Source organism: Bradyrhizobium sp. AUGA SZCCT0182 (genome assembly GCF_018130185.1).
Lineage (GTDB): Bacteria > Pseudomonadota > Alphaproteobacteria > Rhizobiales > Xanthobacteraceae > Bradyrhizobium.
Genome location: NZ_JAFCLY010000036.1, coordinates 1 through 57,671 on the forward strand (window position 1 = coordinate 1; position 57,671 = coordinate 57,671).

The 57,671-nt window shown below is 59.8% G+C and carries 46 protein-coding genes and 1 pseudogene; 23 read left to right on the forward strand and 24 right to left on the reverse strand.

What is annotated here, in order from left to right; genetic code table 11:
• Positions 1–628, forward strand: a pseudogene (locus JQ611_RS30040) (hypothetical protein); the annotation flags it as partial.
• Positions 629–739: 111 nt separating this feature from the next.
• Here the strand turns inward: JQ611_RS30040 and JQ611_RS30045 are convergent.
• From JQ611_RS30045 to galE, 3 genes are all read right to left on the reverse strand, one after another.
• Complete coding sequence (locus tag JQ611_RS30045) at positions 740–1,441, reverse strand: fumarylacetoacetate hydrolase family protein (protein WP_212268928.1); 702 nt, start codon at positions 1,439–1,441, stop codon at positions 740–742.
• Between the two features lie 47 nt (positions 1,442–1,488).
• Positions 1,489–3,303 (reverse strand): ABC transporter ATP-binding protein, encoded by a 1,815-nt coding sequence (locus JQ611_RS30050; RefSeq protein WP_212268929.1) that lies wholly within the window; start codon positions 3,301–3,303, stop codon positions 1,489–1,491.
• Positions 3,304–3,411: 108 nt separating this feature from the next.
• Positions 3,412–4,425, reverse strand: a complete 1,014-nt coding sequence (gene galE / locus JQ611_RS30055; protein WP_212268930.1) for a UDP-glucose 4-epimerase GalE — start codon at positions 4,423–4,425, stop codon at positions 3,412–3,414.
• 130 nt (positions 4,426–4,555) lie between these two features.
• Here galE and JQ611_RS30060 point away from each other — a divergent pair, with 130 nt between their 5' ends.
• On the forward strand, positions 4,556–5,620 hold the full coding sequence (locus JQ611_RS30060) for a glycosyltransferase family 4 protein (RefSeq protein ID WP_212467473.1): 1,065 nt from the start codon (positions 4,556–4,558) through the stop codon (positions 5,618–5,620).
• Here the strand turns inward: JQ611_RS30060 and JQ611_RS30065 are convergent.
• The 5 genes from JQ611_RS30065 to waaF form a co-directional block, all read right to left on the reverse strand.
• Positions 5,598–6,050, reverse strand: coding sequence for a hypothetical protein (locus tag JQ611_RS30065; protein ID WP_212268932.1), 453 nt, complete (start codon positions 6,048–6,050; stop codon positions 5,598–5,600). The genes JQ611_RS30060 and JQ611_RS30065 overlap by 23 nt on opposite strands.
• A 152-nt stretch (positions 6,051–6,202) precedes the next feature.
• Complete coding sequence (locus JQ611_RS30070; RefSeq protein ID WP_212268933.1) at positions 6,203–6,751, reverse strand: NUDIX hydrolase; 549 nt, start codon at positions 6,749–6,751, stop codon at positions 6,203–6,205.
• A 132-nt stretch (positions 6,752–6,883) separates the two neighbouring features.
• Complete coding sequence (locus JQ611_RS30075) at positions 6,884–7,426, reverse strand: HAD family hydrolase (protein ID WP_212268934.1); 543 nt, start codon at positions 7,424–7,426, stop codon at positions 6,884–6,886.
• Positions 7,423–8,025, reverse strand: coding sequence for a D-sedoheptulose 7-phosphate isomerase (locus tag JQ611_RS30080; RefSeq protein WP_212467474.1), 603 nt, complete (start codon positions 8,023–8,025; stop codon positions 7,423–7,425). Before JQ611_RS30080 ends, JQ611_RS30075 begins: the two co-directional genes overlap by 4 nt.
• Positions 8,026–8,101: 76 nt before the next feature.
• Positions 8,102–9,181: a lipopolysaccharide heptosyltransferase II gene (waaF, locus tag JQ611_RS30085; protein ID WP_212268936.1), complete on the reverse strand. Its 1,080-nt coding sequence runs from the start codon at positions 9,179–9,181 to the stop codon at positions 8,102–8,104.
• A 164-nt stretch (positions 9,182–9,345) separates the two neighbouring features.
• On the opposite strand from waaF, the gene rfaD reads away from it, so the two are divergent.
• The 4 genes from rfaD (at position 9,346) to JQ611_RS30105 (ending at position 15,160) form a co-directional block, all read left to right on the forward strand.
• Positions 9,346–10,326 (forward strand): ADP-glyceromanno-heptose 6-epimerase, encoded by a 981-nt coding sequence (rfaD, locus tag JQ611_RS30090; protein ID WP_212467475.1) that lies wholly within the window; start codon positions 9,346–9,348, stop codon positions 10,324–10,326.
• A gap of 20 nt (positions 10,327–10,346) precedes the next feature.
• Complete coding sequence (gene rfaE1, locus JQ611_RS30095) at positions 10,347–11,819, forward strand: D-glycero-beta-D-manno-heptose-7-phosphate kinase (protein WP_212467476.1); 1,473 nt, start codon at positions 10,347–10,349, stop codon at positions 11,817–11,819.
• Positions 11,816–13,072, forward strand: coding sequence for an O-antigen ligase (locus JQ611_RS30100; RefSeq protein ID WP_212467477.1), 1,257 nt, complete (start codon positions 11,816–11,818; stop codon positions 13,070–13,072). Before rfaE1 ends, JQ611_RS30100 begins: the two co-directional genes overlap by 4 nt.
• A 153-nt stretch (positions 13,073–13,225) precedes the next feature.
• Positions 13,226–15,160: an SDR family NAD(P)-dependent oxidoreductase gene (locus tag JQ611_RS30105; protein ID WP_212268940.1), complete on the forward strand. Its 1,935-nt coding sequence runs from the start codon at positions 13,226–13,228 to the stop codon at positions 15,158–15,160.
• Positions 15,161–15,163: 3 nt separating this feature from the next.
• Here JQ611_RS30105 and JQ611_RS30110 read toward each other — a convergent pair whose 3' ends face one another.
• From JQ611_RS30110 to JQ611_RS30170, 13 genes are all read right to left on the reverse strand, one after another.
• The gene (locus tag JQ611_RS30110) at positions 15,164–16,195 is read right to left on the reverse strand and encodes a glycosyltransferase family 4 protein (RefSeq protein ID WP_212268941.1); all 1,032 of its coding nucleotides are present in this window, start codon (positions 16,193–16,195) and stop codon (positions 15,164–15,166) included.
• 171 nt (positions 16,196–16,366) lie between these two features.
• Positions 16,367–17,689, reverse strand: a complete 1,323-nt coding sequence (locus JQ611_RS30115) for an O-antigen ligase (RefSeq protein ID WP_212467478.1) — start codon at positions 17,687–17,689, stop codon at positions 16,367–16,369.
• Between the two features lie 148 nt (positions 17,690–17,837).
• The gene (gene wecB / locus JQ611_RS30120; protein ID WP_212467479.1) at positions 17,838–18,935 is read right to left on the reverse strand and encodes a non-hydrolyzing UDP-N-acetylglucosamine 2-epimerase; all 1,098 of its coding nucleotides are present in this window, start codon (positions 18,933–18,935) and stop codon (positions 17,838–17,840) included.
• Positions 18,932–20,191, reverse strand: a complete 1,260-nt coding sequence (locus JQ611_RS30125) for a glycosyltransferase (RefSeq protein ID WP_212467480.1) — start codon at positions 20,189–20,191, stop codon at positions 18,932–18,934. Before JQ611_RS30125 ends, wecB begins: the two co-directional genes overlap by 4 nt.
• Positions 20,188–22,056 (reverse strand): asparagine synthase (glutamine-hydrolyzing), encoded by a 1,869-nt coding sequence (asnB, locus tag JQ611_RS30130; protein WP_212467481.1) that lies wholly within the window; start codon positions 22,054–22,056, stop codon positions 20,188–20,190. Before asnB (JQ611_RS30130) ends, JQ611_RS30125 begins: the two co-directional genes overlap by 4 nt.
• A gap of 27 nt (positions 22,057–22,083) precedes the next feature.
• A complete protein-coding gene (locus JQ611_RS30135) occupies positions 22,084–23,058 on the reverse strand; it encodes a polysaccharide deacetylase family protein (protein ID WP_212467482.1) in 975 nt (324 codons plus the stop codon).
• Entirely contained in the window at positions 23,055–23,942 is an 888-nt protein-coding gene (locus JQ611_RS30140; protein ID WP_212268947.1) for a class I SAM-dependent methyltransferase, read from the reverse strand. The genes JQ611_RS30135 and JQ611_RS30140 overlap by 4 nt, the downstream gene beginning before the upstream one ends.
• 80 nt (positions 23,943–24,022) lie before the next feature.
• On the reverse strand, positions 24,023–24,691 hold the full coding sequence (locus JQ611_RS30145) for a hypothetical protein (RefSeq protein ID WP_212467483.1): 669 nt from the start codon (positions 24,689–24,691) through the stop codon (positions 24,023–24,025).
• Between the two features lie 61 nt (positions 24,692–24,752).
• Positions 24,753–25,652, reverse strand: a complete 900-nt coding sequence (locus JQ611_RS30150; protein ID WP_212467484.1) for a bifunctional 2-polyprenyl-6-hydroxyphenol methylase/3-demethylubiquinol 3-O-methyltransferase UbiG — start codon at positions 25,650–25,652, stop codon at positions 24,753–24,755.
• Complete coding sequence (locus tag JQ611_RS42790; protein ID WP_212467485.1) at positions 25,649–26,818, reverse strand: glycosyltransferase; 1,170 nt, start codon at positions 26,816–26,818, stop codon at positions 25,649–25,651. The genes JQ611_RS30150 and JQ611_RS42790 overlap by 4 nt, the downstream gene beginning before the upstream one ends.
• A 21-nt stretch (positions 26,819–26,839) precedes the next feature.
• Positions 26,840–27,559, reverse strand: coding sequence for a bifunctional 2-polyprenyl-6-hydroxyphenol methylase/3-demethylubiquinol 3-O-methyltransferase UbiG (locus JQ611_RS30160; protein WP_212467486.1), 720 nt, complete (start codon positions 27,557–27,559; stop codon positions 26,840–26,842).
• Positions 27,560–27,586: 27 nt separating this feature from the next.
• Entirely contained in the window at positions 27,587–28,369 is a 783-nt protein-coding gene (locus JQ611_RS30165; protein ID WP_212467487.1) for a class I SAM-dependent methyltransferase, read from the reverse strand.
• Positions 28,366–29,454, reverse strand: coding sequence for a GNAT family N-acetyltransferase (locus tag JQ611_RS30170; protein WP_212467488.1), 1,089 nt, complete (start codon positions 29,452–29,454; stop codon positions 28,366–28,368). The genes JQ611_RS30165 and JQ611_RS30170 overlap by 4 nt, the downstream gene beginning before the upstream one ends.
• A 307-nt stretch (positions 29,455–29,761) precedes the next feature.
• On the opposite strand from JQ611_RS30170, the gene JQ611_RS30175 reads away from it, so the two are divergent.
• The 12 genes from JQ611_RS30175 (at position 29,762) to JQ611_RS30230 (ending at position 47,355) form a co-directional block, all read left to right on the forward strand.
• Positions 29,762–30,832 (forward strand): class I SAM-dependent methyltransferase, encoded by a 1,071-nt coding sequence (locus JQ611_RS30175; protein ID WP_212467489.1) that lies wholly within the window; start codon positions 29,762–29,764, stop codon positions 30,830–30,832.
• Between the two features lie 286 nt (positions 30,833–31,118).
• Entirely contained in the window at positions 31,119–31,958 is an 840-nt protein-coding gene (locus JQ611_RS30180) for an ABC transporter permease (protein ID WP_212467490.1), read from the forward strand.
• A complete protein-coding gene (locus JQ611_RS30185) occupies positions 31,948–33,300 on the forward strand; it encodes an ABC transporter ATP-binding protein (RefSeq protein ID WP_212467491.1) in 1,353 nt (450 codons plus the stop codon). Before JQ611_RS30180 ends, JQ611_RS30185 begins: the two co-directional genes overlap by 11 nt.
• A gap of 10 nt (positions 33,301–33,310) precedes the next feature.
• On the forward strand, positions 33,311–34,195 hold the full coding sequence (locus JQ611_RS42795; RefSeq protein WP_212467492.1) for a sulfotransferase domain-containing protein: 885 nt from the start codon (positions 33,311–33,313) through the stop codon (positions 34,193–34,195).
• Positions 34,195–36,072: an asparagine synthase (glutamine-hydrolyzing) gene (gene asnB / locus JQ611_RS30195; protein ID WP_212467493.1), complete on the forward strand. Its 1,878-nt coding sequence runs from the start codon at positions 34,195–34,197 to the stop codon at positions 36,070–36,072. The genes JQ611_RS42795 and asnB (JQ611_RS30195) overlap by 1 nt, the downstream gene beginning before the upstream one ends.
• A 25-nt stretch (positions 36,073–36,097) precedes the next feature.
• Positions 36,098–37,006 carry a sulfate adenylyltransferase subunit CysD gene (gene cysD, locus JQ611_RS30200; RefSeq protein ID WP_212467494.1) on the forward strand — a complete coding sequence of 303 codons (909 nt, stop codon included), beginning with the start codon at positions 36,098–36,100 and terminating at the stop codon, positions 37,004–37,006.
• Between the two features lie 37 nt (positions 37,007–37,043).
• Entirely contained in the window at positions 37,044–38,891 is a 1,848-nt protein-coding gene (cysC, locus tag JQ611_RS30205) for an adenylyl-sulfate kinase (protein WP_212467495.1), read from the forward strand.
• 43 nt (positions 38,892–38,934) lie between these two features.
• Positions 38,935–40,848 (forward strand): asparagine synthase (glutamine-hydrolyzing), encoded by a 1,914-nt coding sequence (gene asnB / locus JQ611_RS30210; RefSeq protein WP_212467496.1) that lies wholly within the window; start codon positions 38,935–38,937, stop codon positions 40,846–40,848.
• A 307-nt stretch (positions 40,849–41,155) separates the two neighbouring features.
• The gene (locus tag JQ611_RS30215) at positions 41,156–41,968 is read left to right on the forward strand and encodes a bifunctional 2-polyprenyl-6-hydroxyphenol methylase/3-demethylubiquinol 3-O-methyltransferase UbiG (RefSeq protein ID WP_212467497.1); all 813 of its coding nucleotides are present in this window, start codon (positions 41,156–41,158) and stop codon (positions 41,966–41,968) included.
• Positions 41,969–42,146: 178 nt separating this feature from the next.
• Positions 42,147–43,982 (forward strand): glycosyltransferase, encoded by a 1,836-nt coding sequence (locus JQ611_RS30220; RefSeq protein WP_212467498.1) that lies wholly within the window; start codon positions 42,147–42,149, stop codon positions 43,980–43,982.
• A 102-nt stretch (positions 43,983–44,084) separates the two neighbouring features.
• On the forward strand, positions 44,085–46,079 hold the full coding sequence (locus JQ611_RS30225) for a hypothetical protein (RefSeq protein ID WP_212467499.1): 1,995 nt from the start codon (positions 44,085–44,087) through the stop codon (positions 46,077–46,079).
• Positions 46,080–46,125: 46 nt separating this feature from the next.
• Positions 46,126–47,355, forward strand: a complete 1,230-nt coding sequence (locus JQ611_RS30230; protein ID WP_212467500.1) for a glycosyltransferase — start codon at positions 46,126–46,128, stop codon at positions 47,353–47,355.
• On the opposite strand, the gene asnB (JQ611_RS30235) is transcribed toward JQ611_RS30230, so the two are convergent.
• A complete protein-coding gene (gene asnB, locus JQ611_RS30235) occupies positions 47,352–49,283 on the reverse strand; it encodes an asparagine synthase (glutamine-hydrolyzing) (protein WP_212467501.1) in 1,932 nt (643 codons plus the stop codon). The genes JQ611_RS30230 and asnB (JQ611_RS30235) overlap by 4 nt on opposite strands.
• Positions 49,284–49,498: 215 nt before the next feature.
• On the opposite strand from asnB (JQ611_RS30235), the gene JQ611_RS30240 reads away from it, so the two are divergent.
• Both JQ611_RS30240 and JQ611_RS30245 read left to right on the forward strand, forming a co-directional pair.
• Positions 49,499–50,938 (forward strand): glycosyltransferase, encoded by a 1,440-nt coding sequence (locus tag JQ611_RS30240; RefSeq protein WP_212467502.1) that lies wholly within the window; start codon positions 49,499–49,501, stop codon positions 50,936–50,938.
• Positions 50,939–51,032: 94 nt separating this feature from the next.
• Entirely contained in the window at positions 51,033–51,704 is a 672-nt protein-coding gene (locus JQ611_RS30245; RefSeq protein WP_212268963.1) for a methyltransferase domain-containing protein, read from the forward strand.
• A gap of 31 nt (positions 51,705–51,735) precedes the next feature.
• Here the strand turns inward: JQ611_RS30245 and JQ611_RS30250 are convergent, their stop codons facing one another.
• A complete protein-coding gene (locus JQ611_RS30250) occupies positions 51,736–52,707 on the reverse strand; it encodes a lysylphosphatidylglycerol synthase transmembrane domain-containing protein (RefSeq protein WP_212268964.1) in 972 nt (323 codons plus the stop codon).
• Between the two features lie 193 nt (positions 52,708–52,900).
• Here JQ611_RS30250 and JQ611_RS30255 point away from each other — a divergent pair, with 193 nt between their 5' ends.
• The 3 genes from JQ611_RS30255 to JQ611_RS30265 are packed head-to-tail and all read left to right on the forward strand — an operon-like array spanning position 52,901 to position 56,646.
• Complete coding sequence (locus JQ611_RS30255; RefSeq protein WP_212467503.1) at positions 52,901–54,187, forward strand: nucleotide sugar dehydrogenase; 1,287 nt, start codon at positions 52,901–52,903, stop codon at positions 54,185–54,187.
• 19 nt (positions 54,188–54,206) lie between these two features.
• Positions 54,207–55,220, forward strand: coding sequence for an NAD-dependent epimerase (locus JQ611_RS30260; protein ID WP_212413326.1), 1,014 nt, complete (start codon positions 54,207–54,209; stop codon positions 55,218–55,220).
• A 13-nt stretch (positions 55,221–55,233) separates the two neighbouring features.
• A complete protein-coding gene (locus JQ611_RS30265; RefSeq protein WP_212268967.1) occupies positions 55,234–56,646 on the forward strand; it encodes a mannose-1-phosphate guanylyltransferase/mannose-6-phosphate isomerase in 1,413 nt (470 codons plus the stop codon).
• Between the two features lie 84 nt (positions 56,647–56,730).
• Here the strand turns inward: JQ611_RS30265 and JQ611_RS30270 are convergent, their stop codons facing one another.
• Entirely contained in the window at positions 56,731–57,522 is a 792-nt protein-coding gene (locus tag JQ611_RS30270; RefSeq protein WP_249133567.1) for a formylglycine-generating enzyme family protein, read from the reverse strand.
• Positions 57,523–57,671: the final 149 nt, after the last annotated feature.

Sequence of the window (57,671 nt, forward strand, 5' to 3'; positions counted from 1 at the left end):
GAACGCGAATACGTGGGCGCAGGTATCAAGCTGGGTCAATTATTCCGATGCCGATGGCAATGCCGCAACCCAGTATCAGTTCTGGGATGGCGGCAGCGGTGCCAACAGTGCCTATATCTGGACGCCCAACAATTCTCATAACGCGGCAGAAACCGAAATTACCGTCGCTGCCTCCGACCTTGCAAATGTCTGGATAAGGGGCGGGACGGCCGGTGGCTCGGAAACCATGTTCGTCCGGGCCTTCGATGGCACCGGTTGGAGCGCCTGGGACAGCTTCGTATTCACCACAACCCCGAACACGGCGCCGGTGGCGACGATCAACGATCACAGTGTGAACGCGAATACGTGGGCGCAGGTATCGAGCTGGGTCAATTATTCCGATGCCGATGGCAATGCCGCAACCCAGTATCAGTTCTGGGATGGCGGCAGCGGTGCCAACAGTGCCTATATCTGGACGCCCAACAATTCTCATAACGCGGCAGGAACCGAAATTACCGTCGCTGCCTCCGACCTTGCAAATGTCTGGATAAGGGGCGGGACGGCCGGTGGCTCGGAAACCATGTACGTCCGGGCCTTCGATGGCACCGGTTGGAGCGCCTGGGATATGTTCGGCCTCACGACGGTCTAGTCGCGAGAGTGCTTCCGTATCCGACGCTTCGCGGCTTCATAAGACATCCCCGGAAAAAGCCCCGGATCAGATCCGGGGCTCTGCTTTTTGCAGTATGCGTTTCGCGACTGTCTATTCCGGATTGCCGATCGCAACCTTCAGCGTGCCGACGCCGTCGACGCCGCATTCGATCTTGTCGCCCGGCTTGAGCTGGGAGACGCCGGCCGGCGTACCCGTCATGATGATGTCGCCGGCGGCGAGCGCGACCTGCTGCGAAAGCTGCCAGATGATTTCAGGCACGTTCCAGATCAGCTCGGTGAGGTCGCCCTTCTGGGTTTCGGCGCCGTTGACGGTAAGCCAGATCTTGCCCTTGGCGGGATGGCCGATCTTCGAGGCCGGCTGCAGCGCCGAGCAGGGCGCGGAATAGTCGAACGACTTGCCGACTTCCCACGGGCGCTCCTTTTTGCGCGAGGCGATCTGCAGGTCGCGGCGGGTCAGGTCGATGCCGACGGCATAGCCGTAGACATGGTCGAGCGCCTTCTCGGCGGGAATATTGAGGCCGCCGCCCTTCATCGCGACGACCAGTTCGACCTCGTGATGCAGGTCCTTGGTCAGCGGCGGGTAGGGGATGGTGGCGCCATCGGCCACCAGCATGTCGGCGTGCTTGGCGAAGAAGAACGGCGGCGCGCGCTCGTCATTGCCCATCTCGCGGATGTGCTCGAGATAGTTGCGCCCGACGCACCAGATGCGGCGCACGGGATAGGATTTCGATTCACCGACGACGGGAAGCGAAGGCTGCGGGGGAGCGGGAATGACGTAGGATGCGGCGTTCATGAAATGGGTCTCTGGACGGGTTTTGGGGTGGAACGGCGGCGATAGCTTTACGCGGTTGCGCTGATCGGCGCCAGACTGGGATGGCTGCGCTGTTGCAGGCGGAAGAACGAGGCGTAGCGCCCGCCGCGCCGCAACAGGTCGTCATGCTGGCCGCGCTCGACGATCTCGCCGCCTTCGACCACCAGAATGGCGTCGGCGTGCATGATGGTGTGCAGGCGGTGGGCGATCACGATCGTGGTCCGGTTCCGGCACAGATGCTCGATGGCTTCCTGTACGGCTTTTTCGGATTCCGAATCCAGCGCGGCGGTGGCCTCGTCCAGCAGGATGATCGGCGCGTTCTTGATCAGCGCGCGGGCCACCGCGATGCGCTGGCGCTGGCCGCCGGAGAGTTGCGTACCGTGCTCGCCGACCGGGGTGTCGTAGCCGAGCGGAAAACCCATGATGAAGTCGTGGGCACAGGCGGCCTTGGCGGCGGCCTCGATTTCGTCCCTGGTGGCGCCGACCTTGCCGAAGGCGATGTTGGCGCCGATGGTGTCGCGGAACAAATAGACGTCCTGGCCGACATAGCCGGTTTGCTGGCGCAGCGAATGGCGCGACACGCCCGAGATCGCCTGCCCATCGATCAGGATGGCGCCGTCGCCCACCTCGTAGAGCCGCAGCAGCAGCGCCAGCACGGTGGATTTGCCGCCGCCGGACGGGCCGACCAAAGCGGTGGTCTTGCCGGGTTCGGCGATGAAGCTCATGCGGCGCAGCACCGGCTCGTTCGGCCGGTAACCGAAGGTCACGTCGCGAAACTCGACCCGCGCGTCCGAGAGCTTCAGGGCAGGCTTGTCGTCGTCGGCGGGCTCGGTCGGCGGGCTGTCGACGATTTCCAGCAGCTTGCGCGCGCCGATCAGATTGCTGTTCAACTCGATATTGAGCCGCGCCAGCCGCTTGGCCGGCTCATAGGCCAGGAGGAACGCGGTCAGGAACGAAAAGAACTGGCCGGGCGAGGCGCCCATCGCGACCACGCGATAGCCGCCATACATCAGCCCCGCGGCGATCGCGAAACCGCCCAGCGTTTCCATCAGCGGGCTCGATCGGCTGGAGACCCGCGCCATCTTGTTGGCATTACGTTCGACGGCGGTGATGCTGGCGTCGATGCGCTCGCGCATCGCCTGCTCGAGCGTGAACGCTTTCACGGTGCGGATGCCCTGCAGCGATTCCTGCATGGTTTCCATGATGTCGGCGGTGCCGGAGAACTGGTTATGCGCAAGGCCCTTGATGCGCTTGACGAGCTTGCGCAGCACCAGCATCGCCGGGGGGGCCACGCCGAAACCCAGCAGCGCCATGTACGGGTCCGTCATCAGCATGACCACGACGAGCGCGATCAGCGACAGCAGATCGCGTCCGATGGCGTTGATCAGGAGATTGAGGACCTGCGTCACCGACGTGGCGCCGGCGGTCAGCCGTGCCAGAAATTCCGAGGAATGCCGTTCGGAAAAGAAGGCGATGTTTTCGCTCATCAGCTTGGCGAACAGCTGGCGCTGGTTGTTGGCGAGGATCGCGTTGCCGATCTGCGACAGGATCACGGTGTGGCCGTAGGTCGCCGCACCCTTGAGCGTGAAGATGACGATGGTGACCAGCGACAGGATCGCAATCCCGCGCACGTCCTTGTCGACATAGGCCTTGTTGATGACTTCGCCGAGCAGATAGGCGGAACCGGCCGTCGTCGCCGCTGCAACCCCCATCAGCGCGAACGCCAGCAGATAGCGCCGCCAGTAGGCGAGGCCCTGTTCGGCCACCAGGCGGCGAATCAGGATCGCCGCGCCATAGGGGTCGTCGGTGATTTTTCTCGGAATTTCTCTTGGAAGCTCGGTCATCCGCGTTCCATTGACGGCGCTGGGCATGAATTACCCGCGTGTCAGGGCTGCTACGGTGACTGCTTGCCCGCTAAATGACGGTTTTTCAAGCCAAATAACAGCTTGATTTTACGCCGATTCCGCTTGCCGGCCGAGGCCGCCGCGCTCGTGGAACAGCCGCTCTTCCCAGGCCAGCGCGTGGGTGGCGATGGTCTCGAGATCATCATATTGCGGCGTCCAGTCCAGCGTGGCGCGGATGCGGCTGGTGTCGGCGACCATGGTCATGATGTCGCCGGGCCGGCGCGGCGCGTACTGGACCGCGAAATTGCGCATCGCGACGCGGCGCACCGCCTCGATGGTCTCCAGCACCGAATAGCCGCGGCCATAGCCGCAGTTCAGCGTGACCGAACTGCCGCCGCTGCGCAGATACGACAGCGCGGCGAGGTGCGCCTGCGCGAGGTCGCTGACATGGATGAAATCGCGGATGCAGCTGCCGTCCGGCGTCGGATAATCGGTCCCGAACACGTCGATCTTGGCGCGCTGTCCGGTGGCGGCTTCGACGGCGATCTTCAGAAGATGCGTTGCACCGACGGTGGCAAGGCCGACGCGTCCCTTCGGATCGGCGCCGGCGACATTGAAGTAACGCAGCGCGACATATTTCAGATCGTGCGCCGCGGCGACGTCGTGCAGCATCAGTTCGGTCATCAGCTTGGAAGAGCCGTAGGGCGACAGCGGCCGGGTCGGCGCATGCTCGGGCACCGGCACAGCATCCGGATTGCCATAGACGGCGGCGGTCGACGAAAAGATGAAGCGGTTGACGCCGCCCTTGACGGCCGCGTTCAGCAGGCTGCGCGTCGTCATGGTGTTGTTGCGGTAATAAGCCAGGGGATCGCGCATCGAATCCGGCACCACCACCGAGCCGGCGAAATGGATGATGCTCTCGACGCCGTGCTGGGACAGCACGCCCTCGACGAGGTTTTCGTCGCCGGCGTCGCCGATGAACAGCGGCACGCCCTCGGGCAGGAAGGCGGAGAATCCGGTGGAGAGATTGTCGATCACGACGACGCTTTCGCCGGCGTCCGCCAGCGCGTGAACCATATGACTTCCGATATAGCCGGCGCCACCGGTGACAAGCACGGTCATGGGCTTACCCTCTCTCCCAGTTGTTGCCGCCGATGCTAGCCGGGGCGCGGTGAAGAGTGGGTTTCGTCATGAGCGAACTGGCCACTATGCTTAATGTTGCGTATAGGAACCCTCGTAAACGGAGCCGGACGTGCCGATCGAGAACAATTCAGCCGATGATCTGCAGCTGATCGTGCCGAATCTGCACAGGCGCTATTCCGGCGTCACCGCAACCAACCGGATGGTGGCGCCGAAACTCGCCCAAATGTTTCGCGCGGCATGGCTCGGTTCCCACGCCCCTGACGGCATTGCGCGGATGGGTTTCGGCGATTTGCCAAAACTCTGGCGCCGCCGCACACCGCTGATCTGGCACGCGCGGCGCAACGACGAAATGATTGCCGGCGTGTTGTTGCGCGCGCTCGGCTGGCCGCTGAAGCTCGTGTTCACGTCGGCGGCGCAGCGGCATCATAAATCGCTGACGCGCTGGCTGATCCGGCGCATGGACGCGATCATCGCCACCAGCGCGCTCTCGGCCTCTTTCCTTAAACGTGAAGCAACGGTCGTGATGCATGGCGTCGATACTATCAGCTATGCGCCGCCGGCCGATCGCGCGGCGGCGTTTGCGCAAAGCGGATTGCCGGGCCGTTATGCGATCGGCTGCTTCGGCCGTGTCCGCGCGCAAAAGGGCAGCGACGTCTTCGTGGAGGCGATGTGCCGGCTGCTGCCGCGCTATCGGGACTTCACGGCTGTCATCGTCGGCGCTGTTGTGCCCGAGCAGCAGGGCTTTGCGAATGGCCTGAAAAAGCAGATCGAGGCTGCCGGTTTGCAGTCACGAATTATCATTACCGGCGAGATCGAGATCGAGGAAGTGCAGCGCTGGTATCAGCGGCTGACGATCTACGCCTTCACCTCGCGCAACGAAGGCTTTGGATTGACGCTGATCGAGGCGATGTCGTCCGGCGCGGCGCTGGTGGCGTCGCGGGCGGGCGCGGCCGAATTCGTGGTCGAGGACGGCGTCACCGGCGTGTTGATGCCGCCCGGCGACGCTGATGCCTTGGTGGCGGCGCTGGAACCGCTGATGCGCGATCCTGCCTCGGCGGCAGCGATGGGGATGCGGGCGCGAGCGCGCGTGCTGGAGAAGTTTAGTCTCGAAGCTGAAGCCAATGCGATCGCCGAGGTTTATCGCGGTCTTTCTATTTCGTCTCCAAACGCGTGATGTCCGATTCATCCAGATGAGCTGTTTTCTCATCAAGAAGAGGACTTGAGTGCCAGTCGGCGCTATCGCCGGCCTCGCCGTGCTTGACGGTGTGAATGACCGAATGGCGATACATGTAAACGTTGTGCGAAACGTTCGGCTCGGTGGTGCATATCTCGTTCGGTCCGAATATGCGGATCGTCAAAGCGCCTTCGACCAGTTCGGCGAGAGCCATTCTGCCCCGCTGGACGATATAGGTTTCGCGAACGTTGCGGTGATAATGGCTCTTTTGCCAGCCGCCGCTGTCGGTCGCCTCGGTCCGGATATAGGCCGTTCCATCGTCGTGCTTCAGGCGAAATCGAAATTCGCCGTTTGGCATTTCGTTATGTTCGATCGAGATGCCTTTCGTCCGCGCTTCTTCCGGCCCAACGCCGCGTGGTTGATCGGCCATGTTCGATTCCTCTTCGGCTAGGCCGTGTAGCTGTAAATCCGTTGCGCGTGACGCGAGGCTAGTCCGCTTCGCCCCGTTAGCGACCAAGCTCGTGCGGAATATGCCGCGAAGGGCCATTCAGCGACAAGCGGCCGATACTTGCCTTCGTGATTTTACGCTCCGATTGCGCGGAGCGCCTTATAGCCCGCGGCAACTGAAGACATGGATTTTATTTCTCCGTCTTCGAGCGCCTTGATCACTTCCTGCAGCGACATTAATACAACTTCGACTCCTGACGCCGCTTCCAACTCGTCAAGGCGTTGCTTTCCTGTCAGCTCACATCCGCTCGCAAGGAAAATATGCACTAGATTCGAATTCTTGCTTGAATCGTCAAAGCAGGTTCCCAAGTCCATCATGCTGCTCGGCGAATAGCCGGTCTCTTCTTCGAGCTCCCGCGCTGCTGCCGTCACAGGTGATTCCGACCGAAAGGTGCCGGCCGGGAATTCCAGCGTGATTGCCTGCACGGCATGCTTATACTGCCGAACAAGGATAAGCTTGTTTTCTGTTGTGATCGGGACCGCAATAGCCACACTGGGCCGCTGCGAGACAAAGTAATCGTCAACAACGCGCCCGTCAGGCAATTTAACGGTGTCTCGCCGGAGCTTATACCAACGGTGGTCGAAGACCATTTCGCTCGACAGTAGTGTCCAAGGCAGAATCAAGAAACCCTCCTCACTTGGTGAGATGGTCGTTTGGGTTGACTGGCCAGTCGCCCGGAAGCGTTTGGACCCTATACCACTTGGTACTACCGTAGAAACGATCCGATGCTGAGGGGAGCCTCGGAAGGTAGCAAGTCACGCAGCGCACACCTGCCTTAGAATATCTGCGACATACGCATCGAGGTCGCCGCCTGCAAAAAGAAAACCCGGCAGGCCGACGGCTGCCCCAGCCTCGATATCGGTCGGGCGGTCGCCAATGACAAAGCTGCCCGCCTGACGCACCGGCCAGTGCGCCATCAGATCATGGATCATGCCGGGGCTTGGCTTGCGCCAATGATGATTTTCGAGATAGCCGGCGACGGTGCCTTCCGGGTGGTGCGGGCAGTACCTGATATCGTCGATGACGGCGCCTTGCGCCGCGAGCTCGGCGCGCATCCAGTCATGCAGCGTGTTGAGTTCGGCTTCGGTGAAATAACCGCGCGCGATACCGGCCTGGTTGGTGAAGAAGAACACGAAATAGCCGGCATCGTTCAGCCGCCGGATCGCCTTTGCCACATTCGGCATCCAGCGAATCCGTTCCCGCGTTCCAACATAGCCGTCGTCATGGTTGACGACCCCGTCGCGGTCGAGGAAGGCGGCGGGCTTCTGGATGGCGCGGGCGAGGTCGGCGCCGCTCATTTCGGAGAGGCCTCGCGCATCATGGCCTGCTCGATCTCGTCGCAGATGCCGTGACCCATCGCGAGATGGATCTGCTGCACCACCGGTGTGTCGTCGGTCGGCGCCACCAGCAGATGATCGCAATCCGCGCCCATGGCCGCGCCCTTGCCCCCGGTGAAGCCGACCGTGACAAGACCGCGCTCGCGCGCCTTGCGCAATGCCGTCAGGATGTTCGGCGAGCGGCCCGACGTGGTGAGCGCGAGCAGCACGTCGCCGCGCACGCCGAGGCCTTCAACCTGGCGGGCGAAAATCTGTTCATAGCCGTAATCATTGCCGATTGCCGTCAGCGCCGACGTGTCTGTCGTGAGCGCAATCGCCGCGTAGCCGGGCCGGTCCTGCTTGTAGCGGCCGACGATTTCGGCGGCGATGTGCTGGGCGTCGCCGGCGCTGCCGCCATTGCCGATGATCAGAAGCTTGTTGCCGGCGCGCAGCGCCGCAATGATCGCGGCTGCAATGGCGTGCGCGACGGCGAGCAGTGCCGCGTCGCTGTTGGCGCGTTCGAGCGCGACGAGCGACTCTTTCAGGTGGGCGGCGATCAGGTCTTTCGAATTCTGGCTCAAAATGCACCGTCAGGGTTGCAACGCGCAAGTTCTACCTTGGAAGTCTTGGTACTGATCGTGCGGTCCATGCGCAAGGTCACGGGGGGAGCTGCGCACGCGCGCGGGCTTCGCCGAGCACGCGCTGCACGATCTCGACCACGTCGGATGCCGGGATGTCGCGCATGCAGCGATGCTCGTTCATGGTGCAGACCGTGCGCTGGCAGGGCTGGCAGGCAAGCTGCGATCTGGTTTGCAGGACCGTCGCAGCCAGGCCGTTCAGCGGTGCCCAGAGATAGGGGCTGGTCGGCCCGAAAATGCCCATGGTCGGCGTGCCGATCGCGGCCGCAATGTGCATCAGGCCGGAATCATTTGAGATGGCGACGCTGGCTGCCGCCATCGCCAGGATTCCGTTGCGCAGGTCTGACCCGGTGAGGTCGCGGATTCGAGGTCCCCCGACGGCCACGATCTCCTGCGCCAGCGCCTTTTCGCCGGGACCGCCGACCACCCAGACCTCAAAGCCGCGTTCTGCCAGCAGCCGGGCCGCTTCCGGGAAATAGGTCCAGCGCTTGGACGCACCGACAGAGCCCGGCCCCAGCGCCACCGCAGGCCCCGTACCCAGCCCATTGGCCTGCCGCCAATGGCTGGAATCCTCCGGCGGCACGGCCAATTGCGGCACCGGCCATTCCGGCGGCAACGGCGCGCCATCGGGCAGCGCCAGCGCGGCATTCTTGTCGATAAAGCGGGGCAGGGCCTTCTCGCCCCAGCGCATCCGGTTGATCAGCCCGAACCGGGCTTCGCCGAAGAAGCCTACCCGTTCCGGGATACCGGCCAGCGCCGGCGCGATCGCCGCCTTCCAGGTCCGGGGCAGGACCAGGGCGGTCGCATAGCCCCGCGACCGCAATTCCCTGGCCAGACCCTGCTGCCTGGCCACCGCCAGCCTGCTGCGCGGCAGGTCCCAGACAATCCCGGCGCGGACCCCCGGCATGTAATCGACCAGGGGGGCGCAAAGGGAGGTCACCAGCAAATCGACCGGCCGGTTCGGCCAGCGCTGCTTGAGGACGCGCACCACCGTATGGCCTCGGACGAAGTCGCCGATCCACATATACGGGATGATCAGGATCGGCCTGGTGTCGGCCGAATCCTCGATCGCGATCCCATCTGATGAATCTGTATTCATGTCTTATGCGTCTGGCGCCCGGCCTTTTCCGGCTCCGGAGGTAACCGCTCCTAACCGGCAGGTAAAGCCGCACCCGGCGGTCTTCACCAAGGCCCACAACCAAAGTTGCCTGCCGGGCGCGTCTGAGGCAAAGCTGGCGCCGCACAATCACGGCAGGGGACGGCATGTTGCTGGTGACCGGTGGCGCCGGTTTTATCGGATCGAACGTCGTGGCCGCGTTGAACGACGCGGGCCGCACCGACGTGGCCGTGTGCGACATCCTCGGCCATGACGGCAAATGGCACAATCTCGCCAAGCGCCAGCTCGCCGACTTCGTTCCGCCGGCGGAACTGATGGACTGGCTGAAGGGCCGGCGGCTCGACGCCGTGATCCATCTCGGGGCCATTTCCGAGACGACCGCGACCGACGGCGATCTCGTCATCGAAACCAATTTCCGGCTGTCGATGCGGCTGCTCGACTGGTGCACCTCGAACGCGACGCCGCTGATCTATGCGTCCTCTGCGGCCACCTATGGCGATGGTGAGCGAGGCTTTCGCGATGACCAGTCCGTGGAAAACCTGAAAAAGCTGCGGCCGATGAATCTGTACGGCTGGAGCAAGCATCTGTTCGACATGGCGGTGGCCGAACGCGCCGCGCGCGGCGAGCGGTTGCCGCCGCAATGGGCCGGGCTAAAATTCTTCAACGTGTTCGGGCCCAATGAATATCATAAAGGCACGATGATGAGCGTGCTGGCGCGGCGCTTCGACGACGTCAAGGCCGGTCGCCCCGTGCAATTGTTCAAGTCGCACCGCGAAGGCATTGCGGACGGCGATCAGCGCCGCGATTTCATCTATGTCGACGACGTCGTTCGCGTGATGATTTGGCTGCTGGCGACGCCCGGTGTCAGCGGTCTGTTCAACGTTGGCACCGGCACCGCCCGCAGCTTTCGCGACCTGATGCTCGCGGCCTACGCCGCGCTCGGCGCCAAGCCGAACATTGAGTATATCGACATGCCCGAACAGATTCGCGGCAGCTATCAATATTTCACCCAGAGCGAAGTCGATCGGCTGCAGCACGCCGGATATAACGGTGGCTTCACGGCGCTGGAAGACGCGGTCGACGCCTACGTGAAGGGGTTCCTCGACCGCGCCGATCGCTTCCGCTGACGGGCCACAGGTAAGACCATATGTTTGATTTTGATGCCCTGTCGCATGCCATTGCCAGCCGTACCGTGCTGTGCGTCGGCGATCTCATGCTGGACGAGTTCATCTATGGCGAGGTCTCACGGATTTCGCCAGAGGCGCCAGCGCCTGTCATTGCGGTCCAGCGCAGCGAGACCAATGTCGGCGGCGCCGGCAATGTCGCGCGCAATATCGCCTCGCTCGGCGCGCGCTGCATCTTTGCAGGATTGATCGGCGAAGACGAAGCAGCCGCGAAACTGCGGGCAGAGCTTTCGCGTGAAACCCGGATCGAGGCCGTGCTGGTGTCCGATCCCAACCGGCCGACAACGCGAAAAGTGCGTTTCGTCTCCGAGCATTTTTCCACCCATATGCTGCGCGCAGACTGGGAACTGGCGCAGCCGGCAGCGCCCGACATCGAGCAAAAGCTGATCGACGCCATCCTGCCGCAACTCGCCCGCGCCGACATCGTACTGCTGTCCGATTACGCCAAGGGCGTGCTGACGGCGCGGGTAATCCGCAACGTCATCGACGCCGCCAAGAAGCTCGGCAAGCGCGTGATCGTCGATCCCAAGAGCGCCAATCTGGCGATCTATCGCGGTGCGACACTGCTGACGCCCAACCGCAAGGAGTTCGCCGAAGCGACCCGCAGCCGCGCCGACAGCGAACAGGGCATCGCCGATGCGGCCCAGGATGCGATGTACCTGGCCGATTGCGAAGCCATGCTGGTGACGCAAAGCGAACACGGCATGACGCTGGTCGTTCGCGGCGGAGACGCGATCCATGTACCGGCGCTTCCGGTGAAGGTGCGCGACGTCTCCGGCGCCGGTGACACGGTCGCGGCCGTATTGGCGCTGACGCTCGCCGCCAACGCCGATTGGGAAACCGCGCTGCGGATGGCGAATGCCGCGGCCGCCGTTGCTGTCGGCAAGAAGGGCACCGCCACCGTCACGCCGGCCGAACTGCGGCGAAAAATCCTGCCGCATGCGTCGCTGGCGGCCGAAGAAAAAATCGTGGCGGCCGGCGGCGACCTCGATGTTCATCTGGCGGAATGGCGCAAACAGGGCCTGCGCGTCGGTTTCACCAATGGCTGTTTCGACATTCTGCATCCCGGCCACGTGAAAGTGCTGACCGCGGCGCGCGGCGCCTGCGACCGCCTGATCGTCGGACTGAACAGCGATGCCTCGGTCAAGCGGCTGAAGGGCGAGGGGCGCCCGGTGCAGGACGAGCGCGCCCGCGCCGAAGTGCTGGCGGCGCTGGAGGCGGTCGACCTCGTCGCGATCTTCGAGGAGGACACGCCGATCGACCTGATCACGCGCGTGAAACCGAGCGTGCTGGTCAAGGGCGGCGACTATACCCGCGAGCAGGTCGTCGGCTATGAGGCCGTCGAGGCCTGCGGCGGCGAGGTGCTGCTGATCGATATCCTGCCCGGACACTCTACGACCTCGCTGGTCGACCGCGCCCGCGGGGGCGCAGCGTGAACGCCAGGACGGCCACTTCGCCGGCAGACCAGGCGCTGCCGGTCTGGCGCGATCCCGCCCGGTGGACGAAAGCTGCCGATATTTTCGCGGTGTTGATCGCGTTCTCGCTGCCCTGGTCAACCTCGCTGGTCGGCATCTTTGCCGTGATCTGGCTGCTGGCGCTCGCGCCGACGCTCGATTTGAGGCTTTTTCTGCAATCGCTGAAGCGGCCGATCTGCGCGTTACCGATCGCGCTGTTTCTGCTGGCGCTGGTCGGGACGCTTTGGTCCGACGCGCCGTGGGACGTGCGCAGGTACGCCCTCAGTCCCGCAACGAAGCTCCTTGTACTGCCGCTGCTGTTCTATCATTTCGAACGCTCGGCGCGCGGCATGTGGGTGTTGGTCGCCTTTCTGGTCTCCTGCGCGCTGCTGATGGTGATGTCCTGGCTGGTCCTGATATATCCCGGCCTGTCGCTCAAACCGGAGGGGGCCGACCGTGGTATTTTCGTCAAGAACTACATCGACCAGAGCCAGGAATTTGCACTGTGCGCGGTCGTACTCGCTTATCCCGTCATCACACTGTTGCGGGACAAGAAGTTCTGGCAGGCATTGCTGCTGATCTTGATTGCGGCAAGCCTGCTCGCCAACATGGCGTTCGTCATCGTGTCGCGCACAGCGCTCGTCACCATGCCGGTCATGCTCGCGGTATTCGCGCTGATGCACCTGAAATGGCGGACCAACGTCATCCTGTTCCTGACCGCGATCGTGCTGGGCGGGCTGGCGTGGATCGCGTCGCCCCAGTTGCAGGCGACGACGGACAGGTTCGCGCGAGATTACCGGTTGTACAAGGAACTCAACCAGCCGACGTCGCTCGGCTTGCGGCTGGTATTCTGGGAGAAGTCGCTGCGGTTTTTTGCCGAGGCGCCGATCATCGGACACGGGACCGGATCGACGCGGAGGCTGTTCGAGGCCGCCGCCACCGGTCCCGCGGGACTTGCCCAGGGCGAGGTAATCGGAAATCCGCATAACCAGACGCTTAACGTCGCGGTCCAATGGGGTTCCGTCGGGGTCGTCCTCTTGTATGCGATGTGGCTGGTGCACCTGCTGTTGTTTCGTGGCGAAGGCCTGGTGGCCTGGATCGGCCTCATGGTCGTCCTGCAGAACTTCTTCAGCTCATTGTTCAACTCGCATCTGTTCGATTTCCACGAGGGCTGGATGTACGTGCTGGGTGTCGGAGTGGCCGGCGGCATGATACTGAGGGCCAAGGATACTTAGGCCAAGGATACCAGGGGCGGAAGCGCGATGCCGGCGTCCACAGGCTGAGCGAATCCCGGATCAGCAACACCGGCCGTAAACGCTGGTTTGGGTGATCGAGATGAGCTATCAGCGAGGTTTGACGTTGCGGGACAGGTTTAGTTGATCAAGAGCATGATGCGTCTTTCCCAATTAACGCTGCGGAACCTGCTGATCGCAACGCATGATGCGCTTGCGACCGGCGCAGCGTTGTTTGCCAGCTTCTATCTCCGGTTCGAAGGCGACATGTTCTACGATCGCCTGCCGTTGCTGCTGCGCATACTGCCTTTTTTCGTCGTATTCAGCGTTGTCGTTTGCTACTTCTCCCATCTCACCACGACGAAATGGCGGTTCATTTCGCTGCCGGATGCGTTGAACATCCTGCGCGCGGCGACGATCCTGACGCTCGCGCTCGTGGTGCTCGACTACGTGTTCGTTGCGCCGAACGTCCTTGGCATGCCGGTCGCGCCGAACGTGCCGGGTGCGTTCTTTATCGGCAAGATCACCATCATCCTCTACTGGTTTCTCGAGGTGTTCTTCCTGAGCGGATTGCGGTTCGCCTATCGGTATTTTCGTTACACGCGCGCGCGACTTCATGCGAAGGCCGAGAACGCTTCGCCGGCACTTCTGGTCGGCCGCGCTGCGGACGCCGAGATTCTGCTGCGCGCTATCGAGAGTGGCGCCGTCAAACGCATCTGGCCGGTCGGCGTGTTGTCGCCGTCGCCGGCTGATCGCGGGCAGTTGATCCGCAACATTCCCGTGCTCGGCGGCATCGACGACATCGAGGATGTGATTCGCGATTTCGAGGCGCGCGGCAAGCCGATCGCGCGCCTCGTGATGGCGCCATCGGCGTTCGAGCCGGAAGCGAGGCCCGAGGCGGTACTGATGCGCGCCCGCCGGCTCGGCATGATCGTCAGCCGGCTGCCGTCGCTGGAAAGCGGAGAAACGCCGCGGCTGACCACGGTTGCCGTCGAGGACCTGCTGCTGCGTCCGAGCGAGACCATCGACTACGCGCGTCTCGAAACCCTGGTGAAGGGCAAATCCGTCATCGTGACCGGTGGCGGCGGGTCGATCGGTTCGGAAATTTGCGAACGCGTGACGACGTTCGGCGCCGCGCGGCTGCTGGTGATCGAGCATTCGGAACCGGCGCTCTATGCGATCACCGAATCGCTGGTCGAGAGCGGGACCGCTGCGCAGATCGACGGCCGGATCGCCGATATCCGGGATCGCGAGCGGATCATGCGCCTGATGAGCGAGTTCAAGCCGGATATCGTGTTCCACGCCGCCGCGCTCAAGCATGTGCCGATCCTCGAACGCGACTGGAGCGAGGGGGTCAAGACCAACATCTTCGGCTCGGTCAATGTTGCCGACGCAGCGCTGGCCGCCGGCGCCAAGGCGATGGTGATGATTTCGACCGACAAGGCGATCGAGCCGGTCTCGATGCTGGGCCTGACCAAGCGCTTTGCCGAAATGTACTGCCAGGCGCTGGACCATGACCTGGCGACGCAGTTGGACGGCAAGCCGCGGATGCGGCTGATTTCCGTGCGGTTCGGCAACGTGCTGGCGTCGAACGGATCTGTCGTGCCGAAGTTCAAGGCGCAGATCGAGGCGGGCGGTCCGGTCACGGTCACCCATCCCGACATGGTCAGGTACTTCATGACCATCCGCGAGGCCTGCGATCTGGTACTCACGGCCGCGACGCATGCGATGACGCCGGCACGTCCCGATGTTTCGGTCTATGTGCTCAACATGGGACAACCGGTGAAGATCGTCGATCTCGCCGAGCGCATGATAAGGCTGTCCGGCCTGCAGCCCGGTTACGACATCGAAATCGTCTTTAGCGGAATGCGGCCGGGAGAACGGCTGAACGAAATCCTGTTCGCCAGCGAGGAGCCGACCATCGAGATCGGTGTGGCCGGCATCATGGCCGCCAAGCCCAACGAGCCGCCGATGCAGGTGCTTCGCAAGTGGCTCGCGATACTGGAGGAGGCGATTGCAAGAGACGATCGTGCCACCATCAGGGCGGTGCTCAAGGACGCGGTGCCCGAATTCGGATCGACCGCGGCTTGACCGCTAGCGCTGGTCTGTCTGCGCAACACGCGCCTGCGAAAACTGAAACAAGACGGCCGCAACACCGAAAGCTCCAAGCGCCAGCATCGTCAGATCGATGCTTCTTGAGGAAGCGGCGATCGTCGTCATCGCCAGGCCAGCCAAGGCGAGGTTGAGCAGGAACACGCGGGCGACGACTTGCGTGACGCTGAACCCGTTATCCGTCGCGCGCTGATAGAAGTGCGATCGATGAGCGTCCCAGAACCGTTCGCCTTTGGCCAGCCGCCAAAATAAGGTGATGGTCGCATCGGACAGATAATACAGTGGGAGCAAAATGGCTGCGGCGAGGTGTTGACGGGATGCCAGTTCAAGCAGGCACCAGCCGGTGAGCAGGCCGATCGGCAGGCTGCCAACGTCGCCGAGGAACAGTTTGGCCACGGGCCGGTTGAACGGCGCGAATCCCAACAGGGCGCCGGCAAGCCCCAGCGCGATCGGCAGGATGTCCGCAGGAGCCTCACCCAGCAGCGCGATCACACCGAGCGCGACAGTCAACGGAACCATCTCGGCAACCGTCATCCAGTCAAGACCGTCCATGAAATTGACGAGATTGATGAACCAGAGCATCCCCAGCACGATGAATGCCCGCTCGATCGCAACGGGGATGATCTCGAAGATTCGGATTTGTGGCGGAAGGGCCGTGAACAGCACCACGACCACGGCCAGTTGAAGCGTCAGGCGGGGAATCACCGGGATCGGGCGAAGATCGTCGACCATGCCTACGGCAGCGAGGCAGAAAGCTGCAGCAAGCACGATCAGAATGGCCGTTCCTGAAGCGGTCGAGCCGGACAAAACTGTCAATGCCGCGCCGATGGCGGTCGCGGCAATGACGGCCAATCCCCCGCCCTGGGGCGTCGGCGTCACATGCGACGATCGTGCATTCGGCCTTGCGAGCGCATAGCGCTGCAGCAGGGGACGCAGCGCCACAATCAGCATCGCACATATCACCGCGGCCGTGGCCGCGATTGCCAGCGATGTGGTTAGTGCAAGGACGGTCATAGGAGCATAACTGGCGATTGTCCGATTTTCGGTATCGATGACCTAGCAGGTGAGCCGAGCCAGGAGAATATGAATTTCAAGGGGGTATCGGATAGAAGGCGACGCGACAAATTCAGGCGATTTTCGATGACGCAAGCGTCGCTGGTCGAACCACCGAGACCACGCATGCGTTCAGAGTGCCGAGATATGGGCCTGCTGCCGGGGAGGCGGCCGATCTGAAACCGAGGCCATATCCATGCGTTTCAGGGCGATAATTCCCACCACCAGTGCGAAGAAAAACTGGAAAGCGTAGGAGAACGCGAAGGCGCCGGAAAGTTCGGAGCTTACCAGGCTGAATACGTACAACAACACAGCGCACTTTTCCGGAACCGACAACGTGCGCCAGAAATTCAGGGAAATGCCGATTGGCAACAGGGTGAGAATGGTGATGAGCAGCAGGCCGGCAATCCCCGTTTCATAGAGCATTTCGAGGTACACATTGTGGGGGTAATGCTTGGATCCTTCAGCCTTGCGCAGCAGCCAATCGGGTGCGCCCATTCCTTCATTCACCGGGAACATGCCGATTCCGCGACCGAACAGCAGCCGATCAGGCTCCGCAATTATGCTGTTCGCCGTCCGCGCCCAGATCTGCGTGCGGAAGCCCGGATTCGGATCCTGAATTTCCCGAATGGTGCGAGAAATCGCGTCGCCGGCCTTGGGGTCGACGGTCTGGCCCTGAAATGCCCGCTGATAGAACCAACCCGATGCCGCCGCAACGGTGATCACCGCCAGCGTCAAGCCGACCAGAGCCTGCTTTCTTGAACGAACCCACAACTCCGCGGCGGCGAAAAAAGCGAGACTGCAAATCAGCGCAACGAGCGCGCCTCTGGCGGCGATGTGAAACAGGAAAGCCAAGGCAAACGGCAACGCCACCACGGCGGCAATTCGCATCGTTCGATGACGGCTCAGTCCGAGCGCGGCAATCGCGGCCGCCCCGAGTACTTGCCCAATGTTCTGGTGCAGGGCGAGATAAATATCCGCGCTGCCGACACCAAATACGTCATGAATGACGCCGCCCTGCATGAGGTCGCCGGATCGGACGGCGTATTGGGCGATCACCATCAAATATATGGCCGCGGCGCCAAGCAGCACCAAAAGAACTGTGTTCAGGGCGCGCGCGGCTGCGAAGCCAAAAATCAGGAATAGTCCATGGAAACTCAGGATCCCGATCAGGTGCGTTATCGGAACGGCCGACCGGGATTGAACCAGGAAATTGATGCTCACCAGACCATAGAAGGTTATCAGAATCAGAAGAAGGTCACGGACCGAGCCTGCCATGTCGCCCAGTGCGCGCCAGTGGACGGCGACGAGCGCAGCACCGATCGCGCATGTTGCGGCAAAAATGGGTGTCGAGCCGACCAGATAAAACGGAATGAACGTTTTTGCGAATGCCGCCGTCGTAACAATTGCCGCCGTCACTTCCGTAAACCGGCGTGTATTGTAGTTAACCAACATGGGGAGCGGTCTCAGTAATTATTTGAGATACGAAAACTCAAATGTTGTTCGGCCCTTCTTGCGCTTTCGGCAAGTTCGATGATGACGTCATGTCCTGGCGCCAACGAGATCATCCTGGCGGTCGCATCCGGGATGCGCCGTTCCCCGGCTACGGTTTTACCCCGCAATGCCGGGCAAGGCTGGCAACCACGCGCGACGCGGTATGGCCATCCCAAAGCGGGATATTGGAGGGACGCCGTGGCCCCGCGCCCATCGCAGCTGTTGCTGCGCCCAGCAGGGTCTCGGGAGTCACAAGCTGATTGGTGCCGTGGGTGATCGTGACAGGGCGTTCGGTGTTGCTCCTCAGCGTCAGGCAGGGAATACCGATGAATGACGTCTCTTCCTGGATACCGCCGGAATCCGTGATCACCAGTGCCGAACTGAAGACGAGACTCATAAAGTCGACATAACCCATGGGTTCGATCAGGCGGATGTTGGGGTGTTGCAGTCGCCCGATCAGATCTGCCGCTTCCAGTTTTGCGCGGGTACGCGGATGCACCGGAAACACAATATTGGTCGAGGCCGCGAGTTGTTGAAGCGCATCAGCTATCCGCGTCAGCATAACGGTATCATCGACGTTGGCGGGACGATGCAGCGTGACGACCACGTATTTCTCTTCGGTAACGCCGATACGCCGGGCGGTAGACGCCCGCGATATCGTGTCTTTCAGCATGAGATAGCTGTCGATCATGATATTGCCGACGAGGTCGATCTTGGAGGGGTCGATGCCCTCCCGCTTGAGATTGTCGCTGGCATCCTCGGACGGGGCCCACAACAGGTCGCTGATGCTGTCGGTGACGATACGGTTGATCTCTTCCGGAAGCGTGCGGTCGAAATTGCGCAGCCCGGCTTCCAGATGCGCGACCGGAAGATTCAGCTTCTTTGCAGCAAGCGCGGCTGCCAGGGTCGAATTGACGTCGCCCACGACGATCACCCAGTCCGGTTTGCCGGCGAGGAGCAGGTCTTCATAGGCAACCATGATCGCGGCAGTAGACCGCGCATGGGTTTCGCCGCGTGCACCGAGATTGAAGGCGGGCGGCGGCAGGCCAAGGTCGGAAAAAAAGGCGTCCGACATGTTCTCGGAGTAGTGTTGACCGGTGTGGATGAGCGCCGGCTTGATCCAGTTCTCGTGCGACATCGCGCGAAAAAGCGGCGCGACTTTCATGAAGTTGGGCCTCGCCCCGACGACGATATGGGCATTTATCATCGTTGTTTGCTCACAGCCATTGCGTCGCGAAGGGCTTTGTCAAACAGCCGTGTCGTCTGTTTGATATCGAAAGCATCGACGTCGTCCTTGAGTGTTGCCAACGGCTGGCCCTGCCCATGTCTGGCAATGATACCTGTCAGCGTGTCAATCATTGCAGATTTGTCGGTCGGTGCAACGACAAAGTGTCCAAGCGGCGAAAGCACATCTCTTGACGCGCCCTCGGACGGCGTGAGCGCGAGAATGGGCTTTTTCAGCATGAGATAGTCGACGATCTTGCTGGGCAGAAAGACGCTCAAATCGGATGGTGCGTCGATCAACAGCAGGAGGTCAGCTTCGGCGGCGTAGCGCAAACTGTCTAGATATCCAACCGTTCCGTGAAAAGTGACGATGGATCCGATACCCAATTCCGTCACCTTGGCGGCGACCTCAGGCGGACAGTGTCCGTAGAAATCCAGACGCAGGCGCCCGGCCAGCGGTGACCTGGCGTTCATTTCCGCCACGGCCTCGAACAGGTAGACCGGGTGGCGCGTACCCGCATAGATATTGCCGGTGTACATGACGCGCAGTTCGGCCAAGCTGTTGACAACAGCAGGAGACGTCAACGTGTCGCGGTCGAATCCATGCGGAACGACGCGTACCTTGCGGCTCAGGAGCGGTGGATATTTCCGCATCACAAGATCAGCAGTTTGCTGCGTGACGAACACCACGATGTCAGCCGTCTCGATGATCTTGCGTTCCTGTTCTCTCCATACCTCCAGTTTGCTGGCAATTTCGGCCACGCTGGAATCGTAGTACAGGCTGTCGACCCAGGGGTCGCTGAAATGCGCGAGCCAGGGCACATGGCGTCGCCGCCGCACCTCCAGCCCGATCGAGTGATCGATCCAGGGCTGGGCGAAGGTGACGAGGATATCGCATTTGCGCTGCTTGCATTGCTGGATGATGTATCTCGTCGATCGCTCGATCCAGTTCGCTTCGTCCAAATTGGCGGGTGGACGATAGCGCCTTTGGAGCCGGCGCCAGGCTGAACTGGCGGCCACACTCTCGCGGTGCTCGATATAATGTTGGCGATAGGCGCCGAGGTAGAGTTTGGCAAATTCCTCGTCGATGTTCGCGCCGACGTTGGAGGCCACGGTCGTGCTGATCACTTCCGATTGCCAGCCGAGAGGGCCAAGCGCCTTTAGCGTGCGCGCGATCTGTATGGATCGGGGCAGCACGATCGGTGGCATCGTCCAGGAGACTGCAAGGAGCGAGTTCATGCCTTCCACCGCCTGAACCATAGCTCGAGAATCATGGCGTTCCACAATCTGTGACGATCATCGTTTGCCGCATCGATGGCGGTGCCACGCGCTACCAGCCCGGCAAGGGCATCGGCCTTGAACCATGTGCGTAACTTCGCGCTCTCCGAGCAGAGGCAGTCATGCGCGAGAGGCTTGAGCTCGTTACTCAGCCAATCGTAGACCGGGACTGGAAAGCCCATCTTGGGACGGGTGATGATCTCGGAAGGCACAAGTTTCGCCGCCGCGTGCCGCAAGATGCGCTTGGTCGAATAGCGTCCGTCGGATTCGCGACCGACGCGCCAATGGTCGGGCAGGCGGGAGGCCATTTCCACCACGCGATAATCCAGGAAGGGCGTCCGCAATTCGAGCGAATTCGCCATCGACATCTTGTCGGCCTTCATCAGGAGGTCTTCCACGAGCCAGTCCTGGCAATAGGTGAACAAGGCCTGCGAAAGCGGCGAGGCCTGGCCGAAATCGCGAAGCATCGCCCGCGTTCCGTCCAGGCTATCCTGCATGTCGCCTTGATCAAGCAAAAGCTGACGCTTTGCTTCGCTGGTCATGTATGACGTCATGGTCAATGGCTGCAGTGCTTGTCGCAGATCGAGCAGGCCCTGATCGAACCCGGGACTGGACCGGGCGCCGACGGCTCTCAGTGCGCGCTGATAAAGATTGTTGGCGCTGGCGGCTTCGTCCCAACGCTGCGCCCAGACATCGAAGCTGTAGCCACCCAGAACCTCGTCACTTCCTTCACCCGACAGCACGACCTTGACGTTTCCGCGCGCCAGCTTGCAAACGTAATACAGCGGTATCGAAGCGAGATCGGCGAGAGGCTCGTCGGTGTAATACACGAAGTCGGGCAGGAAGTCGGTGAACTCCTTTTTGCCGATGACGATATCCTGATGGTCGGTTTGAAGCTGGGTGGCGACGAGATGGGCCCACTTGCGTTCGTCGATGTGGTCTGCGCCTTCAAAGGCGACGGAGAACGTCGACAGCTTTGGATGCGACGGCGCAGCCATTGCGGCGATGACGCTTGAATCGAGGCCGCCGCTCAGGAGAATGCCGACCGGCACATCGGCTCGCATGCGGATATCCACGGCATTCTGCAGCAGCGAGGCGAAACGTTCCACGGTCGTTGCGTCGTCCGCCGCGGACCTGGCCGGACGCGGCACCGACCACCACCGTTCGATCGATGGTCGCGGCGCGCCCCGGCTTATCTTCAGGCGGTGGGCCGGCAGCAATTTGCTGATGCCGCTCCAGATGGTGTGCGGCGCCGGCACATAGCGGAAGGTGAGGTAGTCCCAGACTGCCTGAGGGTTGACGGCCGGCGGCTTTTCAAGCGCGGCGATGATCGCCTTGATTTCGGAAGCAAAGATCAATTGCCGTCCGTCCCAGGAATAGTACAGCGGCTTGACGCCGAGGCGATCCCGCACGAGCAGCAGCGAATGGTCGCGCGCGTCGAAAATGGCCACGGCGAACATTCCGTTGAGCTCGTCGAAGGCTTTCATTCCGCGCTCTTCATAGAGCCTGAGAATGACCTCGGTATCGCTGCTGGTGTGGAATCGAACGCCGCGCGCCTGCAGGGAAAGGCGAAGCTGCGTGTGGTTGAAAATCTCGCCGTTGAAGACGAGCTGAATCGCACCATCGGCGCTCGTCATCGGCTGGTGTCCGCCCTGCAGATCGACGATCGAGAGCCGCCGCATACCGAGCGCGATGTGGTCCTCGACGAAATAGCCGTCGTCATCGGGTCCGCGATGCGCGATGGCGTCGCACATCGCCTTCAGACGTGTCTGACTTTCAGGCTCGGGCAATGCAGTGGTGCTGAACCAGCCGGCGATTCCACACATCAGCGGGTCATTCTCGTTTGCTGGTCATCAGCCGACGCGGCCGAGTGCAGCTGCCTCGCTGCCAGAAAGACTTCGAATGCCATGCGAGGCGAGGTGCTTCATCGCCCGTTCGAACGGCTCCTGTCCGGCTACGTGCGCCGGATCCGCATACCAGGTCAGCAACGCAGGCATTTTTTCGGCGAGTAATTTGTCGACCGTTTCAACCATGAACTCGGCGTAGGTTGGCGCCAGAGCATAATCCTTGCGGTCGGAAAGATGCGTCCATGAGTCCAGGATGGAGGTCGGCGCCCTGACGGATCCGAATGCCGGCAGCTCGACGACCTGATCGACGAGCGGTGCGGGGCCGTGGATCAACGCATATTCGGGCAGTGTCGTCGAGCAATAGCGATACTCCAGCTCATGCGCCAGCCGATGAACCAGCGCAAGTTGATCTGGTTGCTTGAAATGACCGAAATGCGGAGCCCTGAATCCTTGCGGCGGCCGACCGGTCAGGCGCGTCACTGTTTCGTGGCCCTTGCGAATGTCGGCTTCGACCGCGCTGATCGGCATGTTCTCGTAGAACGTGATGCCGACATAGCGGTCATCCCGCCACTCCGCGTGCGGAAGGTGTCCGTGGTTCATGAATTCGCAACCGCGTTGCGCGACATCGCGATAGATGTCGATGCCACGTTCGAGCTGCACGCCGGGAACCGCGAACGTTGCCTTGATCCCAAGGCTGTCCAGAAGTTTCATGACCTCGATGGTTGCCGGAGGATCGAGATCGGTGTCGCAATCGAAGGACAGAAACAGCAGCGGCCTGGTTAATCCGAGGGACGCGGCATGGCTCGCATATCGTTCAAAGACCGCAAGGTCATTTGGCGTTGAGGCGAGATCATTTGGCGTTGAAGTACGACCGTTGCCAACGATCTGTTTCAATCGCGCGACCGCGGATGAAGGCTGCGCGGCCGCGAGCCGCACCCGCCGCATGAGACGGCCGATCGCAGATGCGCCTGTGCTGCTCACGACGGTTTGTCCCCCGTGATCCAAAGGCTCCATCCCTTGCGCGAAGCAAGCGCGTCCAGCTTCTCTTGATCCATCCGCGAGGCGAAGTTCGGCCGCCACGTGTTCAAGATCGGAGGAACGTCGGCGCCGAGAACGGCTATGTTGACGTTCTGGTACGGCGCGAACAGGTCGCCTCGGACCTCAGCTTCGGTGACGGGCCATGTATGTGGATTGCCTTCCTCGCGGCCGCCGTCGCCATACCGGCTCGCGAGCTCCGTCTCGTCGAGAAACTCGTTCTCCATGTTGATGTAGCCTTCGACCCAGCGCACCGTGTAGTCGAACAGGATCGAATTGCGGTGGTACAGCATGACGCCGGCCTGTCCGCCGGGCTTCAGAACGCGATGCAGTTCGGCAATCGATTTCCTGGTGTTGGGCGAGTGATGCAACACACCCCATGAGTAAACGTAGTCGAATGTCGCGTCTTCAAATGGAAGCAGTTCTCCATCGGCCTCGTTGATGGCTCCCTTGAGGCCAAAAAGCTCGAACCGCTGCCGCGTCTGCTGGATTGCCACCGGATTGAGGTCGACGGCGGTCATGTCCGCGCCGTTCCTGGCCCAGTTCATTGCCATGCACCCCATGCCGCATCCAACTTCCAGCACGCGTTTGCCGCGATAGCGGTCGTAGGGAAACATCCGGCCAAAGGGCTGATCCGGCAAATGAAGCTGCGTATTCCAGGAGTAGAAGCGCTCATCGGCCACTTCGTAAAATCGCCGGCTGCCGAGTGCGACTTTTTCCTTGGTGCCGTCCGGCCGGGTGTACTCAACGTCGCCATGCCGCTCGGCATAGGTCATCGGCGCGTTTGCCCACCAGTCGCGAATTCTGCCCTTGATGCCGGTTTGTTCCATGATACCGCGGATATGGATGGGTTCTAGGTCACTGGGTTTCTGCGCGAGATTGGGCTCTCGCGCAATGGCGGTGACCGTCCCTACGACTTTCGTGGCTGATTGCTCCATTTCAAAAAAAATGTCAATAAATCAATGTGATAGCTCATCAGAAGTTCGGCTAAACGAGTCTGCGCCAGGAAGCGGCGGAGCTTATGGGCCTGCTGTGCCGGCTGGTCGAGCCGATAGACCCGTCGTCGCCCGTTGATGACGAACACGTCCTTGAATTGGGCCAGCAGCGCCCTTTCGAGTGGGTAGAGTCCAAGTCCCAGCGCATCATGATGGGCGAGGATCGCGGCATCGAACGTCACCCCGGTTCCAAGTGATTTGACCACGTCGCTGTAATCCGATCGTGCGGCGGGGAGGGGGAGCCGCCGGGCTGCCCAGGACGAGGGGCAGTCGTCTTGCGCAGGGCAAGCCAGAACCACCTGCGCGTCCGGCAGCCCCTTGCCGATCAGTTCACCGATGGCCCCGGCCATATAGGCGCTTGAGCGCGGGTTCGCATAGTAATCGCGGTACTGCTGTACGAACGACTTGTAATTCCCAGTGGTCAAGACGCGCCAGAGCCATCCGACTGCCGAGAGCAACGCGCTTCCCTCGCCAATGCGGCTGGTCCCTGCGGCATAACCGGGAATGATCACCAGGACGTTCTTGACCGGTTGATCGAGGCCGAGATTAGCCGGCGTTTCTTGCGCATTCTTGTAGGCTTGCACGTGTATGGTCCCGGCGTTTCGAAATAGATTGAACTCTAGCTAGCCGCGCCCTTTGGCGCAATCACGCGACTGACGCAGGGCGGGCTGCGACGTAGAGTGACGATGCCTGCCTTGGCAGCAGCGCGCGCCCAAACCATTCGAAAGCGTCGTCGACGATCTTGTATTTGCGAATCCGCCCGTCGAGCCGCCAATCCGGCGGACCCCATCCCATGTGGTGGACTTCTTCGATCACAAGTCCGGTCGCGCGCATCCGCTCCGTCAACGTCTCTGCCGTGTAAAAGTGTACGTGATCGGTCGTTTCCATCGATTGGGGATCCCGCCTGTAGGCGAGTTGCCACCACCACGCGCCTTCGTTTGGTGTTCCGAGAACGAGGAGGCCGCCGGGCGCAAGCAGCCGCTTCACCGTTTGCAAGGCCCGTATGTCGTCTCTGATGTGCTCGATGACATGGTTGAAGAAGATGATATCGAACGAGCCGTCGAACGCGGGGAAGTCCAGAATATCGGCAAGAAAGATCGTTGCCTGCGGATTTTGCGCGCGGGCGCGGGCAAGCCGCACCATATTGTAGTCACAGCCGTAGCTGGCTTCGGCGTAGGGCGAAAGCCATTTGAGATGATTGCCGTCGCCACAACCCAGATCGAGCAGGGCGGGTACTTTGTCCGTCCCGCGCCGCTTCAGCTCGTTGCTGAGCAGTTTCTGGACGTAGAGCCGACGCTTCTTCAAATGGTGACGCCACGGGCTGGTGGCTTCGGGCAGCTGCTCTTCGACATACCAGAGCGGGTTTATGGTTCGCGCGCGCTCGAGTTCGGCCGCGTGTGTGCCGAAATCGGCAACCAGCGCGGCAATACCGTTCTCGAGGGCGGAAATTTTCGTGCACGCGACGCACCGCAGCGCGCCCTCGGTGGGAACGAGCTTGCCTTCGCGGCAGTGAGGACAGCGCAAACGCTGGAGCGGATCATTCATGTGCGTTCAAGGATCGATTTGTAGATGCCAACGACTTTCCGCTCGGTTACCGCGGGCGCGTATTCTTCCTGTGCCTTGCGATACGCCCCGCGCCCAAGCGTGGCCCTGCGATCTTCGCTTGCCAGAAGCTCCCGGATAGCCTTGCCGTAGTCCTCTACCGTGTTGGCAACGAGTTTTACAATGCCGTTCTGGAGTTCCGGCACCGGTTGACCCTGTCTTGCGTTCATCACGACCGGGAGACCCGCGAGCAAGCCCTCGAGCAGGGATTTGCCAATCTCGAAATACTCCGTATGGATCACAAACAGATCGTATTCGGGAAGCATACGGCAAAGCTCGGCGTTGAAGACGACCGGCCGGAATGTGACGCGATCGCCGACGCCCAGTTGGCGGACCAGCTCTTCCAGCTTTGGCCGCAGCGGACCGTCGCCGACAATCGTGTAGTGCACGTCAGGCATCGCGGCGACGGCACGAATGATGTTGGAGGGATCCTTCTCGGCAAACAAGCGCCCGACATAGATCAGCCGCGCCGGGCCGTTGATCCGGTAGTCGGTTTTCTCCTTCAGGTTCGCGCCATCAAGAATGTTGTAGCAAACCTCGACCCGTGAGATTCCCTTGCGGGCGAGATAGGGCAAGATCGGCTTGTAGACCGGCATGACCAGATGGGCCCGCTTCAGCGCCTCGCTCTCCAGATATTCATAGAACGCGTTCTGTTGTTCCTGTGCCGGCGTGAGATTGCCGCCCTTGAAGCGACGATTGGGGTTTTCGTCCAGGTTGATGTGAATGGAGGTGACGTAGGGGATTCCGAGCGCCTGGTTGATGCGGCTCGCAAGATACGTGTTCCAGTCGACGCCATGACACCGGATCATGCTAGGTGCGATGCGGCGCGCGATCTCTATGCCGCCCTTGGCCCATTTTTTCAGCCGGAAGGGCGTCAGCAGGCGATGGTGCTTCGCGACCAGATTGAGATCGTCCGGGTAGTTGTGAATATGTAACTTAGCCCGGCCGACCATGTATTGTAGCGGTTCGATCGGTGGCCGATCGTCGTTCGTCATGAGAATATGGACTTCATCGAACAACTCGCCGGGATTGTAGTAGGCAGCTTGAACCTCGCCCTTGTCCGCTATGTCGGAAAGGCGGTCGGGAACGATAACGAGAAGTCTTTTCACGGGGCCTTGGCTATTCATCGGTCAGGGCGCTCGCAGAAATGAAACGATTCCATGCGCAATGGACGGGAACCAGAAGCCCAGGTTGAGCCTTGTTCTTAAAGAGAGCCGTTCGAGTGGCGGCCAACCCCATAACCTGTAGCCAAAGCCTCCCGCTGGCGTGAATCCCGCTTGCGCTCCAAGCTCGTGGATTTCACCGATCGTGTATTCCTTGAAATGTTGCGGATCGCACAATTCGTACGGCAGGCCTTTGCGCGCGCGCAGACGATTTGATAGACGCGTGCGGTTTGGTGTAACGATCGCCACAATGGCTCCAGCTCTGCACGAGCGCCGACAGAGTTCAAAATACGCAGGTGGTTGATCGAGATGCTCGAAGACTTGAAAGCTGATAACCATGTCGTAACGGTTGGTCGGGGCGAACGTCGATAGATCTGCAACGAACCGTTTTACTTTTGGGTGGCTGTAGGTCGCGTTTGCCTTCTCTACACTCTTCTCCGAATAGTCGAAGGCGTCGACCTCTTCAACAAAATCGTAACGCGCCATCTCAGCGTCATGAAAGCCGACGCCACAGCCGACGTCCAGGATCCGAGCGGGTTTGAAATGCTCGAAGATCTTCTCGATTTCGAAGCGCCGAGTTGCATCCCATTCTTCCGAAAAGTATGTTTGCCATTCTTCCGTGATCAGTTCGTCAAAGAATTGGCGTTGATCGGATAGAAAGTCGGGATAGCGCTGAGGAACGGACATGAAAACCCCGCCTGATGTTTGTGGTCGCTAGGAGCGTTTCTCGGCGACGATCAAATGCCGGAACGCATAGTTCTTCAGCCCCGGCAGATTGCTGATCCATTCATCGATCATGCGATCACGTACACGATGGCCCATCAGTGATTTCCATTTCGGATGGAGGAGCGGCCAAAGCCAGCCGGGTCGGTCTGCCCAAAGCGGCAAGAGTTGAAAGGCACGATGTTCGACGACAGACAGACCATTGTCGGAAAGCACTTTCAGAATTGTCGGCAACGGCAAATGAAAGGACGGCGGCAGCTCGGTGTACTTGCTGACGCAGTAGGTGTTCAGGGAGCGCGAGTTACCTAAATCCAGAACACAGCGACCCGAGGGTTCAAGTACACGGGCGACTTCCGAGATCACCTTGTTCAGGTCGGGAATAACGTAGAGGGCGGAGAACGAATATAGTGTGCTGACGGTGCCGCCATCGAGCGGAATTGCCTTGGCGTCGCCTTCCATGAACCGGAGGTGACGGAGACCTGCGGCAATGGCATCTGCTTTCGCCTTCTCGATAAAGGGAGCCGAAAAATCGATGCCAACGGCATCTTCCGACAAATCGGCAAGTTCGATCAAGTGAACGCCCGTCGCACAGCACAGGTCAACCAGACGGCCCGGTCGGGCATGTTTGCGCACCAGCTCGATCTTTTCCCATAATAGCCGGTGCGCATATTCGGGCGAGTTACGGTCCGCATGCGCGCAAATCGTGCTGGTTTTATAGATCTTGCCAGCTTCGTAAGCTTCCTTGATCGCTTTTTCCGTCGACGAAGTCGTCATGGTCCAGTTCTCCACCGTAGCCGTGCAACCCAGGAGCCGAGACGCCGGATATGACTTGGCGGTGCGGAATCGGGCTGGACGGCGCTGCTGTGCTGGGCGAACGACAATTCGGCCCGGAACGATTGGCGTGGTTCACCGCCAAAGCGGGTCTTGAACAAGGTCAAACCTTTTTGTTTTCCCTCGCCGGCCTCGGGAAAGATCCAGCCGCAGTCGTATCTCGAGACACCGGCTGACCGAGCCGCGTTGATCGCGCCAAACATCAGCAGATAGCCGGCACCGTCGCTCTCCGCGATCTCGCGCGAGCATCCCGTGTGATAAAAGGCGCCCGGGCCGAGCACCGCCATATTGTGAAATGCAATGGGCTCACCGGCGGGCGTCAATATCGCAACCAGCCGAGCCGCGCCTGATGACGCGATATGCTTTGCTATGCCTTCGAAATACGACCTTGGGTGCGGTGTCGCGCCAGTCCGTATGTAGGTTTCGGTGTGCATGTCGTAGTAGGCATCAAGATTGGCCTCCCACTCGACCTGTTCGACGCGATAACCTGCCTTTTCTGCCCCACGGACGAGATTGCGCGCGGTTTTCGACAGGCCCATCCATATATCCTGCTCGCTACGGTCGAGCGCAATAATCTGCGATCTCAGTGACCGGTCGACAAATCCCGAGGCGACATATGGCCCGGCCTCTCCGTCTCCCGAGATGGCTCGGCGTGTGACGGGAGACGATGCGATGCCGAGGCGGACCGCGCCGTTGGCCGTCGCGCGCTTGATCGCCTCGCCAAGAGCTTCACCGACGATGGATGCGTACCTTTCCGGCGCGATGCCGTCGGCGACGATCGGGCCCGCGCCCCCCCAGCCGCCCGATGCTGCGACCCGACTTGATGGCTGGAAGTGCAGCGGCATGACGGCGACCAATTCGTTCCCGTCCACCAGACCAAATCCGAGTTCCTGAAATCCCCAGGGTTCGACTTCGGTGACAAGCTGCTGCCAGCCATGCAAGCCGAAAACCCAGCCGTCCGGCGAACTGCGCACAAGGTTGTCCCAGTCGCCGGGCTTGATTTCGGCGATCGGGACAACGTTCAGCATTCGGTGGGCTTCCTAGCGGTCTTTGCTTCGTCTGCGATGATCGGCTGCATACTACCTCAAGTAGGTCGAAGGATGACAAATTTCGTTGCGGGGTAGCCCTAATCGCTAGCTTGGACAAGGCTTTCGCTATATATCGCGGCTTGGCGGGGATCGAAATAGCAAGATGCCTGCGTGGCCGGTCTGGTGCGTTCCGATGTCGCGGGCTTGGCGTGCGTGACGGCTGCGAACACAAGATGTGAAATGTCGGCGAACCTGCACCGAGAATGGGGTAGGCGATTGCGGGCGCGCTTTGGGGTTGAATACGTAGATGTACGAAGCAGACGTTGCTCTATTCCGCTGTCCCAAGTCCAAATCTGCGTTGCAGCTTGTTGCAGCCACTCGCGCTGAGGACGGAGAGATACTGGAAGGCAAGCTTGTCGCGGACGGACACGAATACGCCATTCGAAACGGTATCCCGCGCTTTGTCGAGAGCAGCTCCCATAATCCCACATGGGACTACAAGTGGATGGTGCTGGACGCCGGCGTCGGCTACAATTACCGGATCATTGACGAGAAAGATCAGGCCTATCAAATCCATGATATTTTCGATCGCAATGGATACGAAGGGCGGGTCTACAGGAAAGCCACCAATAGTCTGGCCCTCGATGTCGGATGTGGTATCGGTCAATATTCCATCAAATTGATGCGCGACTACGCGCCCGAGAGAATCGTTGCGCTCGATCTCACCGGCGGGGTCGACATCTTCCGGAAAATTCTGCTGGAGCGATATCCGCAGTTCAAGAACAGGATCGTCATCGTCCAGGCGTCTGCCTTCGACATGCCGTTTGCCGACGAGACCTTTGATTTCGTGATGTCGTTGGGCGTTCTTCATCATACTGGCGATACGCGGCAAGCTCTCACCAATGCCTGCAAGCTGGTGAAGCCGAAGGGTAACATCAATTTTTGGGTCTATTGTTCGGAACCGGTCGGATACAGCATCTCGGAAAAGGGCAGAGAAAACGCACTGTCGATTGCCAACATCGAAGAACGGTTTCTCCGAAACTGGAAGTGGCCGACGCGGTTGATCCGGTTGTTCCGGAGGCTTGATCACGAGTCGGGCGTGAAGCTGTTGCGGTTCCTTTCGTCCGATTTCGTATTCAATCTGTCGCGCCGCAAGGGATTTTTGTGGACGCAACGAATATTCGCCCACGTCGATTACCCGGACGAAGGCTACCGGCTTGTGAACCACTATGATGGCTATATGAACACGTGGGACGAAAGCTGGAACGAGAACGAATTGTTTCCGGTCCTGAAGCGGCACGATATCGTCATTGTCGGAATATCCGACTGGCGGCTCGGCATTTGGGGCCAGAAGCTGCCGGGGGTCTATCCGGAATAGGCCATCCGTTGCCACGATCGTCCGCTTGGCCGCCCGGCGCCGCAAGTCGTGCGCGAGGGCATTTCACGACCCACCAAAAGTACCGCCTTGCGCGACCCGTTCGCCAGAGGAATTTCGGCGCCTGCGATGGCAAAAAGCCCTGCAATGGCAAAATGATACGCCGGAACCTTGACAGACGTAAATGGATGGTGGCAGAAGCCCGAAGCTGATGGCTGGCTAACGACGCTACCCCACCCATCAGCGCTCCCGATCTCGACCGCGATGGACCCCACTAGACTTGGCACCGATGCGCAAGGAACGCGATCAGCAATTTGTGCGTACCATTGTTCCCCCGCCGACGTGGCCGAGCATCAATCTTGGTGAGGCGTTTCGGGCGCGCCGACTGCTGGGAATTTTCGTCCGTCGCGATATCAGCAGTCGCTATCGCCAGATGGCGTTGGGTGTCGCGTGGTCTCTGCTGGAGCCGTTGGGCCAGCTCTTATTGATAAGCATTATCTTCGGCTATGTCATCAAGGTGCCGACCAACGGCTATCCCTATCCGGTTTTTGTCTTCGCCGCGCTGATACCGTGGCTGCTGATGTCAAAGTCAGTGCAGAGCGCGGCAGGCAGCGTCCTCGATAACATCTCGATCGTAACGAAGGTGGCGTTTCCCCGCATCATCCTGCCTTTCAGCGCCGTTACAAAAGAGTTGTTCGACTCGGTCATCCTGTTCGTGATCCTTTTGATCATCTCGGCGTTTTGGGGATTCTATCCATCCCTGAGGATGCTGATTTTCGTTCCGCTGTTTCTGTTCATTGCATTGCTCGCGCTGTCGATCGGCGCGGCGTTCGCAACTCTGTCGGTGAAATACCGGGATTTCCGCCCAATGATCAGCCTCGGGCTGAATGTGGGCTATTACGGCACGCCAATTCTGTATCCAGCGTCGCTGGTTCCCGCGGCTGTTCTGCCGTACTTCCAATTGAACCCCATGTATTGGGTGGTCGAATTCGCGCGATGGGCGATTTTCAATCACCCTGTGGAGATTACGACATCGCTGTATTGGAGCTTGGGCCTCACCATGGTCCTGCTTGTTGGCGGGCTGACGCTGTTTGCTCGGTTCGAACGCGAAATCGCCGATGTCTACTGAAGCACCCGTTGTATCGGTCTCGAAGTTGGGGAAGCGCTACCTCGTTCCACAGAAGGCGGTAGGCGACAAAGCGTACTCATCCAGCGTCCGGCAGCGCTCCAAGGAGTTCTTTCCGACCTTATTTGGCGCCGCCGAATCCGATTATTTTTGGGCGCTTCGCGACGTTTCGTTTGAGCTGCGTCGTGGCGAGGTTCTGGGGATTCTCGGAGAAAACGGCTCCGGAAAATCGACGTTGCTGAAAATTCTCTCGGGCATTACACCTCCGAGCGCTGGTGTCGTGAAGATGCGCGGCCGTGTCGGTTCCCTGCTCGAAGTAGGCACGGGGTTTCATCCCGATCTGACGGGGCGCGAGAATGTTTTTTTGAACGGGGGCCTGCTGGGTATTCCAAGGTCCCAGATCGAAGAGGCGCTTTCCAGCATCATCAAATTCGCCGAGCTCGAAGAGTTCATTGATGTGCCCGTCAAGCGGTATTCTTCCGGCATGTACGTGCGTCTCGCGTTCTCGGTCGCGGCGCTTCTCAAACCGGATATCTTGATACTCGACGAAGTCTTGGCGGTTGGCGACGCCAGGTTTCGGGCGAAGACGCAGAGCAAGATCAGCGAGGCCACCGACTCCGGGCAGACCATTCTGTTCGTCAGTCATAATGCGCGGTCGGTCGCCCAGATTTGCACGCGTGCGGTCATCCTGCACAAGGGGCAGCTTGTTTTTGATGGCGCGCCGGCAGATGCAATCGATGAGTATCACTCGCGCTCTTATCTGGATGAGGAAACCGGGCAGCTTCGCGATGCTTCCGACATGAGCCAGCATTCCAGGGAGCGCCTGGAACCAATCTCGTTCGCCGAACTGAAGAATAAGCCCAGAACGGAATCTCCGGGCCAAACCCCAACGGGAATTCTCGAATACGTTTCCGTGCACAAGCTGAGCGGGGAGCCCAGCGCGAAATTCGTCACCGGAGAGGGGATGCTGGTCCGGATCAAGTTCAGCCATCATCCGCACCCCGAACATGCCTATTTCTCGGTTCTGGTGCATAACTCGTTGCAGGATCGAATGATCACCGCCCACTCCACTCATTCGGGGGAGCGCCTTCCCATTAGCGAGAGCGGCTGGGTGGAGTGCGTCATTCCCTCGATGCTGGTCGGCGATGGTCTCTACAGCGTGATGCTCGATACCGGCACCTATAATATGCAAATGGGCCAGATGATCTCGCTGGATTGCGTTACGGTCGCATGCCACATCAGGGTGCGAACCGACGGGTTCGTGAAGGGTGTCGGGTTGGACGAGTTCAGGGGGGCGGCCCACAGGTCTAATTGGTCGACGATAATGTCTGACCGCACAGCGTGAGAACACGACAGTGAACAAGAGCCTGCTTTCTCGAATTGCCTCGAAACTCCTGCCGCGCAAAACGACGCCGGAAGCCGTTCGTCCAAACTTCATCGGGGTTGGCTTTCCGAAGGTCGGAAACACCTGGCTGCGCATGAGCCTTGGCAAGTATGTCCAGTTGGAGGTCGGTTCGGAAAAAGTCTTCCTGATGGATGCCGGCGAGTTTGATACGCTGCGGAGCATGAACTCGCCTCTGATCGGGCTGTTCTCGCATTGGCCGCTCGAATGGGAAACGCAGACGGCCAAGGACCTGACCACCGCCAATATATTCAAAGAGGCGGGCGAGATGCGCGTATTGTTGTTGGTCAGGCACCCGCTCGATGCGCTGGTCTCGCTCTATATGCAGAACAAACATCGGAATCCGGGTAATCCCTACCGTGGATCGCTGATCCAGATGGTCGATGATCCCGTTCTCGGGCTCCAGAAATACATCACGTTCTACAATCTCTGGGCGGGCCGCCTGAATGACCCGCAGCAGGTTCATCTCTGGCGATACGAAGATGCGCGTACGAATGCCGTTGCCGAGTTGAATGCCCTGCTCGTTTTCCTGGGCGTTGATCCGAATGCGGCATCGGTGGCCGAAGCGGTGAAGTACGGCAGCTTCGAAAACATGAAGTCGATGGAGATGCGCGGAGACGAGCCGAAATATGCATCATCGGGTTTCTCGGCTTTCGCGACCGGAGATCGCTCCAACAATGACGCCCTTCACGTTCGCGAAGGGAAGGTCGGATCATATCTGAAGCACTTCTCCGCAGACGAACTGCAGCGTCTCTATCGCATTATCGACAACGAGCTGGATGATCGTTTCGGCTATAGAGAAAAACTTGATCCCGGCAATGGATCGGCTCGAGCGTAATGTGCGGCATCGGCGGAAGCGTTGGCTTCAACGGCCTCTTCGTTGATGATCTGAAAGAAAGACTTATCGCGCCGCTGCGCTATCGGGGAAGGGATTCCGAAGGTGCCTGGACCGATAACAGCAAGGTACTTCTGGTCCATACCAGGTTGTCCATCATTGACCTGGCAAGCGGCCAGCAGCCGATGGCCGACGTCTCGGATCGCTTCAAGATCACGTTCAACGGTGAGATCTACAACTACAAGGAACTGCGCGAGAAATACACGGCGCTGGGAGCGCAGTTCGCCACCAACAGTGACACCGAGGTCATCCTGCAGGGATACGCGCTGCTGGGGCCGGGGGTGTTGCAGGATCTCAATGGAATGTTCGCCCTAGCGATCTGGGATTCAAAGGAGGAAATCCTGTTTGTGGCGAGAGATCGCCTTGGCAAAAAGCCTTTGTACTGGGTCAACGCCGGCTCGCAGTTCATTTTCAGCTCGTCGCTCGACAGCTTCTCGAAGGTCCCCGGCTGGAACAAGGAGATTTCAAAGGCGTCGATCTGCTTGTTTACCGTGCTCGGGTCATTTCCAGCTCCGCTTACGGTTTACAAAGGGGCTAGCGCACTGCCGGCTGGTTGCTATGCGATCATTCGTGCGGGCCAGCCGGTCCCGGTCGTCACCCGCTACTGGTCGCTCTCATTCGAAGGCAAGCGGCAGTACACGACCGTACAGGCCCTCGAGGAATACTCCGAGATCATCACGCGTGCGATCAGGATAAGGCTCAGATCGGACGTGCCGCTCGGATTGACGTTCTCGGGAGGGGTGGATTCAGGAACGATCGCTGCAATTTGCAAGCAGCGCCTGAATACCGACGTGCCCTGTTATACCATCGACTATGATACGGAGGCGGACAGGAGCGCGGAAGTCGCGCAGGCGTCGAACGTTGCCAGGGCGCTCGGCCTTCAATGGCAGCACATTCAATTCGACTACAACAGCGAGATGCTCGCTCAGTTTCCGAAAGCATATGCTGATTTCGATCAGCCCTGCTTGCAGTTCGCCCTCGTTTACAGCAAATTACTCTATGAGAAGATAAAGCCGAACTCGACCGTGGTGCTAAGCGGAAATGGCGCCGACGAGATATTCACCGGCTATTCCCGCGATCCCGGCGTTTATCGAAGTGACCTTCGGAATGAACGAATTCGTCGCATTCCCCGGTTTCTGCATCGTTTTGTCAGGCCCAGATTTCCGGATTTCGATACCGATTGGCGCGATGGCGACCCGGTCTGGAAATGGGCGGCCAGGGACCTGCACAATTATCTGGATGCGTTCGACCTCACCGCGGCGGACCGCGAGATCTGTTCCAACTGGATAATTGCGTTCGCGGATCAGGTGCGCGAGGCCGGCTGCGCCAACATGCTCGACTACGTCATGTTCCGGGATCTGTTTTACTCAGCCGCCGACACGAACTACAGGCTCGCCGACATCACCGGCTATTCTGCCCAGGTTGAAGTGCGGTCGCCATACCTGGACTTCGAGGTCGTCCAGTTTGCTGCAAAGCTCCCGCACCATATGAAGGTAGGCGAGGGGCGGGACGGCTTGACGGCGAAGTGGCTGCCCAAGCGCCTTTATTCTTCCCTGGTGGGCGAGGAACTCGCCTGGGCGCCCAAACGGGGCATGGGTGCCAATTTGAGATGGGACCGGCAAATAGCCGACGATCGGGAATTTGGTCAGGAAGTCAGGCGTTCGCTCAATGCCCTCGAAGGATACGGAATATCTCCTCGCGGCTATTTCGACGCCTACGACAAATACCAGCAGGATTACCTCAGCGGCCAAGACTACTCCAATTGTGCCGGCACCGTAATGGCCGGATTCATGCTCGGATCATGGTTGAGATATCATTGAACCAGTCTCTTCAGAAAGAAAGCGAATGAGTCAGCCACTTTCCAGAACACTGAGGGAACTGGAGAACGAGAGTATTCATATTCTCCGCGAAGTTGCCGCGACCTTTTCGAATCCTGTCTTGCTGTATTCGATCGGAAAGGATTCGTCCGTGCTGCTCCATCTGGCGAGGAAGGCGTTTCACCCCGCCGGCCTGCCATTCAAGGTGATGCACATCGACACCGGCTGGAAGTTCCGGGAAATGATTGCGTTCCGGGACCGGGTTGCCGCAAGGCACGGCCTCGATTTGCTCGTCTACACCAACCAGGCGGGTGCCGAGGCGGGCATGTCGCCACTCGTTCACGGCAGCTCCAGCTATACCGACGTGATGAAGACGCAGGCCTTGCGACAAGCGCTCGATCTCTACAAGTTCGACGCCGCGATCGGCGGCGCACGGAGAGACGAAGAGAAGTCGCGCGCCAAGGAGCGCATATTCTCCATTCGGAATCGGGCGCACGGTTGGGATCCCAAGCTGCAGCGGCCCGAACTCTGGCGCGCGTTCAATTCGCGGCTTTCGGATGGACAGAGCATGCGGGTGTTTCCTCTGTCGAATTGGACGGAGTTGGACGTTTGGGAATACATACTTGCCGAACAGATCGAGGTGGTAGATCTGTATTTTGCCAGATCCCGGCCGACGGTGCTGCGCGATGGGGGCATCATCATGCTTGATGACGATCGGCTTTCGCTCCGCGAAGATGAGGTCGCGCTCGCACGCCAGGTGCGTTTCAGAACACTCGGGTGCTATCCGTTGACCGCGGCGATTGAATCCGGTGCGCAGAGCATTGCAGACATTGTTGCGGAGCTGAGAACGTCTCGCTTGTCGGAACGACAGGGCCGGATGATCGACCGCGACGAGGCTTCCTCGATGGAACGGAAGAAGCGCGAAGGCTATTTTTGACCTTGTTTTTTGCTAAAGCTGATCCCACAAGGACCCGATGGAAAACCTTGGCATTCTGCGAATTTTGACGTGTGGAAGCGTCGACAACGGAAAGAGCACGCTGGTTGGCCGGCTGCTTTTCGATTCGAACAATGTACAGGACGATCAGCTGGCCTCGCTGGAGAACGACAGTCAAAAGCACGGGACCAGAGGAAAAGAGATCGATTTTGCGCTCTTGCTCGATGGCCTTGAAAGCGAGCGCCAGCAAGGAATCACGATCGACGTTTCCTACCGCTATTTTTCAACGAGCAAGCGTCGATTTATCGTCGCCGACTGCCCCGGGCATGAGCAGTATACGCGAAATATGGCGACGGGGGCGAGCAACAGCTCACTCGCGCTGATCGTACTTGATGCAAAGGCGGGGCCCAACGAGCAGATCTGGCGGCATCTCACCATCTGCCATCTGATGGGAATTCAACACGTCGTCTTTGCTGCGAACAAGATTGACCTGGTCGGATTCCGCGCGGAACGTTTTGAGCAGGTTCGTGCCGAGCTAACGGCTCGCGCGCAAACCCTCGGCTTCAAAAGCATCTACTCATTGCCGATCTGTGCCGTCTCGGGGAACAACCTCGTTCGCAGGGATGAAAAGCTGGACTGGCACCAGGGGCCATCCCTGCTTTCCTATCTGGAGAGCATCGAAACGGAGGTCAGCGCCGATGTATCGGCAGGCCTGAGATTGCCGGTTCAATTTGTAAGTCGGCCAAATTCCGATTTCCGCGGCTATGCGGGCACCATCAGCGCGGGTATCGCGAGGGTTGGCCAGGAATTGTCGGTGGCTCCCACCACCGCCAGGACACGAATTGCCCAAATATTCAGAGGGGACGTGGCCGTAGATGAGGCAAGTGAAGGCGATACGGTCATGGTTTGCGTGACCGATAACGTCGACATCAGTCGCGGCTTTGTATTGTCGTCACCAGACAACGGCCCGACACTGTCGGATCATATTGCAGCAGACGTTGTATGGTTTAGTGACAAACCTTTTTTGCCGCATCGACAGTATCTCATTCAATGCGGCCATCAGTTAATCAGGGCCTGGGGCACCAATCTAAAGTACAGACTGGACGTCCAGACGCAGGAGCATCTGGCCGCCAAACAGCTGAGCAAGAACGAAATTGGCCATTGCCATATTTCCTGTTCGCACCCCCTGATTTTCGATCCCTTTGATCAGAATCCGAATTCGGGCGGATTTATCCTCATTGACCATGCAACGTCGGAGACGATGGGCTGCGGGTTGATCAGATATAGTCTTAGACGGTCGACCAACGTCGCAGCTCAAAGCCTTAGCGTCAGTCCTCAGGACCATGCGCGTATCAAGGGACATGGGGCCTGCTGCGTCTGGTTTACCGGGCTTTCCGGGGCCGGAAAATCGACTATCGCAAATCTGCTGGAATACCAGCTAAACAGGGCAGGTGTTCATACGGCGCTGCTGGATGGCGACAACCTCAGGCTGGGCATCAATCGGGACCTCGGGTTCACGGAAGGTGACCGCGTTGAGAACATTCGAAGACTGTCGGCGATCGCCAGGCTCATGGTCGATGCCGGATTGATCGTTATTGTCGCGGCAATTTCGCCATTTGAAGCGGACAGGCAGGCGGCGCGGGCGCTGTTTTCCGAAAATGAATTCTTTGAGGTGTTCGTTGATACGCCGCTCGACGTTTGCGAGAGCCGGGATGCTAAAGGCCTGTACAAGAAGGCAAGGGCTGGGCTGATACCAAATTTCACGGGCGTCACCGCTCCCTATGATCGTCCGCAGTCTGCCGATCTTGTGCTGTTGGCTTCCCAGGCGCCCGGGGAACTTGCAAGCCTGGTAAAGGATCACTTGGCGAAGCTGGAGATTCTGTCGTAATCGGGGTCTTGAGGCATCGGTAGCGTGGTCGTTGGGGGGAGACATGTGTGGCATCACTGGATTCGTCGATGTCTCGCGGTCGCGGGGCGCTGACGAACTGGGACGGATCGCAGGCTTGATGGCCGATCAGATGGTCCACCGTGGACCAGACGATGACGGTTGTTTTGCCGATCCGGAGAGCGGCATTGCCCTCGGTTTTCGACGGCTCGCAATCATCGATCTGACGCCGGCCGGTCATCAGCCGATGCAATCGGCTTGCGGGCGTTGGGTGATCGTCTTCAACGGTGAAATCTACAATGCCGAGGACATGCGGCGGGACGTAGCACGGCCCGGGCTGAATTTCCGCGGCCATTCCGATACCGAAGTGCTGATCGAGAGTATCGCCAGAATTGGCGTCGAGCCCACGCTTTCGCTGGCAATCGGCATGTTTGCGCTTGTCGTCCATGATCGACAAACCCGCATGACGTGGTTCGCGCGCGACCGGCTTGGAAAAAAGCCGCTCTATATCGGACAGTTCGGACGAACTTGCATGTTCGGTTCCGAGTTGCGATCGCTGCGCGTCCATCCCGACTTCGAGGCTGAGCTCAATCCACAGGCGATCGCCGCATTCACCCGCTTCGGCTACATTCCGCATCCGCTGTCGATATACCGCAAGGTCCGTCAACTCGAGCCGGGCGGCTGGGCGCGGCTTGATGCCGAAGGCGAGTTGACGACGGGCTTCTACTGGCGTGTCGAGGATGTTGCCGCCGATGCCATGCGGACCGGAAGCTCCGCCACGGACGAAGACTCGATCGACGCGCTCGAGCGGTTGCTGTCCGACGCGGTCAAGCGGCGCATGGTTTCGGACGTTCCGCTTGGTGCATTCCTGTCGGGCGGGATCGATTCCTCGCTCGTCGTCGCGCTGATGCAGGCGCAGTCATCTGAGCCGGTCAACACATTCTCGATTGGTTTTGATGTCGACGGCTACGACGAGGCGCCGCACGCCCGGGCCGTGGCCGCACACCTTGGTACGCGGCATCGCGAATTCTATGTCTCTCCGGAAGAGGCGCTCGAGGTCGTGCCAAAACTGCCCGAGATCTACGACGAGCCTTTCGCCGACAGCTCGCAGATCCCGACATATATCGTGTCGAAACTTGCGCGCCAGCACGTTACCGTGGCGCTATCCGGCGATGGTGGTGACGAGAGTTTCGCCGGCTACGGCCGGTACGCGCAGGCGCAGGCCATGACGACGGCGCGTCCGATGCCGCCGCTCCTGAGGACTGCCGCCTCTGATGGTTTGAGGACGCTGCAATCAGGCGCATTCGCGCTGCTGCGAAGGGCGGGGATTGGAAATTGGGCCGCACGAGGCGAGACGTGGCTGGCGCGCCAGGACGCCATGACTTTCGAGCATCGTTACCTGCCGCTGGCGTCTCAAGGCAGGCCGCCTTCGGAGTTCCTGGTCAGCCCGGAGGAGCAGCTCGCGCCGATCTGGGGTGGGTCGCTGGCGCCGCAATATGCGGATCCCGTACAACGCGCCCAGATGATCGACTTCATGACTTATCTGCCCGACGACATCTTGACCAAGGTCGACCGTGCCAGCATGGCCGTCAGTCTCGAAATCCGTGCGCCGCTGCTTGACCATCGCGTCGTCGAAATGGCCTGGAGGCTGCCGCAGCACATGAAGGTCCGAGGCGCCGACGCAAAATGGGCGCTGCGCCAGGTGCTTTACAAACATGTCCCGCGCGGGATCATCGACCGGCCGAAGATGGGATTTGGCATTCCCATCGACCACTGGCTGCGCGGGCCGTTGCGCGACTGGGCGGAGGCGCTGATCGATGAAAGGCGGCTCGAGCAAGAGGGTATCTTCGCGGCCAAGGCAGTGCGCGCCATGTGGAGCCGCCATCTGTCGGGGGAAACCTGGGCATATCCGATCTGGTGCATTCTGATGTTCCAGGCCTGGCGCGAGCGATGGCTCTGACCGCATGCTGGGGACCGCACGTTTCATTCTGGCCGCTCTGGTCGTTCTCAATCACCTGTGGCTGCCCACGGCCAACCGAGTCGGCGCGCACATTGGCTGAGCAAGTTACTTTCGTTATCCTCGATGATAGTCTCGGCCGCGTGAGCGACGAGCGGATCGCCTGCGGCGATCGTAACAACCAAGGTGAGCTGGTGCGGTTATGGGTATAGGCCGACGGGTAATAACGCTTCTCCAGGGCGTCAAGGACAACGCAGCTCCTGCGGCTCCTGCACAAGTTCCGGATACCGTCCGGTCCGAAATAGATTATTTGCAGTTCGAGGTAAGCCGGTTGCGCTCGATCGTGCGTCACCTGGCGGCTGATCGCATCAACACATTTCCGATCGAACGCGACACAAGGGACAGCTTCGATTATCAATGGTCCGATACGCCTGACGGCGACTGGACCAAAAGCCGGCCTGAACTGAAGGAGCGCGAGCGGAATTCGGTTCGCTCGTTCAGCCGGTTGCCGGACGAATGGTTCCAGGGAAAACAAGCCCTCGATGCGGGTTGCGGATCCGGCCGGTGGTCCTGGGCTCTGGCATCACTCGGATGCGCGGTTACCGCCGTCGATCAATCAATGGCAGGCGTGCAACACACAAAGGCCGCGTGTTCCGAGTTCGCGAGCAAGGTAACGGTATTCCAGCACGATCTGACCAAACCTCTTCCCGTCGCTGATCGAAGCTTCGACCTGGTTTGGTCGTTCGGCGTTCTGCACCATACCGGTGATACCTATGGATCATTCCGCAACATTGCCCGGCTGGTCAAACCGGGCGGATACATCTTCCTGATGCTGTACGCGGAACCGAACTCGAACGATCCAGGTGGATTCGACTATTATGTCGAAGTCGAACGGCTGCGTCGCGCCACCGCCGGCATGGATCTGAAAGAGCGGTACGACTACATTGAAAAGGTCAAGGGCGCCGACGCCGGAGGCTGGTTCGATGCCGCTTCTCCGGGGATCAACGACACCTATCCGCTGCACGAGATCGAGACCTGGCTCTGGCAGGAGGGCTTTCGCGAGTTCGGGCGCGCCGATCATCCGAACCACCACATCGTTGCAAGGCTGTTGCAGCCAAAGTGAAGTCGTCACGCAGAGGTTGAGCCTGTCAAAAGGCTCCGGCACGGAATTGCGGCCGGACATCGGGGGCTATCAGGCGTTTTTCGACGCGGTGCGACGTCCATGAAGTCGATGTGACAATCGCCGTTGACCTCCATGGGGCCTCGGCCGCTGACCTTTCCTCCTGACAGATGAGATGGTATTGAGCGGAACGCTCGGGGATTCCATCCTGACGCGTTCATTGTTCCCGAACGTTTCACCAGACATCAGCCTGAAGATGGCACAGCCAGTCACACGACCTGACAAAGCGCGCGAGGAGCCCGCCCTGATCGCGGAGGAGCAGGCAATCCTCGATCGTATGTCGGAAGAGATCAGCCGGTTGCGTAGTGGGGCCGTGGTATTGGTGCTGACCGGTTCGGTCTCGGACGCTCTCTTCCAGCGCTTGCAGCAAGAGCCCCGTGTCACTCAGGTGATTTCGCAGACATCGCCGGGTATAAAAGACATCCGAAGACTGGGAGGCTCTGCGTTTCGGCTCCGAACAGCACTGATCTTCTGGTCCGAGGATTTCGCGGGATTGCGCTGGGCCGTCGCAGTATTGCGAAGCGGCGCGCTTCGGATCGTCAAGGTTTCTCGCCATCCACCGAAGTCGGAGTCAATATCCACGCTCCAGTTCATCGGTCGGGACGTTCGCGCTCGTCTCCGTCTTACGGACCGATTGTTGCAGCTGTTGGCGAAGAGCGGAAATGCCGGTGTTAGAAGGCTTGCTGAAAGAATCGTCGGCGCCCCGATTTCCCGACTGCAACTGTCGAGCTTTCCGGTCAATCGCATCCAGGCCGATGGTCCGATCGTCTATGCCTCCGGCTCACTTGGCGCGGGCGGCTCGGAACGGCAGCTTTCGCTGACTGCCAAGGGAATATCTTCCCGCACTCGCCGTCATGTCTCGATTGTTTGCCAGTCGCCGCTGACCGGCGGAAACCGATTCTTTGCAAGCGAACTCGAAGCCGCAGGCATCGTTGTCGAGGATCGGGTCAGCGTTCAGCAAAGGCTGAATCAGGGTGAATCCCTTGCAGGCTACGATCAGTCGATACGGTCCGCGTTTCGTCGAAATCCGCAGTTGGTGGATCTCATCCTGTTTTTCGCGAACAAGTTTTTGACGGAGCGTCCCGCGATCGTTCATGCGTGGCTGGACGAGCCGAATATCGCAGCTGGAATAGGGGCGGTGATAGCAGGTGTTCCGAAAATCGTGCTGGGCTGCAGGTCGTTGTCGCCGCTCCATTTCCAGTTCTTCCAACCGTATATGTGGCAGGCCTATCGCGAACTGGCGAAGCTTCCCCAGGTCACTATTCTCAACAACAGTGTCGCAGGCGCTCGCGACTACGCCAATTGGCTCCAGCTGCCGATTGCGCGCATCAAGGTGATACCGAACGGGCTGGATTTTTCGTCAGATGGCAAGTCTGCAGTGCCGGACGCCGGAAGCAGCCATTTGCGAGAGGGCAAAATTGTTGTCGGCACCGTGGGCCGCATTGCGGAGGAAAAGCGCCCATATCTCTGGCTTGAGATTGCAAGCCACATCCTGAAGAAGCGCCCGGATGTCCATTTCGTGTGGGCGGGCGATGGTCCGATGCGCAAAGACGTCGAGCGCCGCGCCGAGCAATTGGGGATCAGCGCGCATCTGTCGCTTCTGGGCCTTGTCAGCGACATCAGCACGGTATGGCCGTCGATGACGGTGTTTCTGTTGACGTCGCGCGTCGAAGGATTGCCCAACGTATCGATCGAGGCGCAGCATTTCGGCGTACCCGCTGTTGTCGCCGCGGTGGGAGGCTGTGCGGAAACCATCAATGAGGGCGTTACGGGAGCTTCCGTTGCGGGAGAGGACCCGCAGGCATTTGCCGAGGCCGTGCTGCGGTTTCTCGATAGCCCCGAGGCGCTCGCTCGAATCAAGTCTCTCGGCCCGGCCCTCGTTCAGGAAAAGTTCTCCGTCGAGCGAATGATCGCGGCAACCATGGGCGTCTATGAGCTCGAAGCTGGCACATCATGACTTCGAGCGTGGCCAATAGAACAAATCAGCCGCTATGTACGGAAGTGCACGGCGGCGGCATGCGCGGCTGCGGCGTGCGCTGAATTTCAGGAAATCACCCCTATGACAGCTCCTACCCTCTTGAGAATGCCCTTTCTGTTGTTGCGGGCGGCGATGTGGCTCGGCCTGGCAATGTCACTGGCTTACGTGCTCGCCAGCCTTGCGGCTCTTCTCAACGGCTACGCGCTTCCGACCGCAGCCATCTTTCATTGGGCAGATTGGCTCCGCGCCGCGGGCGAGCATGATCATTACGCGGCGCACTTCCTGCTGGTGATAGCCAGCCTGTGCGCCGTTGCAATCTGGCTATCCGTATTGATGGGGTCTCACTCGTACGAGCCGGAACTGCAATCCCTCGACAAATTCCTGAAGACCTGGGGATTGCCTCTTACCCTGTGCCTATTTGTATTCTCGATGAGCGGAACATGGGCGGGTTTGCCGCGTCCCGGCGATTTCAATAGTGCGAGCATTGGCGGCCTCATTCCATTCTCTGATGCAAACGGCTATTTCTCCGCCGCTCAGGATCAGGCGAGGGACGGTTATTGGAACGGCATGGCCCTGCGCAGGCCGTTTGCTGCGGCGTTCAGATCCGTGTTGATGACGGCGGCCGGGTTCTCCTATGCCCAGATGCTGATCATCCAGGTTGTCCTGGTCTCGGTCTCGGTCTGGATCGCGGCGCGATCCATTCTTGTCTGGCGCGGCCCGCTGGCATGTCTGGCCTTTGTCGCGCTCTCCTTGATGTTCAGCCGCTCTTTTCTGGCGACCACTCTCACCGAACCGCTTGGATTTGTCTGGAGTTTCCTCTCTGTCGCCTGTTTTGTGGAGTCGTTCGGACGTCGGTCACTGCAATTCGCGCTGCTGGGTTTGGCGTTGACGTTCATGGCTCTGATGACCCGAATGGGTGCGATGTTTCTGCTGCCCGCCGTGATGCTGTGGATCGTATGTTGCTTTGGCGATAGTTGGCGCAAGAAAGTCTATATTTTCGTGGCCGTGATCGGCATCGTTGGTGTCGGCCTGTCGGCCAATTTCGCTCTGCAAAAGCTTTATGGAAGGGGCGCCGATCTTTCGGGCAGCAACTTTGCTTATACGCTCTGCGGGCTTTCGATCGGACAGGACTGGTCGTCATGTCCCGTGCGCTATGCGGATGAAATGAAGCGGATAGACAATACCGAGAAAGCCCAAACCGATTTCCTGTATTCAAAAGGCATCGAAAATATTGCAAAGGACCCAGCAACGATTATTCGCCGACTGGCTGTAAGCGCTGAATTGTTTGCCCGCGCCGTTCCCCCGACGATCACTTACGGTTACCTGCGTGCGCCGGCGTCAAAATGGTTGCCGACCTCGATCTTCTTCGTGGTTTCCATAATCGGCCTGATCATTCTCGCCATCAATCGTCCCAGCGGCACGGAGGTGTTGTTCTGGGTTATGACCATGCTGGCGATTTTGGTATCCTCGGCGTTCGTGTATTACGACGACGGAATGAGGGTGATGACGGGAAGCTATCCATTGATAGCAGCGCTGACAGCCGCCGGACTTTTTTCCCGGCACATTCCGCCCGTGCACGAAATAGTTCGACCAGCGTGGCGGTGGTGGGGGAGCCTCGCCACCGCTCTGGTGCTCTTTATGTCGGTTCCCTGGTTCGCTCACCGCATTGCTCCGCCCGCCGCAGCGGCGACTGCGGTTCCGAATCAGCAATTGGTATTTGGAGGGAGGCGGGTGTCCGGCTTTCTTGTTGTTGCCGATGACCAGCCGTTGCCAAAGGAGGTGCCCAGCCTGCACTTGAGTGAGTTCGCCAAGATAGTCACGCTGAGCAATAATGAAATTTATCAGCCCCTTCTCAAAGATCGAACACCGCAGTTGCCTTTCGGCTTTATCGTTGCGCCGAGAATGGAGGCGGGAAGGACCAGCGACAACCAGTTCATCGTGCCGGCCCATGTCGTGCTGGATAAGAACGTTCAGGCGTGGAAATTCACCACGGCCGAATGGTCGAAGATTGAGGGGAACAGCATTTACTGGGTCCTTGTGACTGACGCGCAACCTGTAGATCTTCCTGCAAAATGAGACGCCGGCTCCGAGCGCTTTCGATTTGCGGAGTTCAGGACTTCGGATGAATGTGAAGCCGGATGCGGCCAAGGGTGACGTCATCTTCACCATTGGCACGTTGGAAGTCGGGGGCACCGAGTTGCATCTGGCATCGGTTGCGGCCGAGCTGGTGTCGCGAGGCTGGAACGTCTCGATCTACAGTCTGGCGGGTGAGGGGCCGCTGGCCCGGAGCCTCACCGAAAGTGGGGTGAATATCATTTGCCCGCCGATCAAGCGGGACGGCCGGCCGGCTCCGATGATCGTCCGTTTCATGAGGTTTTCGATCGTGTCCGGACACCTCTTTACAGTACTGGTGCGGAGACGGCCCGCGATCGTGCACTGCTTTCTTCCGATGGCCTATTTGACAACGGCGCCATTGGCATTTCTCGCCGGCATCCGAATCCGGGTCATGAGCCGCCGGAGCCTCAACCATTACCAGGGGAAATACCCCTTGCTGCGAGGTCTGGAGCGGCGTCTGCATGGCCACATGACTGCAATCCTGGGCAACTCGCGGCGCGTGCTCGGGGACCTTATGGAAGAAGGGGTCGATGAGCGGCGCCTCGGCCTCATCTACAATGGCGTCGATCTGAAGCGTGTTACTTCAAAAGCAGCTCGTAACGAGACGCGCGGCGCGCTGGGTATCTCGGCAGACGCTCTGGTCATGATCGTCGTCGCGAACTTGATACCCTACAAGGGGCATCTGGATCTGATCAGCGCGCTCGGCGGCGCCGCAGCTTTACTGCCCCGCGATTGGCAGCTTCTGATCGTCGGTCGAGACGACGGGGCAGGCGCCGCAATCGGATCGCTGGCTGTGGAGCTGGGAATCGGTGACCACATCAGGTTCCTGGGCTCGCGCAGCGATGTTCCGGACCTGATTGCCGCGAGCGATCTTGGTGTTCTGCCATCGCACGAAGAGGGATTTTCCAACGCGGTCATTGAACAGATGGCGGCAGGCCTATGCGTCGTCGCGACCGACGTAGGCGGAAATGCCGAGGCAATACTCGATCGCACGACCGGCGTGATCGTGCCGCCGCGAGATGTCGACGCATTGTCGCGAGCCATCGTGCAATTGGTCGGCGATCCAGCCTTGCGTTCCCGCTTCGGAAGCGCTGCACAGGCGCGCGTGCAGTCGAATTTCACCCTGGATGCTTGCGTTGCCGGATATGAGAGCCTTTATCGCGGGCTGCTCGGCGGCAAACGAGTTTGCGATATTGAAGAGGTGCGCGCGTCCGGCAACGCTGGCAGTGAGGTTTAACCCCAACGCTCGCGCCAGGCTTCGAACATCAATACATCCCACAGCAGATACGCCCAGTTGTTCTTTCTGGAAAGGTGCTGTTCCCAATACCGCCGCACCAAAGCCGTATCGAATAGGCCGGCTTCGCCAAGCCGTTTTTCCGATAGCAGGTTTTCCGCCCAGTCCCGGAGCGGACCGCGAAGCCAATCAGCCAGCGGCACGCCGAATCCCATCTTGGGCCGCTCAACGAGTTCGGCGGGAACGTGCCGATTGAGTACTTGCCGAAGCAGCCATTTGGTTTTTCCGTTCCTGATCTTGACCGAGCGGGGCATCCTCCAGGCGAGCTCCACCACGCGATGATCCAAGAGGGGGACGCGTGCTTCGAGGGCTACGGCCATGCTCGTGCGATCGACCTTTGTGAGGATGTCGTCGGGCAGATAGGTCGTCAGATCGAGCAGCTGCATCCGGTCGAGCAGGTTGGGGAAGTCGTGTTGAATCGTGTCGTCCTGCAGGACGCCGACCGTCTCTGAAACACCCGGCATCAGGGCGGCGGGATCCCAATGGCTCACCAACTGGCGATAAATTTGCGTGGAGTCGTCGACTTCAAGCAGGCTGGCAAGCTTGTGCAGGCTACGCCCGGGTTGGGCCGTCGGGCGATATCTTCGCACTATGGCGAAGATGTTGTCCCACTGGTCGGCGCCGACGGAAGCCAATCCCGAAGCTGCGCCCTTGCGCATGAAGCCGGGCAGAAGCGTCAGCTTTCGCCATATGTTCGAAGTCAGCTGATATCGGTTGTAACCTGCGAACAGTTCGTCGCCGCCGTCTCCGGATAGAGCGACCGTGACGTGTTTTCGCGTCATCGCCGACACCAGATAGGTTGGAATTTGCGACGAATCGGCGAATGGTTCGTCGAACATTTCTGCGAGCTTGGGCACGACATCCAGCGCTTCGCTCGAACTGACCATCAGTTCGGTGTGTTCGGTTCCAAGGTGTTTTGCGATCGCCGCGGCATAGGGCGCTTCGTTGAATTCCCTTTGTTCGAAGCCGATCGAGAACGTCTTCACCGGGCCTGAGTTCGTCGCCTTCATCAAGGCAACAACCAGAGATGAATCGATGCCGCCCGAGAGAAACGCGCCGAGCGGCACATCCGCCATCATGCGTTTTCCCACCGCATCGAGCAGCAGGGACTCGAGACGGTCGGTCAACTCTGTATCGTCTTCACGAAGCGGATTGCGAATGCCGTCGATGGCAATTTCGCGTGCATTCCAGAATTTCTCACTGCTGGGTTCGCCGTTCCACGGCAGCGTGAGAATCGTTCCGGGCTCGAGCTTGTGGACGCCCTGATAGATGGTATGCGGTGTTGGAATGTAATTGTGCCGCATGTAGGAAGCGACGGCCTCCGGCCTTATCCGCGGTGTCCATCCGCGGTATTCGCGCAGCGCTTTCAGTTCCGATGCGAACATGAAGACGCCGTCGATCTTCGCCCAGTAGACCGGTTTGATCCCGAGCCTGTCGCGGACCAGCGTCAGGGTGCGGTCCCTGCGGTCCCAGATTGCGATCGCGAACATCCCGATCAGCCGGCGTACTGTCCCGGTGATGCCGTATCGGGCAACCGATTCAACAATCACTTCGGTGTCGGAATGGCCGCGAAAACCCTGTCCGGAAGCCTCCAGTTCCCTTCGAATCTCGAGGTGGCTGTAGACTTCGCCATTGTAGCTGATGACGAAACGCCCATCGGCCGAATGCATGGGCTGGCGCCCGGCGGGCGACAAGTCGACGATGGCCAGGCGGCGGTGGACCAACGCGACCCCGGCATCATGGTCAAGCCAGACGTCGTGGCCGTCCGGCCCGCGATGCTCGAGGCTGCGATCCATCGAATCTGCGAGACCAGTGAGATCGTCCGGGGATATGCGCCGATTTGGGTCGATGATGCCAGCTATGCCACACATATCCCAGCCAGCACCATATTCCGTTGTTCGAAGCCGTTATTGCGGGGATTTGCGGCGAATTTCACCACTTCTTACCCAAAAATACCTTCTTGGCAAGCCAACGCAACCAGCGCATAAGGATGCGCCAAAAGCGGATATTTATAGCTCGAAATTCACGCTGGACGCGTGTCGGATAGCTGCGCCGCCAGGGGATATTCGAAAGTGCTCACGAAGCCATGACAGTCGTCGCAGGACCATCGCGCAAAGCCGCTATTCTAAATCATTCAGAGGCCTATGCACTTGCTCGCGCCACTTGGCGAGAGAAGGCCGATTTTTTTCATCGTGAAGACGAAAACTATCTGCGCTTCTTGATCCCGAAAGGTGCGCGCGTTCTGGAAATCGGATGCGGCACCGGCGATACGCTTGCAGGCCTCGAACCGTCGTTCGGTGTCGGCCTGGATTTCAGCCCGGCGATGGTTGAACAGGCGCGCAAGCTTCATCCCGGTCTGACATTTCTGGTTGGCGATGCCGAAGATCCGGAGGTGATTGCGTCTCTTCCCGGGCCGTTCGATTTCATCGTTGTGCTGGATACGATCGGATCACTCGACGACGTTCAGGCGTTTTTCGAGCGGCTGCATCCATTGTGCACGCGCGAGACGCGGCTGGTCGTCGGTTACTTTTCGCATCTGTGGATGCCGTTGCTGAAGCTGGCTGAATTCGCCGGGGGGCGCATGCCCCACCCGCCACAGAACGTCCTGTCGCCGGCAGACGTTCAGGCGTTGGCCGGTCTAGGCAGCTTTGACGCCGTCAAAACTGAACAGCGCATGATCGTCCCCATGTCGCTGTTTGGAATCGGACGTCTCATCAACCGCTTCATCAGCATTCTTCCGGTGTTTCGTTGGTTCGCGTTACGTCATTACGTGGTCTGCCGTTCGCTGTTGAAACCCGACGATACGTTGCGCTCTGCCACAGTCGTCATTCCGGCCCGCAACGAGCGCGGCAACATCGAGCCCGCCGTCCAGCGCATCCCGCAGTTTTGCGAGGATCTGGAGATCATCTTCATTGAAGGTCACAGCAAGGACGGCACCTTTGAGGAAATGCAGCGGGTCAAGGCTGCTTATCCGGACAAAGACATCAAGACCATGGTCCAGCCGGGCAAAGGCAAGGCCGACGCCGTGTTCACGGCCTACGATGTTGCGCGCGGCGATGTCTTGATCATCCTCGACGCCGATCTTACGGTGCCGCCAGAGCAGCTCCCGAAATTCTGGGATGCGATTCAGTCCGGCAAAGGTGAATTCATCAACGGATCGCGCCTCGTCTATCCGCTGGAAGATGACGCCATGCGGTTCCTGAACCTGATCGCCAACAAGAGTTTTTCGTATCTGTTTTCGTGGTTGCTCAACCAGCGCTATACCGACACGCTCTGCGGCACCAAGGTAATGCGGCGAACCGACTATTATCGCCTGCGCGAGGGTAAAGCGTATTTCGGAGATTTCGATCCGTTCGGAGATTTCGATCTGATTTTTGGTGCCTCGAAACTAAACCTGAAGTCGGTCGATCTGCCGATCCGGTATGCCGCGAGATCGTATGGTGAAACGCAGATATCGCGCTTCCGCCACGGCGTGTTGCTCCTGAAGATGGTCGTGTTTGCCTTCTTCAAGATCAAGGCGATCTGATCATTCATTTGGTGGTTGATTGATGTCCAGTACCATCCAGAGCGACCCTCACGCTTCCTATCGCAGCGTTTGGTCCCAAAAGCCGATCCTGCGATTGGTCTACGAGGACTACTACCGCCGGATTGCCGCGGCCTGCGTGGCCGGAGAAACCATCGAGATCGGCGGGGGGATCGGGCAACTCAAGAACTTCATTCCCGCGGCCATATCTTCGGACATCCAGCATTCCCCGATGGTCGACGTGGTCGCGGATGCGCAGAATTTGCCATTTGGTTCCGGCGCCATCAGCAACATCGTCATGCTCGACGTGCTGCATCATATCGAGTTCCCGGTTCTGTTCTTCCGGGAGGCCGAGCGTGTTTTGCGCGCTGGCGGCCGTTGCGTGATGATCGAGCCGGCGATCACCCCCGGAAGTACGGTTTTCTACCGGTTGATTCATCCCGAGCCGGTACGAATGAGGGCAACTCCTTTTGTCGAAGGTTTGCCGAACCCCGAGCGTGATCCCTACGATTCCAATCAAGCGATCCCGACGCTGCTGGCGACGCGCGACCGTCTTCAATTCGAGAGGCTCTTTCCAAATCTCGAATTCGTCGAGGTGTCCTGGTTCTCTTTCTGGGTCTATCCGCTTTCCGGCGGGTTCAAGCGCTGGACACTGATGCCGGAGTCTTTGGGGCGGCGGGTGCTGGCGTTCGAGAAGCGCATCGAGTCTGCGCTCGGTCGCATGCTCGGGTTTCGAACCATGATCGTGCTGCAGAAAAAATCTGCCTGACCATCGTCCAGCGGATCCAATTGCGGCGCCCTCAGCCTGCCTCTGGAAGCGCGTCGGGAGTCTTTGCAGCTTTCTCCGCGCTGAAGATCCAGACCAGTCCGCCAATCGCGCCTACGACGAAGGAGGATGCGCCGAAAAGCAGCGACACCATGGTGCCATCTGTCTGCACCAGGCCGGCGTAGCCGAAGGCGACCATCATGGTCGCCTCCCGCACACCCCAGCCGGCAATCGAAATCGGCAGCATCGTGACCAGCATGATCGGTGGTATGAGGAGGAACACCTGGCTGAAGTCAGCGGGCGCAGAGATCGCGCGCACGACACACCATGCGATCACGACGGTCAGGATGTGCACGCACAGCGAAAGGACTGCAATTCTGGGTCCGCTGTGACGGTCGAAGAGGGTTCGATTTGCAATCAGTGAGCAGGCGTGGATGTGGTGTGTTGGCCACCACGTCCGCAGCCACTTCCACGGCAGGCGCCCCAGGAGCAGGAAGCCCAGACCGCCCGAGATGGCGGCTAGATCAATCAGCACAAGAGCAAGGCGTCCCCGCGAATCCCCGATCAGCTGATAACTCCAGGGGAGGCTGACAATCACGACGATCGCGAGCGCGATGAGTCCGATTGCGCGGTCGACCAGCACCGAATAGGTGGCAGCTCGCCAACCTGCGCCGGTACGGTTGACCAGCCAAAGACGCAGGGCGTCTCCGCCGATGGTTGACGGAAGCGTTTGGTTGAAGAAAGTTCCGATCATGTTGAACTTGAAGGCTTGCGTTGCACGCAACGGAGCCCCGCAGGGACCGGAAATTTCCCGCCATCTCAAAGCGCCACAGAAAACCTGGACGATGGTCACCAGCACCGAAAGTCCCATCCAGCCCAAAATCCAGGCAGGACTGCTTTCGCTGAGGCGGGACTGGATCGCGGCAAAATTCACGCCGCGGAGCGCCAAATAGAGCAGAGCGCCGGACACCAGAATACGAGCAGCAAGAACCAGAAATCCGCGCATTCCGAGCCGTCGAGTTGGAGTGAAAGACGCCCTGCGCGCCGACCGCTATTTACCAGAAAGTGAAGGGTTATCTAGCCCTGTTATGGGTTTACGGCCGAATAGGCAATACGGACCTTTTCGGCTATTGCTGAAGGCGCAGCACTGCGGGTAAACAGGCCCCGTCGTGGGGTATGACGCAGCTGGAAAACCATAAGTGACACATAGGCGTAGCATAGCAGTTATCGGCTTGGGATATGTGGGACTGCCTGTTGCCGTCTCTTTTGCGCGGGCGGGTGTTCCGGTTGTGGGTTTCGACGTGGACCGTACCCGAGTTTCCGAGTTGCAGGCTGGCCATGATCGCACCCGGGAGGTCGAAGCCGATGACCTCCGACATGGTTCGCTGGCCTTCAGCCACGAACTCGCGGACATCAGGAACTCTGACTTCTTTATCGTGACCGTACCGACACCGATCGACGATGCGCACAAACCGGACCTTGGTGCGATGATTTCCGCATCGCGTTCGATCGGAAGCGTACTCAAGAAGAATGATATCGTCGTCTACGAATCGACGGTCTATCCCGGTGCGGTGGAAGAAGATTGCATTCCCGTTCTGGAGCAGGCGTCATCCCTCAAGGCGGGTGTGGATTTTACGGTCGGCTATTCGCCGGAGCGCATCAATCCAGGCGACAAGGAACATCGCTTCGAAACAATCATGAAGGTCGTCTCGGCGCAGGACGACAAAACGCTGGATATCGTTGCGGACGTCTACGGGTCGGTTGTGACGGCCGGTATCCACCGTGCCCCGTCCATCAAAGTGGCCGAAGCCGCGAAGGTGATCGAGAATACCCAGCGCGACCTCAACATCGCTTTCATGAATGAACTTTCACTGATCTTCCAATCCCTCGGAATCGACACCGGCGACGTGTTGGCGGCCGCGCGGACGAAATGGAATTTCATGCCGTTTCAGCCGGGGCTGGTTGGCGGCCACTGCATCGGGGTCGATCCCTATTATCTGACCCATCGGGCCGAAAAGGCAGGTTACCATCCGGAAGTCATTCTTGCCGGGCGCCGGATCAATGATGGAATGGGGCAGCGCATCGCGCGCGAATGTATTCGCGGGCTGCTGCGCCGAAAGGGCAAGGCCGGAATCGTCACGGTGCTCGGTCTGACCTTCAAGGAAAACGTTCCGGACACGCGCAACTCTCGTGTGATCGATATTATCCGCGAACTGGAATCGTTCGGTCTGACCGTTCAGGTTCATGACCCGATGGCGGACGCCGCGGACGCTCGCCACGAATACGGTGTAACGCTGGTAGATATCGATGCTCTTCGGCCGGCTGATGCCGTCATATTGGCGGTGGCGCATGATCTCTATACTGACGACGGAGGTTGGCCGCTGATTCAGAAATTGTTGAACGACGGCGCGGGATTGGTTCTCGACGTCAAGACCAGGCTCGACCGCGGCTCGCAGCCTGCCGGGATCGAGTTGTGGCGGCTCTAGGAATAAGGTCGGGAGATAGATGTCGGATACGATACTAGTCACCGGAGCCGCGGGCTTCATTGGCTTTCACGTGGTGCAGCGCCTGCTGGCGGCTGGCCGCAAGGTTGTTGGTCTCGATATCGTCAACAGCTACTACGATCCGAGGCTGAAGGAAGCGCGTCTCGAAATTCTCAAGCGCGATCCTAATTTCGCTTTTGAGAAGCTCGACCTGGCTGATCGCGCGGCGATCAAATCGCTGTTTGCGCAGCACCGCTTTCCTACGGTGATCCACCTCGCGGCACAGGCGGGCGTTCGTTATTCACTCGAAAATCCGCACGCCTATATCGATGCGAACATCGAAGGCTTTATCAATGTGCTTGAAGGTTGCCGGCATAATGGATGCGGGCATCTCCTGTTCGCCTCGTCGTCATCGGTCTACGGCGCCAATACCAAATTGCCGTTCTCGGTAAACGACAATGTCGATCATCCCATCAGCCTCTATGCCGCGTCGAAAAAGGCCAATGAGCTGATGGCCCACACCTACAGCCATCTTTATCGCGTTCCGGCCACCGGCTTGCGATTTTTCACGGTCTACGGTCCGTGGGGGCGTCCGGACATGGCGATGTTCATTTTCGCAAAAGCGATCCTGAGCGGGACGCCGATCAAGCTGTTCAATCACGGCAAGATGCGCCGTGATTTCACCTTTGTTGAGGATGTTAGTGAGGCGATCGTTCGCTTGGTGGACCGGCCACCTCAAGGTAACCCGGACTGGTCCGGCGACCGGCCCGATCCTTCGAGCAGCGCGGCGCCGTGGAAGATCTACAACATTGGCAACAACAATCCTGAAGATCTCATGCATGTGATCTCGGTTCTGGAGAAAGAGTTTGGACGGACGGCCACCAAGGAGATGTTGCCCATGCAACCGGGTGACGTGCCGGCGACATACGCCGACGTCGAAGACCTGGCGCGCGATATCGGCTTCCGTCCTGCGACCAGGATTGAAGATGGTATTATGCGATTTGCCAGATGGTATCGTGAATATCACAAGATTTAGCGGCAGGGCTTAAATGAACAAGCGCATCATTCCATTGATCATGTGCGGCGGCGCCGGGACCCGGCTGTGGCCGGCCTCGCGCGAGGTCCATCCGAAGCAGTTCCTGCCCTTGTTCGGGGCACGTTCGACGTTTCAGGATACGCTGATCCGGGTATCGGACGCGGCGCTGTTCGAGCGTCCTGTCATCATCACCAACAATGCCTATCGCTTCATGGTGCTCGAGCAATTGGCGGAGATCGGCCTTGAAGCCGACGTGCTGCTGGAGCCGATGCGGCGCGATTCCGGGCCTGCGATCGCGGCCGGCGCCGCCTTCGCGCAAACGCGTGACAAGGATGCGATCGTTCTGGCGCTGGCGGCCGATCACGTGGTGCGCGATACCGCAGCCTTCGTCGCCGCCTGCCGCGAGGGGCTTAACGCTGCGCAAGCCGGGCACATCGTGACCTTCGGCGTCCAGCCCGAGCGTCCTGCCACCGAATATGGCTACATCAGCCCGGGCGATGTCATCTCGGGGCAAGTTCGCGCGGTCGCAAAATTCGTCGAGAAGCCTGACGCGGAAACGGCGGCGGGCTATGTCAAATCGGGCTATCTCTGGAACAGCGGCAACTTCATGTTCCGCGCCGCGGTGCTGCTCGACGAATACCGCAAGGTCGATAGCGCCAGCGTTCAGGCCGTCGCCGATTCCGTCGCCAACGCCGGCAGCGACCTCGGCTTCATCAAGCTCGATACCGATACGTTCGCTTCCGCCAAGTCGATCTCGATCGACTACGCGGTGATGGAGAAGACCTCGCGTACCGCCGTGGTGCCGGTCGCCTGCGGCTGGTCCGATGTCGGCTCCTGGCATGCGGTGTGGGAATTGTCCGACAAGGACGGGCAGGGCAACGCCGCGCGCGGCGCTGCCGTGTTCGAGGATTCGCGCAATTGCAACGTGACGACCGACCGCGCGCTGGTCGCGCTCGAAGGCGTCGATGACCTCGTGGTGGTCGCAACGCAGGACGCGGTGCTGGTATCCAGGCAAAAGGACGCCAACGGGCTGAAGCGGCTGGTCGCGACATTGAAGAATGTGGCGCCGCAGGTGACCGAAGATCACATCAAGGTGCACCGGCCCTGGGGCTCCTATCAGTCGGTCGACAACGGCGAGCGTCACCAGGTCAAGCGCATCATCGTCAAGCCGGGCGGCCGGCTCTCGCTGCAGAAGCACCATCACCGTTCCGAGCACTGGATCGTGGTACGGGGCGCCGCCCGCGTCACCGTCAACGAACTGGTCAAGACCGTGCACGAAAACGAATCGATCTACATCCCGATCGGCGCGGTGCACCGGCTGGAAAATCCCGGCAAGATCCAGCTCGAACTGATCGAGGTCCAGACCGGCAGCTATTTCGGCGAGGACGACATCATCCGCATTGAAGATGATTATCAGCGCACGTGAGCCATCTCGGTTCTGATTGAATCAGAACCGAAGCTAAGCTTGCTATTCGCTCGAAGACGCCGAATACGGGACTCAGGTGCGGGACTACTGAACGTCCCGCACGACACGAAAACCGTTGGCGAAATAGCGCACGTCGAGATCGTACCGGTAGCGCGCCGCCGAGGTGACCGTATTGGCCTTGTTGGCGAACGATCCGCCGCGCAGCACGCGCTGGCGGCATTGTCCTTGCGTCCAGGCGGAGCCGTCCTTGGGCGCATTCTTGTAATTGTCGTTCCAGCAATCCTCGACCCATTCGTAGACGTTTCCGGATGTGTCGTAGAGCCCGAAGCCGTTCGGCCGGTAGGATCCGGTCCGCATCGTCCGGCGCAGCGAGTCGCCGCAATTGTCGCAATTGGCGTTCGACTTGCCGACCTCTTTGCCCCACCAGTAGGTGGTCGTGGTGCCGGCGCGCGCCGCATATTCCCACTCGGCCTCGCTCGGCAGGCGGTAGTTGCGGCCGGTCTTCTGCGTCAGCCACAGAACAAACGCCTTGGCGTCCTCCCAGCTCACGTCGATGACCGGCTGATCGCCGCGACCCCAGCCGCGATCGTCCGGCCGGTGCCTGCATTTGCCGTCGGAGACGCACGCATCCCACTCGGCGAAACTGGTTTCGCGCCGTTCGATCGCGAAGTTCTTGGCGATGGTGACCCGGTGCGGCGGCCCCTCGTACGGGCTGTCCTTGCCGCCCATGTCAAACTCGCCTGATGGCACCACCACCATTTCCGGGCAATCCGGACAATCTCGGAACAGCTCGCCGGGCTCGGGCGCCGCGGCCGACTGGGCGGCGGCCGGTCCGGCCGCGAGCAGAAATATCAAAAAAGCAAAAAATCTGAACATCCTACCCTCGGCCTCAATTGCGCCGGTCGTCCTGCGCGCCGCCCGTGGTCCATCGTGCCCGCAACACTCCATAAAATCAAAAGTCGCAGTGTCGCTATCGTCAGTTAGTTTGATGGTAATATAATACTCCCGTTTGCCTCATCCCATCA

Excerpts from the sequence above, each read along its gene's own strand:
- JQ611_RS30045 (WP_212268928.1), bottom strand. The coding sequence starts at position 1,441 with ATGAACGCCGCATCCTACGTCATTCCCGCTCCCCCGCAGCCTTCGCTT.
- JQ611_RS30050 (WP_212268929.1), bottom strand. The coding sequence starts at position 3,303 with ATGACCGAGCTTCCAAGAGAAATTCCGAGAAAAATCACCGACGACCCC.
- galE (WP_212268930.1), bottom strand. The coding sequence starts at position 4,425 with ATGACCGTGCTTGTCACCGGTGGCGCCGGCTATATCGGAAGTCATATG.
- JQ611_RS30065 (WP_212268932.1), bottom strand. The coding sequence starts at position 6,050 with ATGGCCGATCAACCACGCGGCGTTGGGCCGGAAGAAGCGCGGACGAAA.
- JQ611_RS30075 (WP_212268934.1), bottom strand. The coding sequence starts at position 7,426 with ATGAGCGGCGCCGACCTCGCCCGCGCCATCCAGAAGCCCGCCGCCTTC.
- waaF (WP_212268936.1), bottom strand. The coding sequence starts at position 9,181 with ATGAATACAGATTCATCAGATGGGATCGCGATCGAGGATTCGGCCGAC.
- rfaD (WP_212467475.1), top strand. The coding sequence starts at position 9,346 with ATGTTGCTGGTGACCGGTGGCGCCGGTTTTATCGGATCGAACGTCGTG.
- rfaE1 (WP_212467476.1), top strand. The coding sequence starts at position 10,347 with ATGTTTGATTTTGATGCCCTGTCGCATGCCATTGCCAGCCGTACCGTG.
- JQ611_RS30105 (WP_212268940.1), top strand. The coding sequence starts at position 13,226 with ATGATGCGTCTTTCCCAATTAACGCTGCGGAACCTGCTGATCGCAACG.
- JQ611_RS30110 (WP_212268941.1), bottom strand. The coding sequence starts at position 16,195 with ATGACCGTCCTTGCACTAACCACATCGCTGGCAATCGCGGCCACGGCC.
- JQ611_RS30115 (WP_212467478.1), bottom strand. The coding sequence starts at position 17,689 with ATGTTGGTTAACTACAATACACGCCGGTTTACGGAAGTGACGGCGGCA.
- wecB (WP_212467479.1), bottom strand. The coding sequence starts at position 18,935 with ATGATAAATGCCCATATCGTCGTCGGGGCGAGGCCCAACTTCATGAAA.
- JQ611_RS30125 (WP_212467480.1), bottom strand. The coding sequence starts at position 20,191 with ATGAACTCGCTCCTTGCAGTCTCCTGGACGATGCCACCGATCGTGCTG.
- asnB (WP_212467481.1), bottom strand. The coding sequence starts at position 22,056 with ATGTGTGGAATCGCCGGCTGGTTCAGCACCACTGCATTGCCCGAGCCT.
- JQ611_RS30140 (WP_212268947.1), bottom strand. The coding sequence starts at position 23,942 with ATGGAACAAACCGGCATCAAGGGCAGAATTCGCGACTGGTGGGCAAAC.
- JQ611_RS30150 (WP_212467484.1), bottom strand. The coding sequence starts at position 25,652 with ATGAATGATCCGCTCCAGCGTTTGCGCTGTCCTCACTGCCGCGAAGGC.
- JQ611_RS30160 (WP_212467486.1), bottom strand. The coding sequence starts at position 27,559 with ATGTCCGTTCCTCAGCGCTATCCCGACTTTCTATCCGATCAACGCCAA.
- JQ611_RS30165 (WP_212467487.1), bottom strand. The coding sequence starts at position 28,369 with ATGACGACTTCGTCGACGGAAAAAGCGATCAAGGAAGCTTACGAAGCT.
- JQ611_RS30170 (WP_212467488.1), bottom strand. The coding sequence starts at position 29,454 with ATGCTGAACGTTGTCCCGATCGCCGAAATCAAGCCCGGCGACTGGGAC.
- JQ611_RS30175 (WP_212467489.1), top strand. The coding sequence starts at position 29,762 with ATGTACGAAGCAGACGTTGCTCTATTCCGCTGTCCCAAGTCCAAATCT.
- JQ611_RS30180 (WP_212467490.1), top strand. The coding sequence starts at position 31,119 with ATGCGCAAGGAACGCGATCAGCAATTTGTGCGTACCATTGTTCCCCCG.
- JQ611_RS30185 (WP_212467491.1), top strand. The coding sequence starts at position 31,948 with ATGTCTACTGAAGCACCCGTTGTATCGGTCTCGAAGTTGGGGAAGCGC.
- asnB (WP_212467493.1), top strand. The coding sequence starts at position 34,195 with ATGTGCGGCATCGGCGGAAGCGTTGGCTTCAACGGCCTCTTCGTTGAT.
- cysD (WP_212467494.1), top strand. The coding sequence starts at position 36,098 with ATGAGTCAGCCACTTTCCAGAACACTGAGGGAACTGGAGAACGAGAGT.
- cysC (WP_212467495.1), top strand. The coding sequence starts at position 37,044 with ATGGAAAACCTTGGCATTCTGCGAATTTTGACGTGTGGAAGCGTCGAC.
- asnB (WP_212467496.1), top strand. The coding sequence starts at position 38,935 with ATGTGTGGCATCACTGGATTCGTCGATGTCTCGCGGTCGCGGGGCGCT.
- JQ611_RS30225 (WP_212467499.1), top strand. The coding sequence starts at position 44,085 with ATGACAGCTCCTACCCTCTTGAGAATGCCCTTTCTGTTGTTGCGGGCG.
- JQ611_RS30230 (WP_212467500.1), top strand. The coding sequence starts at position 46,126 with ATGAATGTGAAGCCGGATGCGGCCAAGGGTGACGTCATCTTCACCATT.
- asnB (WP_212467501.1), bottom strand. The coding sequence starts at position 49,283 with ATGTGTGGCATAGCTGGCATCATCGACCCAAATCGGCGCATATCCCCG.
- JQ611_RS30240 (WP_212467502.1), top strand. The coding sequence starts at position 49,499 with ATGACAGTCGTCGCAGGACCATCGCGCAAAGCCGCTATTCTAAATCAT.
- JQ611_RS30250 (WP_212268964.1), bottom strand. The coding sequence starts at position 52,707 with ATGCGCGGATTTCTGGTTCTTGCTGCTCGTATTCTGGTGTCCGGCGCT.
- JQ611_RS30260 (WP_212413326.1), top strand. The coding sequence starts at position 54,207 with ATGTCGGATACGATACTAGTCACCGGAGCCGCGGGCTTCATTGGCTTT.
- JQ611_RS30265 (WP_212268967.1), top strand. The coding sequence starts at position 55,234 with ATGAACAAGCGCATCATTCCATTGATCATGTGCGGCGGCGCCGGGACC.
- JQ611_RS30270 (WP_249133567.1), bottom strand. The coding sequence starts at position 57,522 with ATGTTCAGATTTTTTGCTTTTTTGATATTTCTGCTCGCGGCCGGACCG.